The sequence below is a fragment of the Candidatus Tiamatella incendiivivens genome (assembly GCA_015522635.1).
Taxonomy (GTDB): Archaea; Thermoproteota; Thermoprotei_A; order Sulfolobales; family Acidilobaceae; genus Tiamatella; species Tiamatella incendiivivens.
Window position 1 is genome coordinate 1 of sequence record WALW01000001.1, and the last position, 56,391, is coordinate 56,391.

A 56,391-nucleotide genomic window follows, 5' to 3' on the forward strand; every position below is an offset into this window, starting at 1 on the left:
AATTCCCATGCATTTCTCGGAATATTCTTACCTCCTACATAAGCTTCCCAGTGACCTAATCCTCCACAACCACATCTCACCTTACCATTAAAGTTTACTATGAAGTGTCCTACTTCATGTGCATTGCCACTTTTTCCTATAAGGAGGTGCCCGTCTACTATTGCTCCCGCACCTACACCTGAGCTCAGGGTTATGTAGACCATATTCTGGATTCCCTTATAGTTGCCATATACGTATTCTCCCCAGACTGCGGCTTGGCAATCGTTCAGTAAGATAACTGGGGCTCCTAGCTTATCTTGTAATGCTTCTACTATAGGGTATGGCCCTATCTCTTTATTGGGTGTTTCAAGTATCCAGCCTTTCCTCAGGTCTAATGGTCCTATGCTAGCTATTGATGCTATGGAGAAGTTTTTCTTTTCCTTAGCATATTCGACTATCAGGTTGACTAGGGCTTCACCGCTTGACGGTGTTCTCATTTGAACTACGTCAGATAGTACCGGTTGCTTTTCTTCTTCCCACCCTATTGCAAGCCGGGTATTTGTAGCTCCTATGTCTACTAGGAGTATTCGTTTCATTATTTATCTAACACCATGCATCTTTCTGCGAAAACATTGTACGGATGGATGCTCTCGTAACTGGTTGCTCTCACGCATATTTGTGCAGGTGGTTCAATCACTTTCTCTAGTATGTTTAGTGCGTCCCTTGCTACGTCTTCTACGAGCTTAGGATTTTTGTGTGCTTTTATTATTAGATCAGCTTCATCGTCTTTTTTGAGGAGTGTTCTTGTTGGTTGGGAGAATGCTTGAAGAAGTTTCAGGGCTATGTCCTCTATTCTATATACTCTCTTCTCTGTGAATGATATTGTTGCCTCTATTCTAGCTCTCTGCATGTGCGTGGGGGTCCTGTTAACTGGGGTGTTAAGCTTCTTTGATATATTAACCTGAGCATGAGGACAAGCAGTTATACCAGTAACTCCCAGCGTTAACGTCCATCTTTTACCATCGTTCCTCCAGGCCTCAACTGATATTCTCACATTAACAGGCTCCAGTGTTTTCCCCGTTTCTATGAAGTGCTCTAGCTCTAGTTCTGCTCTCGCGTATTCCGTGTAACTATGCTTTCCCAAGAGTTTAACAGCTACTTCTTCCATTAGTGCCTCTAGGCTTTCTTTTCCCTTTCTCTCTGCCTCGACCAGGGCTTCTATGAATGCTTCAATATTCCTAGATAAATGAACCGCTCTTCTTCTTGGTGAGAGTTTAACGTAGGCGTTATATGTTACAGGGAACTCTATTACTCCTTTGGGACTCCTTATTCTCACTAAATACTTTACTCCCTTGACTCCTACTAGGTCAAGGGGGTATGGGTGTTTCGGAGGCATGTCCTGTATTTCAACTTCCAATCCAACCTACCGCCTCCATTAATTTATCAAGATCTATTTCCGCCAGGACTGTAGGGTATTCTATGCCGAATTCAAGCAGTATGTCCGGCCTTGCTTCACCTAGGAATCCCACTCCCATGTTATTTGCAAGGATCTTTCCAGTCCTCCCCTCTATGAAGTAGGGGTGTTTGGACTCGGCCGCTCCAGGCTTAATTCCCAGGAGCTTGATGACTTTGTATACCACAGCTTGCAATTGCTCGTAGCTTGCTTCGTCGTCCATATATAGGAGACCAAGCCTCCATGACTCCCTAACTATCCCCTTTTCTTTGTAGGCTACTTGTCCTATTTCGAAGGTTTTGACGGGTTTAGAAGTGGAGATATTAGTTCTAGCGACCCGTATGAGCCCGGGTATCAGGCTCGGCCTGAGTATACTGTATTCTACCATTACAGGGTTCCCTATTTCAACCAGGATACTAGGGTTCCATTTGCCTGAGAGCGTCGTAGGCCCAGTTAATACTAGTTGCATAATTTCAGTAAATCCTGCTCCTATAAGTATCTCTGATATTTTTCTAATAAACATTGTCCTGTTTGAGAGTCCTCCACGCATGATAGTCCACGTAGTCTTGAGTGGAATGTTATCGTAACCATATGCTATTGCAATATCTTCCACTAGATCGATCTCTCCTAGAATATCTACTCGGTATGGAGGTACTGTAACAATGAGCTTTGACTCCGATACTTCGACATTATACCTCATTCTCTCAAGGATCTCAGCTTGCTCTCGTATTGGAATTTCCATATCTAATACCTGGTGAGTATAATCAGGTTTCAGTTCCACTAATTCTTCTTCCAACAACGGTGTAAAGATTTCCTCACTCTCAGACATTACTGTAACTTGCCCTATCTTAGCTCCCTCCCTCTCCGCTAGATTAAGAGTTATTATGTCTAGTAGCTTCATTACAGTCCACTTGTCGGGACCCGTCACATCTATCAAGAGACTATGTGTCCCAGGTTCAACCCTAGTTATCTCTGCATTTATTACAGGAGGCATTGCAATGACTTCCCCACAGGCTAATAGGAATGGGTGTTCTCCCTGTTCGAGGTTTATACCACCGTATAATTTGCCTTGCTCTGTTTCCTCGAGGATCTCTAGCCCAGACATTTCCCTATCTCCATGTAGCGGTTGAAATTTTACTTCGGATGAGTCAAGGTATGTGTATTCCAGTTTATTACAAGGGAGCTTTGAGAGGTTATGAAATCCTATCGCAGCTTTCCTCCTTCTCCGGCCGAAGGTTACGTGTAGTTTTTCCTGGAATTGTATCAGTTCTTGTAGGAATTCCTCGTCGACATTCACGTTCTCTACTATTCCTACAGCTATATGCTTCCTTGTTCTAAGGTTCCCTAGCTCAACACTATAGTTCGTTTTTACTGTAGAGTAAGCCGAGTAACCTGTTTCTTTTCCCGTTAACCCATTTATCGCTCTCACTAGTCCTTCTGTTATTAGCATATCCGGTCTATCCGGGTTTACTTCTACCTCGAGAACCCCTGGCTCAATTTCTTCAGACTCGCATTTCAATCGGAATAGAGTGTCCTCTAACTCCCTTGAAGTGAGTCCAGTGAGGTTCATTATCTTTTCTAAGCTAAGCCTTATTACAGGCATTTTAACGCATCCTCCTAACAGGGAAGTCGGAAATGAAATCTATATCCCTAGAATAAAGCATCCTTATATCAGTCAAACCGTAATAAGCAGCGGCAAGCCTCTCAACACCGAACCCCCAAGCAACAACAGGGTAATCTATCCCAGCCATTTCAAGTACTTCCGGTCTGAACATGCCTGCACCGAACAACTCTAACCATTTTCCATTCGGCAATTTCACGTATCCTTCCACGCTCGGCTCTGTAAATGGAAAGTATCCGGGCTTGAATCTTATCCTAAACCCTAGTCTCTCAGATATCTCCGTAAGCATTCCAAGGAGATCCCTGAAACTCGTTAACTCGTCTCCCATAATCCCGTCTAACTGATGGAACTCTGGTAGATGACTGGCGTCAATTACATCGCTCCGGAAAACCCTTCCAAGCGAGAAATACCTTATCGGGGGCTCCGGCTTTGATGTTATTACTCTCGCTGAAACACTTGTTGTTTGACTTCTCAAAACATGTTTAGAAGCTTTTAACGTGCTCCATTTATACCCCCAGCCCTTCTCATGCACATGCCTCACCCGCTCAACTAGATCTTCCAACCCTTCTAACCTACCGTAGATTGGATCCCTTATCCACAGAGTGTCATGAACTTCTCTAGCAGGATGATCCTGGGGCTGGAAAAGTAAGTCGAAATTATATAGTTCAAGTTCCACCAGAGGTCCTTCAGCCTCTGTGAAGCCAAGTTCCTTCATTAGGTCCCTTAACATGTCAAGGAACTCGCTTAGGAAGTGTCTTCTGCCTAGTCTGATATCCGGTGGTTCTGCTGATACATCATATTTCCTCAATTTCACCCGTGCCCATCTACCTGTCTTTAGATCCTGGTGCGTCAATCTACCTTTCTCTACAGTAGCCTCCTCTAACACTTGCACTAAGCGTTTCGCTGTTAGAATGATTTTCTCAACTACCTCTTCTTCACGTACGAGTCCTCTTCTAATAAGCTCACTGAGTAGCTTACTCTCACCGAATCCTTTCTCCGCTACTTCCCTGAGTAAACTCTTCTTCTCCTCTACCTCTCTCAGGATATCATCAATAGGCTTTGCTAGTTCCACAATCCCTCCACTTATTGTTATCCAACCGTTCCTACGGGCTATTCCTATAGCGATCCCTGCCTCGTCTCCTAGCTTTTCTCTTATTCGCCTGAGCTCTGTAACGCCTTGTGAGACTAGTTTCACTAGATTCTCCTCAGGTAAACCGTCTCTAAGAACTTTCACGCCTCTACCAGTTAGCACGTATTTTTTCTCCCTTTTCTCTAGTATCCTCAAAACATCCTTGGACTGGAGCAACTCTGATAGACTTGCAATTGTTGACTTGTCTAGTTCTATTATATTGGGGAGATCATCTAGTTTTGCCTTGCTTACTCTTTTCTCAACCATTCTCCTCAATAGATCATACTCGGATTCACTGAGCACCAGGCGTTCATCCAAAATCTTCTGCACCCAAGATTAACTATGGGAATGTTTCCTAGTATTAAAAAGGAGACGAAAATGCCGGACTACTGTTCTTTGAGGACCTGGATCCATGGTATCCAGGAAGCTATGAAGACCCATACAGGTGTTGTCAACCCTAGCACTTCCGCGCTGAATACTTTTGAAACACCCACATAGTACGTTAGTAATACAGCTATGAGTAAACCGAGTACCAGAGAGGCCCAGGAAAGCGAGTTATACTTCTTCGGCTCCTTTGATAGTAGTCCGGCTAGTGTTGGCGGGAGAAGTGGTAGTAGGAACAGGCTCGAGAGGACGCTTAGCTGGACTATATAGGAGACTCTTAGATATGCTATTCCCGACACTATAATTCCCATTAGCACGATAGTTGTTTTAGCCACTGACAGCTCGCTTATCTTTCTTTTATCATATGGCAAGTCATGCCCCACTGAGCTGGATACCGAGAGTATTATGGAGTCCACTGTGGATATACTGGCTGCTATTATGCTCACGAACACTATTACTGATATCCATACAGGCGCTATGTTCAGGAGTGCTGGAGTTACAGAGTCTTTTCCATGTAGCTTGAAAGGTATGAGTGTTGTTCCACCCGCTCTTGCTAGCATTCCAATCGCTACTACCATTATTGTGTAGAGAAGACCGAATACTCCAAACCATATTATCATTCCTCTAAGGCTCTCCTTGTTCTTCGGCATGTAAACCCTCTGGAGTACTTGAGGGTTTGTTATCGCGAAGAATAGCCATGGAAGTGTGAATGATATGAATACCGGTATCTTCCAGAATCCTTGGACTGGTGAAACCTCGAGTAAACCATTGTTCTCTAGGTTGCTCATTATTGTCGAAGTGTTCATATGGAGACCGTAGAAAAGTTCCCATATTAGCCAACCCAAGAGTAGTATTGCAGCTGTTACCATCCAAACACCTTGTATCGCATCTGTTATAGCCACACTCCATATACCAGCTAGTATAGTCCATGCTAGTATAAGCGTGAACCCGAGAAGTATCCCCCAAGCATAGTAGCCCTGTCCACCTGCAGTAGCTATTGTTTCCCCTATTCCTTTTAGCTGTGCTGAGGCATAGGGAAGAAGTGCGAGAAAGTATATTACTGCTATTGTAGCAGCTAGTCTCGGTGAACCGTAGAGGTCTCCCAGCATTTCGCTGGGCGTAACCCATCCTCTCTCCCTTGCCTTCCTGTAAATTATGGGAGCAAGAGTTGCTAGTAGTAGGAGAGTTGCAATATAATAGGATAATTCAAAGCCTAAGCTTCCTATTCCCGTGAAGTACGCTATTCCAACTAGCCCGACTATCATGAAGCTACTGTACGTGGTCGCTGCATATGTCAATGCTGCTAGGAATGTTCCCAGTTTACCGCCTCCTATATAGTATTCTCTGCTTGTTTTGACACCGTACTTCCTCCCGAGTATTGCTCCTATTGTACCTAGAATTATGTAAAGTAGTAGTACTGTTAGTTCTATGATTAGTCTTTCTTCCACCATTGCTCACCTCTGAACAGATAGTATAGTGCGAGTAGGAATGCTATTGTGGAATCAACTATCCAGTACCAGGTATCGATGGGAGCATGGGTTACATAGTATGGGATTAGGTAGTGAAGTAGTAGTATAATCGTTATTAGTGTAGCGAATATGCTGGCTTTCATCCCCGTCACCGTCTACATAATGAAACATATGTTTCATATTTAAATAATATTCCCTGCTATCTAATAATATGAGGGATGGAATCTGGAGGCAATCAAAAGAATACTGGAAAGAAACCCGGGCGCGACAATCACAGAAATAGCCGAGGAGTCTAAACTCTCTAAAGCAACGGTCTCCAGAATAGTTAACAGACTAGAGAAAGAAGTATTAGTAACAACGATAACTCGGGGAAGAAATAAACACGTATATCTAAACAAGACTAGAGAAAAGAGAAAACATGTAGTTATAGGCATCATTAGAGCAAGCGAGTATCTATTCTTACCATTTCTAGTAAAGAAGCTTAGGTCAAGAGGATACATTGTAGAAGTAAAAGTATATAATGAGGGATTAACGCTAACGAGGCACATAGCAGAAGGAGTATTAGACATGGGGTATAGCCCGCTAATAACACAGCTCTTATACTACAGGTTTAATCCGACATATAAGATCATATATGGAGGAGTTTACGGAGGTGCTGGCGTATTATCTAATCCCCGTTCTATATTAGATAAAAGCGGAAGCACACCCATATCTACGATGGAAACATGTATCAGATCGTTTGATAGGGCCATAGACGTCCAGTATTATTACAGCGGAGAGAGTATCCTAAACGCGTTGAGTAAAGGAGAGATAAAGATTGGAGCCATATGGGAGCCATATCTATCGGAAGGAATCAAAATGGGATACAGACTAGAGGCTCAATGCTCTGAACTAGTTGCACCGTATTGCTGCACCTTGGCAGTAAACGTTGAGTTTTTAGAGGAAGAACAAACTCTACGTTTACTTGTTGAAAAATCACTTGAAGAATATAAGAATGATCCTCTTAGAATGGCGTCATGGTACGCTAGAGTAATTCGGACACCAGTAGCCATGTTGAAGAAGTCTTACAAGTCATACAGTATCTCAGGAGAGGTTGATAGAAATCAAGTCTATAGAATACTGAACAGAGTAGGCGTGAAGCTGCCTAGTCCCTCCATGATGCTGGAGCCGATTGACTGTCAGTCCTCGTCCATCAATGCGTAGTATGATTCTATTACTGTTTCTGCGAGATCTCCAGGAACCTTGTACTGGTTGACTAGTACCTTGTAAATCTCGCTTCCAGTTAGTCCTTTCACATTTAATTCTCTAACCAAAGACAACACGCTGTCAAACAGTTTCCTGCTGAGATCATCATCTATAGTGAATAACCCTTGAATCACCGTAGACACACATATCTTGAAAGCTTCCGTATTTCCGATACAAGGCAACGGCAGATCGCATATAAGCTTTACTCCTTCTAGGTTTTTAGAGGCTTTTACCATTGGAATATCGGATAATTCTTTTCCTTGTTTCTGTCTAATTCTCTCAGTTTCAACTCTTAGGAAATCTTTTTGCACGATGCGTATGATTAGGTTCTTGTTAAAAAAGAAAAGATTTACTATGCAGATCTCGTTCCCACACTCATATACCATCGAGTCTCCGAATTCTTCTTCCAGTATGTTCATAAGGTTAGTTAATTTTTCCTCCAAAAAATTCACCAGAGAAATTTGTGAAGTTTATAAAAAAAGAAATTGTCGTTTAGGAAAGAATTGTTAGTGTTGTGTTGCATTCCATTTCCAGTATTATTAGGATTGGTTGTACTTGTGGACATACAGTTCCAGTTTCTACTTCTGCATTACGGATCAGGGATGATGCGTCCTTCAGATCTGACATTGCAACTGTGGTATTATCCGTGTTCGGAGCTTTGTTTAGGTATTGTAGAGCTAAGCGGAGATTATTTATCACAGTATTATTGGTAGCATTACAGGATTTTTGTTCCACGATTATAGCAAATTTAGTGTCTTTTATGAGAGTTCTAACTTCCATCTTGTAAACGATTTCCTTTGCCATTCTTATTTGGCGTCCAGTGTGCTGCATTCCTTTGAAGTCGTTTTGTGCCATTTCCTCCACGAGGGATACTAGTTTACTTACTGACTTTAGAAGGCCTTGCGTTTCCATAAATCCCTTCGGTAGCATAGTTGTTGTTTCTTGGATTAGGCCTTGTGTTTCATTTATAAGTGACAAGAGGTTTGATTTGGTCTGATTCAAGTTTGGCGATCCATTCCAAGCTTCTGTTAATGCTTTATGATACAATGATGTTATGTTATTCAGGTTGCTTGCTATAGTTTTAAGATTGTTCTTTATGTTCTGTGGTAGAGCAGCGTTTTGTTCTATGTCGCTAATTATTTCAGATGCCCTTTGAAGTCTAAATGAAATCATTGTTAAATGCATTTGTGACTTTTCCACCATACTGGCCCTATTCTGAAAGTGGGAGATAGCTTCTGCTTGCATGGTTCCATAATTGTGTAGCATTTTGAAAGCGGCTATAGTTACCCATAGCTTTGTACAGTTTACTGTGTTGTTCAACTCTTTAATAGTATTTATGAGAACTTTATTCTCCATTGAAAGCTTCTCTTCAACATGCATTAGGTTGTTAGCTGGTCCCTTTAATCCCCTGTTCTCTAATTCAACCTTTTTCATGGCTAGCATCTGTATTTTCATATTTGATTGCACTAGCCTCTTTTCTAAGGTTTTCATTATAACCTGTTTAAAGTGGCATGCTGTTAATGAGTCAATTATATGTTTAGCCTCAATTATATTATCTCTAGCGTTTGTCAAGTAATGCGATACGGTACTAGCTGTTCCATTGCTACAATTCCCATTTGATTCCTTGAGAATATCCAGCGCCTCAGTAACATTCGCCTTTGCTTCTTCTAAATATGTCAGTGCCTGGGTTAGAGGTTCATTATAATATCCTTTGGTACTTGTATTTAATCTATAAACCATGTTATTGAGCTTTGTTACAGTGTAATTCATTCCTATAGCTATTCTGTATAAACCTCTGCAATGATGAGTTGTCTGGTTTGATAGCATCATGAATGCTTGTGCTACTAGAATATCGGCTAACGTGGAGTTAGTCTGCCTTGCTTGCGCTGCCTCTTCTAAAATACTAATAACTTGGTTGCTGGCTTTTAATTTTCCTTGATTAATTAATTCGAGTAATATTGTTTCTGGATATAATTTCTGGGCTGATTCGGCTGAAGTATTCTCTGATAATATGCTGAAGTTTCCAACTGCCGGAGCTATTAATGCTATTAGGAGGAAGACCGCGATTACCTTTAATTTTAGGGTCTCCATGACTATCACCTTTTTTGTTTCTGACTTCTTTATTTGGTGTTCGTTTTAGATAAGGGTCATAGTGAAACACACGAGTTCCAAATTGTTCCACTTAGGTGGAACGTTCCTTGCTAGCTGTTTGCTAGGAGATCCCGGCCTTTGTTTGTTAGGCTAATTTCCACTTTACCTATACCCTTGCTCGTTTCTATTAGACCCATTTCCTCGAGTTTTCTTATTCTTCTCCACACAACCGATTTGCTTAGACCGCTTTCTTTTGCTAAGCTCGAAATGCTGTGACCGCCTTTTTTAATTAAATTGAGTAAAAGGAAGTCTCTATCATCGATTCTTGACTCGATTAGATCAAAACCATTTTCAGATGTCGTTTTCTTATGTGATAAAACATAAATAGCCAAAACCACAGCGGCCAAGAATAATCCCAGGATTATATACGTCCAAGTATCTTTTCTCATAGTTCTATAGATAGGTGTTGATGTTTGAGTCGTACCTGTTGTTGATGTTCCTTGAGAAGCGGTTGTAGACTGGGTATATGACCCGGATACTGTACTACTTCTACTTTGTGATCCTGTCGTGCTGACTCCTCCTTGAGAAGTAGTTGTAGACTGGGTATATGACCCGGATACTGTAGTGCTGGTTCCCCCTGGCATTGTTGAGGTTGTTGTATAAGTAGTAATAGAATAGTATATTGTATAGACTCCTGGGTTGAGATATGTCAGTGTTATTCTGCTATAATTTGCGTAGATATTAGGGGAATCACTTGCATATACTAAGCTACCATTAGTTGGAAGAATAATCGTCGATTTCCCCGAAGCATGTATTTCGAGGAGATAGGTATCGGATACAGAAGTCGGATATATAATATATGACAGTTGAATGCTCTGAGTATCGTTGTTTAAGAATACAGTAATCTCACCTCCTCCTACAAGTACTGGGAGCGGAGTCCCATTCTGATTTACTGCTACAACACTCTCCTCGAAAGTTCCGGAATCCTCTGGAATTGTCAGGTTCGTTAACCCTTGAACTTGTTTAATGTAGGTAACAACATAAACAATACCATCTCTACAGTCATATGTGCTAGAAATTACTGGTGTTTCAGCCGATACCGAAGGCAGAAATACTAATAGAATAATGGTTAATACAGAAATTATGCTCAGTAGTTTCCTCACCTAACCTCACCTAGCCCCATGGGATATTTTACACTATCCCATTAATTATATAATTAGTATAACTGGTATATTCTGTAATCTAGGTGTATCGGTTGGATAACATATCATCTATTTATAGGTACGCTTGTCCTAACTGCGGTGGACCTATAGATGATTATAGACTAGAGCTTGGTGTTCCATGTGACAAGTGTCTACCTGTTCTTCCCGAGAGCATTTCTAGGGAACAGGTCTACAAGATGCTTGTCAAAAACGGACGTCTCAGCAGAGACTATGAAATACTTCATAAGCAGTGGAGGCTAACGAAGAAATTCGAGGTGTTCTTCGAGAAAGCAGTCGGCTCTAAGCCCTGGGGTGCTCAGAGGACTTGGGCTAGGAGGCTTGCTAGAAGGGACAGTTTCTCGATAATAGCTCCTACTGGTGTAGGGAAAACTACATTCGGCCTAGTGTACTCTGTTTTTCTCGCCTGCCGTAAACATGGTAAATCATATGTAATTCTTCCTACTACGCCTCTGGTGGTACAGGCCTTAAAGAAGCTCCATAGCTTGATGGAATCCGCAAATTGCCATGTTAGAGTTGCATACTATCATTCTAGGATGAAGAAAAGTGAGAAGGAAAAAATGCTTGATACGATAAAAAAAGGAGATTTTGATATTCTCGTGACAACCGTAGCTTTTGCTAGGTCTAAAATAGAATTAGTGGAAGGAAAGAACTACCATCTTGTTTTCGTCGATGACGTAGATGCTGTTCTTAGGAGTGGTAAGAGCATAAGTGCAGTCCTCCGAATAGTAGGGTTCCCTGTGGAAGTCCAGGAGAAAGGTTTAGAGTTATATTATACTAGGAGGAGGATAGTATTCCTATCGTCCCGTAATGGAGACCTGGAGGAGATAGCTAGACTGGAAAAGAAAGCTGGGAACCTAGAGAATTACATTGAAAAGTATAGGAGGAGAGCTAGTAGCCTTATGGTTAGTAGTGCTACTGGGCGGCCGAGGGGTGTTAAAGCAAAACTATTCAGATTTCTTCTAGGATTCGAAGTAGGTGGGCGGGGAGATATTGGAGTAAGAAGAATAATAGATACCTTCACAATCCCTAAAGAAAAAGAATACAGCGATGATGCAGTTATTAGCATCGTTAAAAAGTTAGGGGTTGGTGGACTTGTCTTTGTCCCCATCGATAAGGGAGTAAGTTATAGTGAGGAACTCGTTGAAAAAATGAAGCAACAAGGCATCCAGGCTGAAGCATTCCACGCTAAGAAGAACATTTCCTTACTGGAGAAGTTCGAGGAAGGTGAGATAGATGTACTAGTAGGCGTAGCCAATTATTATGGAGTCCTGGTACGAGGTCTAGATATGCCTTGGAGGGTAAAATATGCTGTTTTCGCCGGGGTTCCTAGAATGAAGTTCTCGGCGAAAATAGAGGAGCCGCATCCGTTGAGAATAGCTCGATTGCTTGGTTTAGTAGCAGAGGTTTTAGAGGGAGACTTGAAAGAGGAGGCAATGAGGTATCTAGCGGCTCTAAGAAGAGTTATAAGAAGGCTAAGCCCAGCTGCTCTCCAGATTATAACAGAGAAACTTATAGAGGGAGATGAAGGGCTACCAGGTAGTCTTGAGAGAATAGTCATAAGATCACTAGCTTTCCTTAGGCAAGCCTTCTCATCTAAAGATGTATGGGAGAAACTCAGGGAAAAAGGTGATGTAGGCATTGTTGAGGAAGAAGGTGGACTTTACCTCCTTATACCCGATCCGTACACTTATCTGCAAGCCAGCGGTAGAACTAGTAGACTCTATGCTGGAGGTATAACACTAGGATTAAGCATAGTCGTTGTAGATGACATTCGGGTCTTCAGAGGGCTTGAATCTAGGATAAAATACATGATTGATACTGAATGGGTCTCACTGGAATCACTCGACCTAGAGGATATTAAGAAGAAACTAGGGGACGAGAGAGCTAGGATCAGGACGCTTAGGAAAGTAGGTAGTAGAGAAGACCTAGTCAAGACTGCTCTATTAATAGTTGAGAGCCCGAATAAAGCTAGAACAATAGCTTCCTTTTTCGGCAAACCAAGTATGAGGGAACTACCAAATGGGTTAAGAGCATATGAGGTTTCGACAGGCGATTACATCCTCACAATAACAGCAAGCGGTGGACATGTTTACGATTTAATCGTTGACCAGCCAATCGAGGATGATTTGCAAAGTAAGCTTGATGTGGAGGAAACAATGCATGGGGTATTTAAAACAAGAGATAACAGATTCATACCCGTATATACGACGATTAAAAGATGCGTTAGAAGCGGGATGCAGACAACGAAAGAAGTAAATGAATGCCCGCCAGTTCAAGGTCTACCTGATACCTTCAAGAATAGCTTGAAGGTTGTAGGAGACTTGAGGAGGCTCGCTTGGGAAGCTGATATAGTTTTGCTAGGAACAGACCCAGATACGGAAGGTGAAAAAATAAGCCGGGATCTTTATCTTCTAATCAGACCTTACAGCCAAAGGATTGAGAGATTGGAGTTCCACGAAGTTACAAAGAGAGCCATAATGAGAGCTCTGAAGGAATTAAGGAAGATAGATGAGAACTTAGTGAACGCTCAAATGGTTAGAAGATTAGAAGACAGGTGGATAGGTTTTACTCTTAGCCCAAGACTATGGTATGAGTTCTGGCCTAAGTATTGTAAAGACCTTGAGATGGAAGCTAAGGGAGAGAAATCCAAGAATAGGGAAACTAATGACCTCAAAATATGTAGGAGATTCAAATTCTATATGAACCTTAGTGCTGGGAGGGTTCAGACACCTACCCTAGGTTGGATCGTTGCCAGAACGAAGGAATACGAGTCTAGCATCACCACACGGTACACCATAGAGTTCGCAGACGGGAAAGGTAGGTTATGGATTTATGGAAACGAGGCCCCGGGAATGGTTCCCAGTATATTGAGGAGTAAGGAACCGTTAAAGATAAAGGTAAATGCCGTTGAAGAGGAGGAGAGAACGGTAAATCCGCCACCTTCATTCACCACTGACGAAATGATTACAGAGGCATCCAAACGCTTAAGGCTTACTGCTCCTCGGATAATGAGGCTTGCCCAGAACTTGTTCGAGCTAGGTTTAATAACATATCATAGAACGGATAGCCATAGGATTAGCGATAAAGGAAAACAGATAGCAAAGGATTACTTGGAGGAGAAGTATGGTGAAGGCAGACTCCCCGAAGTGTATCAGCCTCGCAGCTGGGGCGATGGAGGCGCTCATGAGGCTATAAGGCCAACGAGGCCCCTCGACATGGAAACTCTCCGGAACCTTATTGAGGAGGGGTTCATTGAACTAGCTGCAGAGTTGACATGGAACCATTACAGACTATACGACCTGGTTTTCCGAAGATTCATAGCAAGTCAAATGAAGCCGGCTAAGGTGGTATACCGGGAATACCAGTACCTGTTAAATGGTATTCTACTAAAAGAGGAGGAGCATCCGTATAAGACTATAGAGCTTGGTTTCTTAGATGCATACCCGGAAATCAGACCGGTCGGCCTTGAAGAAGGAGAGTATAGTGTTGAAAAAATAGACGCAACTAGGGTAAGCCGGGTGCCATTGTACAATGATGGTGAAGTAGTTAGATTAATGAAGGAACGTGGAATAGGAAGGCCTAGTACTTATGCTAAGATAATAGATACTCTCGTGAAGCGAAGATATGTGTATGTTATACCTAAAACTGGGCAGCTAATTGCAACAAAGCGGGGGGACAGCGTTTATAGGTATCTTATGAACCGCTTCTCTAAACTGGTCTCAGAGGAACGGACTAGGATAGTAGAAGAGAAGATGAAAATGGTTGAAGAAGGTAAAGCCGATAGGAATAATGTCTTAAGCGAGGTTTATGAGGAAATAAAACCCATAGATGCGGAGAACCGGAGGAGGAAGTGGACAGCAGAGAAGGCTGCAGCCATGGTTGAAGAAGGGCTAGGAAATTTATAGGATGTTAGGACACACCTAATGTTTTAGCGGAGGAATTTAGGCTTGGCAGTATATAATGATGATGAAAGGGAGGACGTTGTCAAGATAGCTATAATACATGGTAAAATAAGGTATCAAGCTAGACGTCAGAATATACATAAGTTGTCTGCGTCAATTGAGGAGGCCATGAGTAAAGAGGAATCCCCTCAACTGCTGGTTCTCCCTCCATACCCGTTGACCGGTCCTCTAATAGGATATAATAGCCATGAGAGGACGATGAGATATATCAAAAGTAATGCTGAGAGGATAAATGAGAAAGGATATACTACACAGTTTATATGGCAACGGATGGCTCCTTACATGTCCAGTGTACTGGCTGGACCCATAATAGAGAGAGCAGGTCCAAAGCTATTCAACACTATGCTCCTAGTAGACCAGGATCATCACCGTATATTAAGATACAGGAAAATTTCCGTATCACCTATGGAAATGAAGTATCGGATTAATCCTGGAAAGGAGCCTGGGCTACTAGCTATACCTGGTCCCGGAGGAATCGAGAGAAGGCTTGGCGTGTTCATAGAGAACGACATAATGCATCCTGAAATATTCCGGATACTAAGCCTGATGGGTGCATGGGTAATGATTGGGAGCATACTACCGCTACCCTACATGGAACCACTTGTAGCGCCGGAAGAATCCAGTGACGTGGCCTACAGTGTTAATTCGAACCTACTAGAGTCATTCGCCTCTGTCAGAGCTATGGAAACTGGTGTACCTGTAATAATAGTAGGCGGAATCCTAGAGAACCTGCACGGCGAGTTAATGGCAGAATCGCCTACGATAATAGCTGATCCCGAACTGGGTGTAGTTAAAGTCCAGAGAGACGAAGACGTTCTAAGGCTCGACATAACACCGCCAGAAAAACCTTCATGCATGGAAGAGTGTACAAATGTACTAAACGTAGTTCAAAAATACTATAGGCATAAAATATAGATTATGATTCCAAAGAAAAAGGGAAATGACTATCAAACGAATTATGAAGCGACTGGCCCTATAACTTCTTTCCCGGCAATCTTATTAATCCTCTCAACTTCCTCGTCAACCATCTTCTGTATAACAGCAACTTCCTCATCTGTTAGATGCCTAAATCTACCCTGAAGCTTTAGATATTCTTTAATGGGCTTCCTCTTCTTGACCGGCATTGTTACACGGTAGTTTCCATGATCTATCTCGTATAGTACCCACATACCAGTCTCAGTAGCTAGTCTAGCTATAGTTATACCTAGGTTTGGATCGAATCTCCATCCAGTTGTACATGGCATTATTACATGGACAAAACTTGGTCCTTCTTCAAGTGCATCTAATCCCTTCTTAAACTTGTTAATCATGTCAAGCGTGTAAGCAGGATTAGCCGTAGCTACGTATGGTACTCTATGAGCAGCTACGATAGCTACCATATCCTTCTTTGGTCTCCACTCACCTCTCCATACTTTTCCAGCTGGAGTAGTCGTTGTCCACGCTCCATAAGGCGTTCCTCCACTCCTTTGTATACCAGTATTCATATATGCCTCATTATCGTATAAGACGTACATTACTCTATGACCTCGTTCTAGCATACCTGATAATGCTTGGAATCCTATATCGAACGTCCCACCGTCTCCACCTAAAGCTATAACCTTATAGTCATCATCAATTACTCCCTTCTTCTTTAATATCTTGATTGCTGACTCAACTCCACTAGCTACTGCAGCGGCATTCTCAAAGGCAACATGTATCCATGGGATATTCCAACTAGTATATGGGTATGGTGTCGTTGAAACCTCTACACATCCTGTGGCGTTAACGACAACAGTGTTTGGCCCTGCAACTTTCGTGAGGTGTCTAACTATTATTCCTGCGGTACATCCCGCACAGAGCCTATGACCGCTTACTAATCCTTCCCATCTGGGAAGCTGGAATAAAGTCTTATATAGCTGGCCCTTAGGGAGCTGTGTAGTATCCGACATTACTTCCTCACCCCGTAGAATATGGTTTCTTCAGGAACAGCCTTCCGGCTTTCAAGTGCTAACTTGAACATGTATCTTGCATCATCATCCTTGAACGCCCTCTGCCCTATACCTGCTACAACACTTATAACCTTAGTGTCCTTACCCCTTGAGTGAAGTAAACTGTTTATTTCTGTAGCAATGGGGCCTTGTACTGGTGCTCCATAACTTATTGCTCTATCTACAACTAAGACAGTATCCACGGATCCCACAGCCTTTAAGAAGTCTTCAACAGGGAAGGGCCTGTAGAGCCTTAGTCTTAATAGGCCAACTTTCATGCCTTTCTCTCTGACATCCCTTATAATATACTTTAATGTTGTAGCATAGCTTGTATTCGCAACGACTATAGCATCAGCATCATCACAATGGATGCACTCCATTAAACCATAGTTCCTACCGAAAACCTCTCCAAATTCTTTGTCTGCCTTCCTAAACTTTTCTAAGGCAACCTTCATTGCTTCAACTTGTTGGTATTTGAATTCATAGTACCAGTTCGGGTCAGTAATTGTACCGATAGTTAGTGGTTTCTCAGGGTCAAGCTTGTAAGGATAACTCCTCTTAGGGGCATATGCCAGAACTTTCTCAAGGTCTTCCGTGATGACAGGTTCCATTGTATGGCTCATTAGGTAACCATCATATACCACCATGAAAGGTAATAGGACATCTGGATCTTCAGCCACTTTGAATGCTTGCACAACCGTATCATACGCTTCCTGTGCAGAGCTTACGAAAGCAATTATCCAACCTGAATCCCTAGCATTCATAACATCACTGTGATCATTCCATATGCTTATCGGCCCGCTTAACGCTCTTGTTGCGACACTCATGACGATTGGAACTCTTCCACCGCTAGCTATATGTAATATCTCATGCATCAATGCAAGACCCTGGCTGGCTGTTGCTGTAAAGCTCCGGGCTCCAGTCACTGCAGAGCCTATAGCAGCACTAAGAGCAGAATGCTCGCTTTCAACATGTATCATTTCAGCATCAAGCTCTCCATTAGCAATATACTCTGCTATCTTCTCGACAACAGTTGTCTGAGGAGTTATAGGATACGCTGAAACTACATCCACGTCAAGGTCCCTAGCAGCTGTTGCTATTGCAGTGTTCGTGCTCATAGGTCTTGGCTTTTTCAAGCCTTTCATGGATTCTTCTTTGAATGCTAGAGTCACTCTTCACCACCTCCTGGTTCTTCGATTACTTCAGGTATCATTTTAATAGCATTAACTGGGCATTCTTGTGCACATATACCGCATCCCTTACAGTAGTCGTAGTTTACAATGTATGTGAGTTTGTACGTTTTCCCCTTACTCGTAGTGTATTCTTCATCTATCTCTCTAATGGCATTATCTGGACAGTACACCCAGCAAAGCCTACATCTCACACACTTATCCTGGTCTATTACCGGTCTCTCGACTCTCCAGTCTCCAGTATAGTATTTGAGGCTATTAGCTGGCTCTGGAATTATACCACCTGGGGGGAGCTCGTTGTATTTAGGTAAGTCACTCATTGGGCAACCACCTCTTCTTTGATTTCACTTACAAGGGTTTCCTTATAAGCCCTGCGTATAAGTTCAACGTTAAGCTCCCCTATTTTTCCAGTGAACTTATTTAGAATAGCTTTTTCAGTATTCTCCAAGCTAACTACTTCAGTTGCTCTAACTAGGGCTCCTAGCATGGCTGTGTTAACTATTGGTTTCTTGAGTATTTCCATAGCTAAACCGGTTGCATCTATTACTCCTATTTTTATACCAGGCTTGAGCTTAAGTATTTTAGCGATTTTCTTAGGCTGGATCTTGGTATTTACTACGACTATTCCATTAGGCTTCAGGCCTTGTGTGTAATCTGGGTGAAGAAGGCTTGGATCAAGTATCACTAGAATGTCAGGGGTTGTTACTGGTGTTCTAGGTATCACGGGGTCATCACTTATTCTAGTGTATGCTCTTACAGGGGCTCCTCTTCGTTCCGCTCCGAATTCTGGGAAGGCCAACGCATATTTACCGTCTAGTATGGCTGCAGCCGAGACTGCTTCTGACGCTGTGACTGCGCCTTGACCACCCCGGCCATGCCATCTTATTTCGATCATCAATATTTTCCACCTATATTACATAATAATGGGTAGTTTGCATATGCCAAACTTTTTATTCAATTATCCTAAGAATGCAGTGTTGGTTATTTATTAGTTTGCACCCATATTACAGGGAATAACACTATGATATCAATCTCCCCTCCATCGATTAACGTTTGTCTATGTTTATTACGACTCAATGTTTTATACCATTATTATATGATAAAGGGATAATAAGGTGCTTGCTTTGGATGTAGAGAAGGCGTGGGTTGTTAAGGTAGGCTCCCTCAATGATCTTGTGCGGGTAGCGGGCTCAATAGTCCTATCCAGGAACCCTATATATATTATGAGATTCCATTATAGAGATCTAACTGTTTATACTATGCTCAGTGTGATACGGGATTACTATAAGTATTACGGAGTACCCATGGCCTACTATTACACCGTTAAAGATGGGGGGAATGAACACGAGTCGAATTACATACTCATAAAGGTGGATGAAATGGGAGAAGAGGTAATACTAACTAATAAGATACGTCACGGATACGCGGTTATACCCGTGCTGGATCTTGCAGAGCCTCCCCCGTTCTTCCCCATGGAAGTCCTAGGTGGTGAAGAATGAGTCTCAGACTGCTTCGAGAAAAAGTCGGTGAGAACGAGCTGGAAGAACTATTAAGACTATTAAAGTTTCTCGGAGTATCCACCACTGAATCTAGAGTTTATCTCTTCCTCCTAACCTACGGGCCTATGACCGTCAGAGAGATAAGTGAAAAAATGAATGCTGCACAATCCAAGATCTACACTGCCGTCGAGAGCTTGGAGAAGAGAAACTGGGTCTATAAAGGAACTGGGCGACCCGCGAAGATCCATCCTACGCATGTGGAAGAAGTGTGGAGATACATTAAAGATAGGCTCAACAGGATGATGGATAACATAGAGACCAAGGTAATTCCCGCACTCCAGAGCCTGGAATCTGGGCGTGCCAACTACTATAAGGTTATGATAGTTGTGGAACCGCAGATAGAGCACATAGCTAAGAGAATAATGTTTGAGGATTCTAAGGAGGTTAAAGTAGCGATAGGTGATAAGAGGCTCATTACACCTGGATTAATGGAAGCACTAATATATGCTGCCAGGTGGAAAGCATTGAAGCTCATACTCCCGCCTGACCTGGATGACGATGGAAAGACCCTTGAAAACTTGGGTGCTCAAATAAAGTATAAGAAGGTGTTTGGCGGTGGTATTATAGGAGAAGAGATACTGTTAATCATTAATATGGGTGAAGAACTCACTGGTCTATGGAGTGATCACGCGTTCTTCAAAACATTAGCTGATATGTATTTTGACAGGTTGTGGAACGAGTAAATTGATTTCTTTACAATTTGTAAACAATATATAAGAGTTATACCAGTAATCACATACTCCTACCCTTCTAATAACACTATACCGAAAACATACTAAATGGTGATACTCGCAATGAAACTCATCACAGTCAAAATGCCCGAAATATATGTAGATGGAATAGACGAGTTAGTTAAGAATGGAAGATATAGTAGCAGAAGCGAGGTCATCCGCACAGCGATTAGGGAACTACTTAAACAAGAACTATGGAGAGGAATGGGCGCATATATGGGCGGAATAACTCCTTTTAAACCAAACAACCTGGTAGAAATGGAACTACCAGGTTAACTTCCTCCTTCTCTCATCTTCTCACCGTAAATTCATTGTCATACTAGTCTTACCTCTATAAAAATACTTGTGTACCATAGACTACTTTTGCTTCCATAATCTTAACAAAGGATTTAGTAATGTAATTTAACCTCTATTGATTCAGTGTGTTTTTGTATTTTTCTCTCAGCATATTTAATAAAGTAATTTACCGCCATTTTCAGAGGCATGTATTGAGGCTTGTTTAAGTATCCCTGGTTTATTATCCATTTAGCCCATTTTATAGAATGCTGCCCAGAAAGTAGCATTGCTTCCCTGTGATATTCCTTTACATGCTTGCTCTTGAACCCGTCCTTATCTTTCAATGCTCCCATTGGTACAAAGAACATTGGAACAATTAGGCTTGGATATGATTTAAGCCTCTCTAAAAGCTCTATTGTCGCATAGACATCATCTTCCGTTTCACCTGGAAGGCCCAGTATGAAGGTTGCGGCTGGGAATATGTTGTTCTCGATTAATATGTTGAATGCGTCTTCAACAACTTCTGGCCATGATTCTACTGGATAAGGAGCTGCTTTGGCAGGCATTATTTTCCTTGCTAGTTTGATGCTACCTGTTTCTATTCCAACCTCTGCACCATAGAACTTCCTGACATCGTCATCTAGAACTATATTAGTGATCCTTGATATTATCTTTCCGTGCTCTTCAGCGTATTTTACTGCAGCTAGGCTGACATGGCTCCAAGCAAATCCTGCTTCATATTCGTTTAAATGCCTAGCTACCATTTTATGCAGTTTGAGGAGAGGTTCTGCTCTCGGTTTGACAACATCTGCACCATACAATAGTATGTCTTCGCTATGTAGTACAACATTATTAATACCTGACTGCAAGTTAACTAAGATCTCGCTCTCAATTTTATCTAGGGGAATGAATCTTAGTGGTCTTAATGTCACACTACAGAACTTACATCCTCTAGGACAACCTCTCATTATTTCAACTAGGCCGCCTATACTTGGATGTTTTATTTCTGGGATCTCATCTATGCTAGGGCTTTCCTGGGGGTTTATGATGATTTTAGATGGGAGGGGTTTTTTATCTAGTATATGTTCTGCTATTTTAGTTATGGCTTTATCTGCTTCCCCCTCAACTAGGAGATCTACTGGCCATTTTTTCCTTGCGTTTTTACATGCTTCCCACTGCCAGACTGCTGGACCTCCTATAACTATCTTCATATTATGTTTACGTTTCGCTTCCCATATTGCTGGATGGCTTATGAACTCGATGAAGCTTTTCCTGTTAATAGGCGTCCTTTCTGTTAAGAGCCACCACTCGTTACTCGGTGGACCTAGAGCAAAATAGTCGTGGTGGCCGATCATTAGTGCCTTTGCTCCGTGGAGTACATAATATGGTACATAGTCAGGATCTATGACGTGAGCGTTAAATCCCTTATTCTGTAGTGCAGCCTCAAGTTTTCTTAGAGCGTATGGAGCGACTTTAGGTTTCCCATAGGCGTCTACACCTGGCGAAGGGCATGCAACCCATTTCCATAGTTTTTCTGGGATGCCTATAGCGGGGCCTGTTGCAGCGAATCCTATGAAGATCTTCCCGTGATGATCACTCATCAGGCACCTGTCCACGCTAAGGATGAAATCTGCATGAAGAAGCTTTTTTGGTTTCCTTGTTTTAGCCCCCTTGTTTGGGAGCCTCAAGACTCGTCGCCTCTGGAGGAATAGAATTGGCCTTCAGACCGTATTAGTTTTAAGTATAAATTTTAAGGTATAAACGGTGTAAAACGCGTAAATGATAGTAATGCAATCAGGTTCCTGAAACCATTGCATGCAAGTAGAATAAAGGCTGACCTAGATGTATAGGCTAATTGGGAACTCGCAGGGGTCGTATTATTAGTCTATACAGCGGATCTTCTCGTATTAGCTTAATATAACTGTGAGGAGGATCCCATCCAGGTATGATGTTTCTTATTTCATCTAGAGTTACTGGGTGGTGATATAATGCAGTGTTCAATATTTCTATGGCGAGTGCTCTTCTAGAATCTTTTATGTATCTGTATGCACCTCGCCCCACGCCTCTTTTGAACTGTCTCAATGTTCTCCATACATTTTCGGGAGTGTCTTCTATTACGTCTCCCGCTACGAATTCTCCTATTATGCTTCTAGTATCACTACTAACATAGAGTATTATGAGAGATCCTGGTAGAATCCTTGATTTTCTAAGCTTTCGGAGCTCGTATCTTTTGCGGCCAGAGAATATTGCTTCTGCGTATTTGGGTTTAATACTTAGGAGGAAGGCTTCAGTGTTTCTCATACTAGAGTTCCCTTGATATTACACTGTAAATCTTTTCAGGATAAACTTCATATAGTTTTCCGGCTAGTACAGCTCTTATATCTCTTACCTCGTGTTCAAGAAGTTCGATTGATGCCGCTATTAGCCCTGCATGAAACGGGTATCCTTCGAACTGTGCCAGTGATCGTTTCCTGCTTTCACGTAGAGAAGAGGATCTTGCATGTTTCAAGGCTTCAATGTAGTTTTTACCTTCAAAGATTGGGAAATATCTCTTTAGCTCAGAGTACAATTGCTCAGGATCGTTGCTATTATTATCATACGTCTGTCTAACTATATTCCAGTTGAACTTACATATATTTATGCCTGAATAAACTGTGGATATTATTTCTCCAGGCGTTCTCGTCCGGGAAGCATACAGTAAGCCTGAGACTAGGGTGTATATTATCCTCGGGCAAGTTACCTGTTTTACGGCTTCTCTACTCTGTGTATTCAGGTCTTGTAAGACAGATTGGATAAGCACCGGCCTAATGAGAGGTTGGCATAAATCGTAGATACCCGGGTCATTTGTTCTTTGGTAAGTATCAAGAGCTCCTTCAGAGAATTTTCTTGCCTCTGGAGTTTTAATTCTCTGAATTAGCTGTTTAGGTGTTTCTAGGGATTCTTCTTCTAATCCGTGCAGAGGCGTGTCTGGAATTTCTGGTGTAACTAGTGTTTCTATCGAGATAGGGGCACCCAAAGCAGTTCTTTTGAAAATGCTTAGGAGATCCCCAATTATATATGTGCAGAGATAAGCTTTTGCGACTTTATCCGCTGGTTGGGGGGCTATTTTAGATAGCTTAAGCGAGTACCTCACAATTACCTTATTAAGCGCCCTTTCTACTTCACTAAAGCTTCTTGCTTCTAGTTTCTCTTCTTTAAGAACTTTGAACTCATTAGCGTCTCTTAAGGCTTCTTCGAAGTTCTCAACTAATGCCAGACTTCTTATATCATCTGTTTTAGCTAGATTGCTAAGAGCTATTCTTAGTTTTGGGAGTATTTTAGCATAACCGAATTGGCTCAAGCAATTGCACCTCGGATCAAGTCAAGAGCGAGCTCTACCGCCTCCTCGTATTTCTCCTCCCCTGTTTTCTTTAATCGCTCAACTTCCTTTCTAATCTTCTTATTATACGATTCTCTTAGCTTCATAGCTTCTTCTTCCAGAGCAGCTTTCACTTGGTCTCTAGCTACCTGATACGCGGATGCTGATTCGTTTTTTATCTCTACAACAAGTTCTTCAGCAATTACTAGCAGATCGTTTGCCACTTCATCGAGTTCCCCCCTTATCCTATTCAAATCCGATTCAAACTCTACCAAGGCTTTACCTAGTTTTTCCACACTACTCGACAAGCTAAGCACCCATTTGCTAATATTATCCCATACCATTTGGGATACGGTGAAATGTAAGTATTAAATAATTTTAGATTACTTCAATTCTTCTCTTTATAGCTAGTACAAGCCCAGGTAAAATCTCTTCAACTCTCCCATGTATAACTGCATTCGCCAACGAGTCCAGCGGAGTTTCCTGTAGGTTTACTATTGCAAGAAAAACCCCGGAACTATGAGCATGCCATGGTAAACTTGCTGCCGGTTGCACGACGAGACTTGATCCTACGGATAAGAAGACTTTACATTTTCTAGCTAACTGTAGGGATTCCATATAGACCTTATAGGGAAGCGGTTCTCCGAAGAAGACAACATCAGGCTTCAGTAGACCACCACACTTTGAGCATCGTGGGGCTTCTCCCTTACCGACTTTCTCAAGTGCTTCGTGAATAGGATACCTGGAGCCGCATGAAGTACATACTGCTCTATACGCGTTGCCATGTATCTCTAATACTTTCCTGCTTCCAGCCCTCTGATGCAAGCCATCGATATTCTGCGTTATAACTGCCTTGATGAGCCCCATTTCCTCAAGCTCAGCTAGAGCTTTATGAGCCGGGTTGGGTTGCTTGTCTTCTAGTTCTCCTACTAATTGTCTATAATAGATCCAAGAAATATCTGGGCGTGAGTGGAAATAACTTAATTCGAAAATAGATGGATCTATTCTACTCCACAGGCCTCCTGGGCTTCGGAAGTCTGGTATACCACTGGGTGTACTTATGCCTGCGCCTGTTAACACTACGCTGCATCCTTCGGCTTCTATGATTTTTTCTGCTATTTTCTCAATAAGATTCTGATAGCTCTTCAAGGATCTCATTTACCACCTTTTCAGCTAATTCAAGATCGGCCTGCTCGGCCTCCTCTAGGAGTTCAGGGAGACTTTCTCTTATTATATCATCGAGCTCCCCCTCGACATCTATTACCGCTCTCTTGATTATCAGAGGCTGCGGTTCTATTACTGCCCCCTTAACAACAGCTTCCTCATCCATGGTTTCTACGAGCAGAATACCTACTCTTCTTTCACCTAGCTTTACCTCGTATACAGCATCGTCGAGAGGCGTGATACCACGCCTCTCGACTTGATACTCCGGGGGAGTAGCTATCTCTTCAGCTTTTGCAATAGACTCTGACAATATTTTTGACACCTCTTCACCTGGAACTCTCTTGAAAACCTCTAATCTAAGTGCGTCCCATAGCCACTTTATAGTTCCATCCTCGATTTCATAGTCTATTCTCACTCTAACAACATCACCTTTGTCTATCTTTAACTTATTCACAAGAATATCGAAAAGAATCCTATTCAGCTCAGCAGCTGCTCTAGCTACCTCCTTGTTATCCAGTTCTCTTGATTTAACTTTGTCGCGGAGCTGAGCGAAGAGTACTCTTCTAGCTTTATCCGCATAGGCCCCCGCGATTATGAGCCCCGTACTGAGCGTCTGGGGCATCGAGTTTCACCCCGCTGGAAGTTACACACGTTTCATTTTCACTTACTATATATGGTCTAGTTGGAATAATATATATCTCCAAGACAGATTTGTTTCATCGGGTATTAATTTATAGACTCCGGTTCGATTTAGCCAGTGTAGACTGAGAGGTGCTATTTATAGTGCCGGCGAATTTACCGCCAGAAGCGAAAGCCAAATATGCAAAGTACCTAGACGCGAAGACTATTGAAGAGAAAATACAGGCTTTAGAAGAATTTGTTTCAGCTGTCCCCAAACATAAGGGAACAGAGAATCTTATGCTATGGGCTAGGAAGAAGCTTGCTCAATTAAGGCGAGAGCTTGAGGATGAGAGGAGGCGCCGTAAGTCTGGAGGCGGCGGTATAAGATTCATGGTTCAAAAATCCGGTGCAGCTCAAGTATCAGTGCTAGGTCCTGCGAATTCGGGTAAAAGCACACTAGTCCATAGGCTAACACGAGCTAAAACATTGATCACTGGCTACCCGTACGCGACGAGGCTTCCTACTCCTGGCATGCTCCCGTTCATGGATGTTCGGATACAATTGGTAGACACCCCGAGCTTTATGTTGAGCGATCCTGACAGTCAATGGAATAACAGGATAATAGGATTGGCGAGAAACGCTGATGCCTTACTCATAGTATTCCCACTAGATTCCCCATCGTTAAAACAAGACGTCATATCTACTATAAAGCTACTCGGAGATAGAGGTATAGAAATCAGTAAAGGAAAAGGTTATGTATATGTGGAGCGCACTCGCGGTATAGGTGAGATCAAACTCTATGTTAATGGTAGACTGAAGGGTTTCACGGAAGAGCAAGTGAGGAAGCTCCTGAGGGAATACCGGATCTATGGGGCGCATGTCTATGTTGAGGGAGAAGTCGGCCTCGACGATGTTGAGAGGGCTATCTTCACTAGAACAATGTTTAAACCCACAATACTTGTTTTCAACAAAGCTGATCGATCCCTCTACAGTAGAAAAGAACTACTTGAACTGAAAGATATCATCCCAAGCGAGGTCCCTGTACTTGTGGGGATAGCCAAGTCGGGTAAAGGATTTGAGAAGCTGGGCGAGATTCTCTTCGAAAACCTTGGAATAATACGAGTTTACACTAAAGAACCGAATGGTGAAACAGCGAAGCAACCGCTTGTCCTAAGGAGAGGTGCTACAATACTGGATGTGGCGAAAAGTGTTCATTCAAGGTTGGTAAAGAATTTTAAGTATGCGAAAATATGGGGTCCCAGCGCCAAATACCCTGGTGAGAGAACAGGATTGGACCATGTTGTAGAAGATGGTGATATAGTAGAGATTCACGCTTAGGAAAGGAGGAGGTGTTTTTACTGGTTAGCCAAATATTCTTCTATGTGTTTAGCTACCTCCACCCCGCTCTTCAGGGCGGGCCCTATAAGGCTAGGTCCGTGTCGTACATCTCCTGCTGCGAATACTCCTTTCCTAGAAGTCATGAACTTCTCATCAGTCAATACTACACCATGGCTGTCTACTCTTATTCCACAGCAACCATCCTTTATCGGGGGTGTAGGTAATACACCAACAGCTTTTAGGGCATAATCGAATTCCTCCTCAAACTCGCTACCTTCTATGGGAAATGGTTTAGGCCTTTTCTCAGCAGATGTCTGAATTAGCCTCATTCTAACGAATTTGACTATCTTCTTTTCTCCTTCCCTTCTGAATTCAACTGGAAGCGTTTGCTCCCAATATTTTGCACCGTGCAATATCAAGTTGTCAATTTCTCTGGGACCCATCGGTGCATATTGCTTGGATCTCCTGTAGCTTAACACCACCTCGCTTACCTTACCCTTGAACTCCGGGTAGCTCAGAGGTATGAGCACGCTATCAGCTGCCGTTAAACCTCCACCTACAATAAGGACACGGCCATGTAAAGGCGGTACTTCATCCCAGCTCTTGTAACCGTATTTAGCCATATGAACTGCTACAATCCATTCAACAGCAGGGTAAACCCATTCAGCATTCTTCTCTTCTCCTACTGTACCCATTGATCTAGTCTTCCATGTTCCCGTAGCTATTATAGTTGCATCATACTCATTTATGATATCCTCAAGGTGAACTCGATTCTTTGGTGAAATTACTTTATCCATTAATCCTAAGTCTCCGACCATATCTACCTTTGTGTTCAACACGAATTTTACTCCCGCATCGATTAGTTCCTTGATACCCTTCCTTACAGGTTCCTTAGGGATTCTCGTTATTGGTATACCGAAGAGGATCAACCCTCCGGGCTCTGGGTTTTGATCGTAAACAACAATCTCGTGTCCTTTACACCTCATTATCCCAGCTGCGCCCAGACCTGCGGGTCCAGCGCCTATTATTGCAATTCTCTTCCCTGTCGAGGCAGGTATTGCATCCGGTTTACATCTTAAGAACTTCACGGCTACCACTCTCTAAAGGGCTTATTATTCCGTGTCCGCCTTTTCCAGGAATCCTCATATATAAATACTAGCCTCTCTCTAGGGATATGTTTATCTTAATTTTAGAGAGAATATCTTATACTATGGAATACAATTTAACACCTTGGGAGGTGCTGTTTCGTGAATACCAGTACTTTCAACCCGGAGGATATTATTAAGCTAGCACTTGTTAGTGATCCGAGGGCAAGTCCCTCTGAATGTAGAGTTCTTTACGTTAATGGGAGAATGGATAAAGACAAGAATAAGTATGTCTATACTATTTGGGAGGCATCTCCTAATGAGCCTCCTAAACCTCTAACCAAGGGACCATCTGATACTTGCCCTAAGTGGAGTCCTAGCGGGATGATGGTTGCTTTCCTGTCTAGGAGAGAAGATGGGAAGGATGGAGAGCTCTGGATTATGAAGCCTGGAGGAGAAGCTTGGAGAGCATTCAAGGCGGAAGCCGGGATTGATAACTATGAGTGGGTCGGTGATGAAGAGATCATTGTTCTAGCAGGATACGGTAAGCAAAGTGAAATTGTTCACGTTATAGAGCATCTTCCCGTATGGATAAATGGGACGGGTTACAACTATTTTGTTAAACAAAAACTGCAATTACTACGGCTTGGCGGTGAACCTGAAACTCTCGCTGAGGCAGGTAGGGATAAATGGATTGAGAGTTTCTCTGTGAGCCCTGATGGGAGATACGTGATTTACACTCTAACAACAGATGAGCTAAAGCCTTATCTCAGTGAGATCCATATATATGACCTGATAGAACGGACTGATAAAGTTCTAGCTAAGGACTGGATAGTGTGGAATGTAGGCTGGACTGATAGTGTAGATAAAGCATGGTTTATCGGTAAAGAATGGAAGTACGCCCGGGAGAAAGGTGTTTCAATAGCACATACAAGACTTTATACAATAATGTTAAATGGGAGAATCGAGTGTTTAACTTGTAGGTTTCCCTACAATATATCAAGTAGTGTCAATAGCGACAGCAGAGGCCCGAGATGCGGTAAGCCTGTTGAATGGAAGGCTGGTACGGCTTATTTCTACGCTTCTGTCAAGGGTAGAGTGTTTCTAGCATCACTTCAACCTGGGAGTGAAGGTCCCCTGCTTCTATATGAGCTGGGTAATGGGAGTGTTGACGGGTTCTCACTGGGTAGAGATTGTATTTACTATACTATGATGAATCATAAGGAGCCTGCGGAGCTTTATTGTTATGATCCGAATACTGATGTTAGGAAGAAGCTCACGTGGCACAATGTAGGGTTTGCAAATAGTGTTTGGTTAGGAAGTCATGAGCACTTTCTAGTTAAAGCCAGTGACGGCGAGAATATAGACGCGTGGATAATGAAGCCTAGGGATTTCGACGAGTCAAAGAAGTATCCAGCGATCCTCTATATTCATGGCGGCCCGAAAACAATGTTCGGCGAAGGCTTTATGATGGACTTTCACGCCCTAGCATCCAAAGGTTTCGTAGTTATTTACAGTAATCCTAGGGGAAGCGATGGCTATGTAGAAGATTTCGCTGATATAAAAGGAGACTATGGAGGCAGAGACTATGAGGATCTTATGGAAGTGTTGGAAGAAGCTCTTAGGAAGTATCCATGGATTGATGGTGAAAAAGTAGGTGTGACTGGTGGGAGCTACGGTGGCTTCATGACTAACTGGGTAATAACTAAGACAAAACGGTTTAAGGCTGCTGTTACACAGCGGAGCTGCAGTGACTGGATAAGTGATTATGGAACAACGGATATTGGCTGGTACTTTACATCGGAATCCATCCTCGGCAATGTAGAAGCTCCTCCACCGTGGCTTGCTCCTGAGAAGTATATAGAGAAGAGTCCTCTTTGGAGTGTAGAAAATGTAGAGACTCCTCTACTAATAATACATGGCATAGAAGATTATAGGTGCTTCCTAGGGCAGGCGGTAGAATTTTTCACTGCTTTGAAGCTGAGGAATATTGATACTAAACTTGCTCTTTTCCCCGGTGAAAATCATGATCTCTCGAGAACAGGTAAACCAAAGGCCCGTATAGAGAGGGTGAAGCTGATCCTAGACTGGTTCGACAAGTACCTCAAAGGTGGAGAAGCAATTGACTCTAGCGGTAAAGGGGCTTAGAAAAACATATGGTTCTATTGTAGCCATTAATAATCTCTCTTTTTCTATCGGTGAAAACAGTATTCACGGGCTTGTAGGACCTAATGGTAGTGGTAAAACAACCACTTTCAAAAGCATATTAGGGCTTACTATACCGGATAGTGGGGAAATACTCCTCGATGGTGAGTCTTTACTTGGAAAGAAAGGATATAGGCTTCGGGGTAGGATAGGTTTCTCGCCTGAAACAATAGCATTGCCGTCATGGCTTACTGTTGAGGATTTCCTTTATCTCACGGCTAAACTAGACGGGCTAAGCAAGAGAGGCTCAGAGCAATTAGCTGAGAAAGCTATCGAGGAGTTCGGCTTGGAAGAACTAGGTAATACGAGTATATCAAAGCTAAGTAAGGGCCAGAAGAAAAGAGTGCTAATAGCTCAAGCACTAATCCAAGACAAGCAAGTATATCTTCTCGACGAGCCTATGACGGGATTAGACCCTGAGTGGGTTATAAGGATCAGAGAAATCCTCAGGGAGAAAGCTAGGCAAGGCTCTTCCATTATTGTTTCAAGCCACCTTCTACGGGAACTCGAGACTCTGATAGACAGTGTTACTATAATAAAGTACGGAGTAGTTCTGTTTACAGGAAAAATAGGTGATCTAGCCTCGGCTGTCGGCATGATCGGAATAAAGGTTTCTATAGAAGTAGATGACCCGAAGAGGGGTCTAAATATCTTGGAGAAATTTGGTCTGGAAAACATTAGAATAGATGATGGTAAGATTGAGGTTTCAGTGAGATCGAAGGATAAAATCAATAGCATTATAGAGAATCTAGTAGAGGGTGGGGTGAGGGTTTACCAAGTAAGCACAAGTGAGGCCGGTCTTGAGGATGCGTATGTAAAGCTGTTGAGGAGGTCGAGATTGCTTGGGAAACCGTAGTTTTTGGGGGGTGATTGAGTATGAAGTCAGAAGGCTCAGGTCAAAGAAGAGTTTTTATTTCATGGTACTCATAGCCCTCCTGCCATTTGTTACTGTTACAATAGTGAAGTACTTCAACCTAGAAACCCATGGCATCTTCCCTATAGAGCAGAGCAATTACTTATGGTTATACTTGTACGGCACTCCTCGAACTATCGGCGGTGGCATATTGGTTTCAGCTACAGGTATTGCCGCATACATGTGGCTGTTCGCTTCACTTTTTGGCGGCGATACCTTGGCGTCTGATATTGAAGAGGGGTGGATCCAAGTTTTATTATCCAAGCCTCTGACTAGGTTTGAATACATAGCTGGGAAGGTTATAGCTGCTCTGGGGGTATTAGCATCTGTTTATTTCATAGGAGCTTTATCTTCTCTTATATCAGCATATATTATGGCTGGGTCACAAGGGTATGCTTACCTAGTTATAGTTCTTCCTATAGTAACAGCATTGTCATCTATTCCAATTATCTTATTATCAGCATGGGTCGGCGGCTATACTGGAAGCTCGTTAACCGGCCTGTTATCAGGTATAGGCCTCTATTTCCTGTCAAATACTATAGCTGGACTTGTAGGGTTCACTGCTGGACCAAGGTTTATCCAAAGACTTATGGACTATAGCCTATTAGACCCGATTAAAGCTAGTACTCAAACCTCCTTAGTGACAGTCATGTATCTAACCGGCGTGCATAAAATTGTTTTCCCAAGAATTAATGGGGTATATCCAGTTTATAGTGTCAACAGATTATTCACTGGTTCATGGGTGAACCTCATTACTTCCTCTATCATTATATTTTTCTTTATAGTAAAATGGTTCTCCCGCAAATCCTTCTAATTCTTACTTAGGAAACAGGCTTCCAGCAGATGCCTAGATCCGTTGCTCTTTTCCTTGCTTTGATTATCTCTCTTCTACATGGTCTTCTAGCTATGTCTTTCCACTTACTGGGGTATTTTGATACGAGATGCACAGGTATGTATTGCTTCATGACGTTAACCAAGATATTATCTGACGGCAATTCGTCCGCTATGTATTTAAGTACTCGGAATGTACAACATTCAAGGTGCCCTGGTAAAACGAGGTGCCTTACTATCATGTCACCTATGCTGGAGGCCATTTTCAAATTTCGCGTAGTGATTTCCCAGTAATTCGGCGTCCCACTTAATCTAAATGCGCATTTATTATTCCCATACTTGAAATCCGGGAGCCATATGTCAATTACATCTAGGAGGAGTTCTAATAGTGCCTCTGTCATATACATATTGCTATTCCATAGTTGAGGCTTGTTATGCGTAGCATAAAGCAAGCTTTCAAGTATTATATGTGCACTTGGAGTGGGTTCTCCGCCTACATGATTAATGTTTCTAGCTCCTTCCAATGCAAGTTCATCTTGAATGGTAGCTAGCTCTCTTGGTGTAACAGGTGTTCCATGTCGAGGGTATTCTTGGCTGATGTCATGGTTTTGACAGTAAACGCATGTAAAGTTGCATCCTCCATAGAATATTGTCCCGCTTGGGACGAGAGGTGCTTCTTCCCCGAGATGAAGGAATGCCGAATGTACGTATGCCTTGTCATCCAGCCTGCAAGCACCGATTTTCCTTTCCCTATTAATCATACACCGTCTTTCACATAGGATACAAGGGTTAACGAGTTTCCTCACAATTCTCACTTTCAACTCTAGGAAGCTCACGCCCCTATTTGCTCGTGGAAGACGGCTAATTAAACTGGGATCGTCCTTTATTCTCCTAAGCAGATCCCTGAAATCCGGTGATACTCGATGATGTATTCCAATCAACTCTTGTAATGTAAGGTTCTCCAAATCTCTACGATCCAGTCCACCGATAACATACGTCTTCGCGATCTTATATCGAGGTCGAGCACGACCTTTAAGTACAAGGTGATACCATGAAAGTCTTCTCAGAACCTCAGGATGCCTCCATACAGTGATAGCATCAGACCTTATATTTGAGTATTCAAACACTATAACAATCCTCCCCTAAACCAGTATATCCGATCATCAGACTAATACTATAAGTAAATAACCTGTTTCTTGGTTTTAGGATTATCTGGTGTATACGGCTTGGATAACAGGAATGCAACTACTGTAATTAGAAACGAGGCTCTCAAACTCAATGCTCCTCTCGACCCCTTCGGATTGATAGAACTCTATACTATTCTCAAGCCACTCTTAGGACTTGACCCGGTCACAGCTAAGAAGACTAGAGAGCTAGAATACATGAGTGCAGTTGAGTATCTGATCGGCTCCTTTAAGAAATTGGGTGTCGACAACCCTGAGGATCTTGCGTCCAGATTAGTTGATAGAATACTGAATAGATGCATAGATGGATGCAAGGACAAAGGGTCATGGTAAAAAAAGTGAAGTTATGGTCTAATACTTGGGAGGCTTAGAAAGTAGCCTAGGAATATGAGTGCTACAATTACAATAACAGGGTTGAGATCCCTCCATTTTCCAGTGAGGAGTTTAACTACTGTATATGTTATGAAACCTATTCCTATCCCGTCTGATATACTGTAAAGGAACGGCATGCTTGTTATGGTGAGAAATGCTGGAATAGCTTCAGTGTAGTCGTGAAGATCTATTTCCTTTATAGCTCTAGCCATCAGTAGTCCTACTATAATTAGAGCTGGAGCCGTGGCGTATGCTTGTGCTATTGTGAAGAGTGGTGCTATGAAGAGACTGGCGAAGAATAGCAGTGCTACTATGAGAGAAGTTAAACCTGTTCTACCGCCTTCCTCAATTCCGCTCGCACTCTCAATATAGGTTGTAACAGTACTCGTCCCAAGCATAGCTCCGAAAGTTGTCCCTAAAGCATCAGTTAGCAATACTTCTCCTATTCTCTCGACTTTCCCATCCTTTCTAATGTATCCTGCTAAACTTGCCAATCCTGTTGCCGTACCTAGAGTATCGAAGAAATCCACTACGAAGAATGTGAAAACAATTATTGTTGCTGTGAAAAATCCCAAGTCGGCTAGTCCATGGAGATCCATTTTCATGAACAGGCTAAAATCTGGTCTAGCAAAGACTGTGCTTGGAGGATTTGTGAGGCCGGCCGTAATTCCTGTTATAATTGCTAGGATTATGGAGATGAGTAGAGCTCCAGGAATTCTAAGGGACATAAGGACTGCTGCAATTAAAGTAAAGCCTAGAGCTATTAATGTAGGTATACTGTGAAATGCATTTGAATCCATTGCTAGGGCAATTAGATGACCATTCTTTGTTACTTGAGCAGTGATTAACCCTGCATCATTGAATCCTATTAGTGTTAGGAATAATCCGATTCCCGTTCCTATAGCATACTTGAGATTTTGTGGGATCGAGTTAGCTACGCTCTCCCTGACTCTAGTCACACTCAATATAACGAACACTATTCCCTCGACAAACACTGCAGCCAGAGCTACTTGCCATGGTTCTACTCCTACTACTCCTTCTCGTGAGAGTATCCCAGCTATAAATGGAACGACTGTGAAAGCGAAGTATCCGTTCAAACCCATTCCAGGTGCTAATGCGAAAGGCATCTTAGCATATAATGCCATTATCAGAGTGGCTAGACCAGCACCTGCCGCAGTAGCAACCACGAGGGCTTGCTTAGGCATTCCAGTTGCTGATAGGATAGCTGGGTTAACGAATAGGATATACGCCATTGTCATGAACGTTGTAAATCCTGCTACTACTTCCTTCCTCGCATTAGCGTTATCCATATCTGAAGGTTTCAATTTCTCGAGAATAGATCCGTTCGATGGCATTTTTAACATCCATGTTTCTGGTTTATTGAAAATTCTGGTTTTATTTAAATGTTATACCTAGATAAATTTTAAATAACCGTGAAAGAATGAATGTGGAATCGTTTATTACTGGTGATTATCATTTTGGACAACAGGATATTGATGAGCCAACACCTAGAGGAGCCCGCATTGCCAGGCTATGACTTATTCCCTGCTGTCTGAGTCCCAAACCAAGTATTCCGGGGAGAAGAATGGGTATAATAGATACATTAAGAGGTATTGAACTAATATCAGCTAGAGCTAAAGCAACCTACTCTGATTTCATCCTGGCAGGACCACTCAATCTCTGGTTTAAAAATATCATTAGAAACCCAGAGTCAAGATACATTATTATCACAAGTAGAGGAAGCGGGGAAAGATTGAGAGAGTATCTATGTGTTAATGCAAAAACCCTTACGTGGGGAAATGAATGGAGAAAAGTTAGAGGGAAACTAGCGAGGTGTTCACTATATAATAGATACCTAATAGAATTACTAGCCGACCCTGCTCTCCGAGACGACCTACCAGAATATCATGCCAGGAATCTAGCGAAAATAAGTGACAATATACTCATCGGAAATTACCTTGTAAAACTAGCACCCTTAAGCTTTGAGAGAACCCTACAAGAAACGCTCAGGCCATATAAAACCGAGAATTAAATAGGTATCCAGAACCTATTTGTATGAATAGGTGCAAAAGCGTGTTGATAGGGGTAATGAGTGACTCCCACGATAACGTACCTAATGTGAAAAAGGCCTTATACGTATTCAAGGAAAACAACGTTAGAGCCGTAATTCATCTAGGAGACATTGTTAGCCCATTTACACTGAAAGAAATATGCAACCTAGAGATCCCGGTCTATGCTGTTTTCGGGAACAACTGCGGGGAGAAGATCCTACTAAGCAAAATAGCTCAAGACTGTGGCGTAAAACTATCATATCCCCCTTATCAAATAGAGTTAGGAGAAAGCCCTAAAAGAAAGATCCTAATGTTACATGGTTTCGGCTCAAAAGAACAAACGATCAGTTTAGCTAGAATACTAGCCAAGTCAGGGGAGTACGATGCTGTACTTTTCGGGCATACACATGAGCCTCTTGTTGAGAAACACCACAATACTATTTTGTTGAATCCTGGAGAAGTACTCGGGTATCTATCCGGTAAGGCAAGTATAGCCCTTCTAGAATCTTCGACACTCGAAGGGAGGATCATTTATCTTGACTGAGGATGACTCTGAGTTAATCCACATCATAAGATTACTATCCAGAAACACAGATAAAGAAATATGCGGATTCCTATTAGGAACCGATGAATTCCAGGTAGTATTCCCAGTAGAGAATATTTCTAACCGACCTAAAACCGAGTTCTACATGGACCCCTATGGTATACTTATAGCACACAAATTGAGTGAAAACTTGGGGCTAAACGTCATGGGAATATATCATACTCACATATACGGGCCTCCCGAACCAAGCTTAAAGGATAAGGATGGCATGAAGCTATGGCCGCTTCCCTGGCTTATAGTCTCACAAAAATCCCACCAACTTGTTTACCCGGAATAACGTGTTTCACCCTGGCTAATTGTTCATTTTTGATACAGTAAACCTATAGAAGTGAACATGGTATAAGTTGTTATCTTGAGGTGAGACAAAATGAGCGGGGAAAAGAACGAAGAAAACGAGAAATACTTAAACATGATCCCGGAGGACGATCGCGGAGATGTAATAATGGTTAGAATGATTCTCAAAAGTGTTACAGAGTTCTTAAAAGAAGCCAAAGAGCCTATAGAGGAGCTTTTAAAAACACTTGGTGCAAGTCTTGATGGCAGTAAAATAGGTCAAGATGTAGCTAAGTTTTATAAAAGCCTCATAGAAGCCGGCATTCCAGAGGATATGGCAAAGCAAATGACGACAGACTATTTCCAGAAGAGGGTTGAGGCAGCCAATATTCTTAGTAGTCTAACAAAAATACTAGGAACGAGAAGAGGAAAATACATGCTCTCTAATATAGAGAAAGTAATAGAGAAAGAAGAAGAGGAAGAAGAGTAAAATAATCTAAAACTACGCAACTGAACACTAGACTACTCTGACTATAACGTGGTTTAAATTGCCTAGAAAACGGGGAGATCTACATAATCGAGTCGAAAAAATAGAAGCTCTTTTGCGAAGCATAACTAGTTATGATGATAGTTTGACTCCTCTCATCATCTTTCTCGTCGAGTTAGGATTGACAGCTCCTATCAAACTCGTGGATGTATTCAAACGAATGAAGAAGGCCTACCGGGATCTTATAGATATCGGAATAAGGGACGACATTACAAAGAGTATGATTAGCATAATAGCTAGCAAAGGAGAGTTAAATGTAAGTGAACTTGAGAGAGAGGTAAGAAGACTTAGAGGAACTGCTTCTCGGAGGATTATTTATGAAAGGCTCAAGACCCTAGAGAGTGCAGGCATTGTAATATCTGTTAAAAGAGGTAACAGGAGGTATGTTAAACTATCGGAAAAATACGGTTAATAGTAGTAGTTCAACAGTATGGTCTTTACTAGAGTCTGCTGGTTTAGTTATTATTCTGCTATTCGACCTAGGCTTAGCATTCCTTACTCTTAAAGCTAGGATAAAACTATGGAAATGGCTCAGTGTATGGAGATTTAGGAGAACCCTTAGGAAAGCAAAGCTACCGAGGGATCTAGAACAATACCTCGTGGATAGGTATACTGTATTCTTAGAAGAAAACCTATCTCTCGAGCGTCTTATCAATGTAGAATCAATAGGTAAATGGTTTGGTTATACAAAGATTTCTCGTAGTATTAAAATTCATTAGGATCATTACTCTAATCTACGATATCTAATTAGGGGCGTGGTTTTTGAGCAGCGAGATGGCTGTTAACGTGATTAACTTACATAAAGTTTATCCTAGCGGGGTATATGCAGTTGATGGTCTCTCATTTAATATAGAGAGGAGTGAAATCTACGCGTTGATAGGCCCTAATGGTGCCGGGAAAACTACTACTCTACGTATTGTAGCTACCCTCATCAAGCCGTCGAGAGGAAAAGTTGAAGTATTCGGGTTTAATGTATTAGACAAGCCTAATGAAGTTAGAATGATGATATCGTATCTACCTGAGGAAGCTGGTGCTTACAGGAATCTAAAAGGTATTGAATACCTGAAATTCATGGCTGGCTTCTATAGTCGAGGGCATAGGAGCCCAGAAGACATCGCTAGTGAAGCGGCCGAGATTAGTGGCTTGGAAGACAGATTACTCGACAAGGTTAAAACCTATAGTAAAGGTATGAAGAGGAGGCTTCAGATAGCTAGAACGCTTGCTCCTCATCCTAAGTTAGCTATATTGGATGAGCCTACAAGCGGTCTAGATGTTGTAGCTAGTATGGAGATAAGAGATACTATTAAGAGATACCGTGAGAAATTTGGGATAACGATCCTCCTAAGCAGCCATAATATGCTTGAAGTAGAATATCTTAGTGACAGGGTAGGGATTATTTACAAAGGAAGGCTCCTGGCAGAAGGCCCTCCTAGAGAGATACTCGAAAAAACAGGAACACGTAACCTAGAGGAAGCTTTCAGATTTTTGATCAAAGAGGAGGATGCCTAATGATAGGGCCTTTAGTTAAAAAAGAGATTCTTGACCTACTAAGAGATCCGCGGATAATCCTAGGAATGATAATCCTTCCATTGATAATGTTTGGCGTCCTAGGAGAAGTGATGAGTTATGGGACGCAGCAAGCGATATATGTTGCTCAACCTACTAATATGAGAATAGCCGTCATCGATCAGGATCACTCCAACTATTCACGAGACCTTATCTCATACTTAAAGAGTATGACTAGAGAAACCATTCCACTGGAAAATATACCACAGGATCCGGGTGCATTTGCTGAAATGAACGGTTACACAGGAGTAGTAGTAATATCGAAAGGCTTTGGATTCAACTTGACTAGGGGGTTACCAGGTAAAGTGCAAGTCTTCACATACATGAGAGAAGTAAGTATTGCTGAGGCAAGTAGAATTACTTCACTTGTAGGCCTTGTTAACGGCTATGGGGGAATTGTTAAAAGCAAGTTTGCTTCTAAAGTCAGCGTATCTACCGCATTCATTAACAATCCCCTATGGGTAACTGGAATAGTAACTATGGGAGGTAAACTCTATAGCTCTTCCCAAGTAAATGCCTTGACAGGCCTCCTATTCTCTGTAGTATTTGCCCCCCTTATAGTTGTGGGATATGCTAGTCAGATTGCAGCAACCACAATGGGGGTGGAAAAAGAGGAACATACTCTTGAAGTTTTGCTTAGCCTCCCATTGAATAGGAAAAGTATCGTTGTCGCGAAACTTTCCGGTAGCATTGTTATTTCAATACTTGCCACACTAGGGTTATCCGCAGGATTATACATATACATTGATAGTATAGGTGGATTATCAGGTGCCGGAGGAATGCCGTTAGATCTGCTGAAAAACGTTCTAACACCATACAGTCTCCTAGCCATCACCATTGCATTGATCATAGGGGTTATACTGGCTACCTCCCTTTCGATGCTACTAGGCATATTCGGAAAAGACGTTAGAAGCAGTCAATCCATGGCTGGCATTATATGGACACTAGTATTTGTTGTCGGTTACGGGCTTGCTATGATTCAATTCTCAACACTTAGTAATTCGATGAGATACGTAATTGCCGCTACTCCACTTGCTGCACCTGTTCTAGCGCTAAAGCTCTCAATGACGGGAATAAACGAGTTTGTATGGATAAGCATATTATTCCATGTTATTGAAACAGTTTTAGTGCTATACGTACTTGCAAAGTTCATTAGCAGCGAGTTATTAATCACAGGGCTTGGGCTATTGGACAGACTTAAGAAAAGGAGGCCTACAATCATAAGTAGAAAACAAAACACATAACATGCCGAGGGAACACTGAAAGGAGGCGACTTGAATTCCGATTTGTTAAGCTAATAACTGTAATATTGATCTCAGGGTTGGTTTTGACAGGTATATTGGTGGTGATCCACGATTTTTTCTCTTGGACTTTATGGAAGACAAGTATTGAAGAGGAAATAGATGGCCTTGGTGGATGGGTAAGAATAATATCATGGAATCCTAATGGAGATGAAATTGCAGTAGGTTTAGGCGGATTCAATTTAACGGATAAGAGAGGGGCAGTTCTAGTATACGATTCTAAGGGGGATATGCTGTGGAGTTACAAAACGAGTTCTCCCATTGTGAATTTAGAGTGGGTTTCTAACGGAAAGAACCTTTTCGCGGCAACTAAGACTGGTGAAGTATATCTATTCAATCCTGTGAAGGGGAAAATCATATGGAATACGAACTTGCATGCCTATATATTTGATGCATCATGGAATCCTAGTAAAAAAGCAATTGCCGTAGCTACAGGTATACCAGCTTCTGGAGTGTACTTGTTTGACATAAATGGCTCTCTAAGATGGAGCAAGCCTTCATCTATGGAAGCCTATGATGTGGAATGGAGTAGCAATGGGGAGTTATTGGCTGTTTGTTACACTATGAACATACCCACTACATCCGGGAAACTGGTTATTTATCAGTTCAATGGTAAACAAGTCTATAGCTATAACACCTCAAGCGAGTTCTGGAAATCTAGTTTTTCGCCTTCGATGAATTATCTTGTAATTGTATATGGATTTCCCTATCATAGTGTAGTAACGTACAAGTTTAATGGTTCACTAGTTAAACCAGCCTCAAAAGCCTATCTAGGCGGTAGTGTTTGGAGTATATTCTGGCGGGCCAGTAAACTCATGTTAGCTGTAGGATTCCCTGGTAATCGTTTTGTGATAACTTCTCCTACTGATCTCAAAAATGGGATAACTCTAGGTGTTCTGAAAGGAGATTTAACGGCGAGTGCACCTAACCCGGAGGGTAACATAGTGGCAATTTCGACGGAATGGTTTGAACATTATACAAAGAGCCACGGATCACTCTATGTTTATGATTCTAATGGACAGTTACTATGGAGTACGAACCGGCTTAATGGCGGAGGATATGCTCTAGACTGGAGTCCTAATGGAAAAGAACTTATTGTCGGGACGAAATTGGGCACACTATACCTCTTAGACACGAACCATTTCCGGTATGGAGCTTATTTAGACGGGTTATCTTTGCTTGTAGGAATATTACTATTTATGGTGATTGTGATTTTAGTCAACATCCATTTCCCTAGACTACTCAAGTTCTTCTAGCCTTTCAACCTAAGAGTTTTTACTTTAACAAGTAAATTCCTATTCAACACTTAGAGATCTAAGAGGGTGCTATGCATTGAAAGAAGCCTTGATAGATCAGGACTTGCAGGCTTATGCCGGTTTACTCGCGTCTAGCATGATCGCTAGGAAATACGGGTTTAAACCCCTAGGTTGCAGTGTTTCTGATAGAGGTGTAGCATGCGATTTTGATAGTGAAGGAGTTTACCCCAGTATAACGGATATTCAAAACATTATAGCAGTTCTCGAAGGAGGCAATAATGTTTCATGTGAGATGAGGAAAGATGATTATTTATTGACTCTTGGAAGACCCAAAGTCTGCGTCTACCGAGAGATAGAGATCCCCCTTGAAGGAGAATTGAATCCGCGTCCTGCTGCGATGGTCTACATACACGTCACCAATGTATCATCTCACAACCCAGAACCCAACACTAGATTACTGCGCATTAATATGGTTGCATTTGATTCAAAGGAGGAACTCGATGAATACTTGGAATGGCTTGAAGAGGCAGAGAAAAGAGACCACAGAATTCTCGGGAGAAAACTAGACCTCTTCAGTTTCCATGAAGAAGCTGGCGCTGGGCTAGTTCTCTACCATCCCAAGGGCCAGATAATAAGAGAGGAACTAATTAAACTTGCTAAAGAGGTAAACGATAGCCTAGGATACAAAGAAGTATACACACCGCATGTATTCAGGAGTCTTCTATGGAGGATAAGTGGCCATCTAAGCCACTATAAGGATAAAATGATATTAGCTAACATTGAGGGAGACGAATACGGGGTTAAACCTATGAACTGCCCCGGTCATATACTAATTTACAAATCATTACCACGAAGCTACCGGGATTTGCCGTTGAAACTTTCTGAATTCGGCACAGTTTATCGTTGGGAGAAAAGAGGAGAACTCTATGGCCTACTTAGAGTCAGAGGCTTCACTCAAGACGACGGCCATGCGTTCCTAAGAGAAGACCAAGTAAAAGACGAAGTTAAAGCAATTCTAAGGAAACTCATATGGATGCTTTCACTATTCGGATTTAAAGGCGAAGACGTAAAAGTCAGTCTATCAACAAGGCCGGAAGAATTTATAGGGACTATAGAAGCTTGGGATAAAGCGACTGAAGCATTGAAACTTGCCTTAGAAGAGCTCGGATTGAACTATGAGGTTAAAGAAGGAGAAGGTGCTTTTTATGGACCTAAAGTTGACGTTGACTTTAGAGATAGTCTTGGGAGATGGTGGCAATGCGGGACTATTCAAGTAGACTTCAACTTACCTGAACGATTTAACATGGTATATACTGATGAGAAAGGACGAGGAAAAAAGCCTGTCATGGTTCATAGAGCTTTATTGGGAAGTGTGGAAAGGTTTATGGCTATAATAATCGAGAACTTCTCAGGCCGCCTCCCCACATGGTTGAGCCCTGTACAGGTGGCAATCATTCCTGTAAGCAAGAGCCTAGAAGATAATTCCATAGAACTTGCTAGGAAGTTTAAGGATAAGGGCATTAGAGTGAAAATACTCTCTGGAAGCAGTAGCTTAGGTAAGAGAGTGAGAGAAGCCTACAGCCAGGCTATTCCCTATATTATCGTCATAGGCAAGAAAGAAGCTGATGCTGGAGTGATAACCGTTAGAGCAAGAGAGAATAGGGAAGTTAGAATGGTTAACCCCGAACAGTTCCTAGATCTGTTGTTGGAGGAAATTAAAAATAGGAAACTCTATCAGTTTGCCATAGAATCACTACTAGGCTCACAATAATATTTCTTCAACCTCAACTTCAGTGTATAGTATAATGACAGTGCAAAAATCCATATTAATCCTATTCCAATACACATTACCTGCCAATCATGACTATTTACAGTCAATTCCCAGCTCATTCCTCCACGAGTTCTCTGAAACCTAGAATCATCGCGAAACCTGCAACCCATCCTGTAAGTATTAGTAGATCCATTCTAACCTGTAGCGGATTTGAATGCGATATGATCTGTGATTTATACTCCAGAGTCTCATTTATACTAGGTATATCAACCCTTAAGTGAGAATACACCGGTACTAAAGTGTTCTTATCATAGTATTGGTCAATAGTAACCATCATCTGACCGTATCTAGGGTGAACTAATACTGCAGTACCTGAAGCCATATGATAATAGACGCCTGGCCATATTCCACCATTCGTTTGTACAGGCGTCTCTTCACCCTTTACTAAAATGCCTCCAAGTATAAAGTTCGGAACCACCGTAGCATTTGAGTATGAATTGGGCAAGGGGTGAACCGCCATTACTACAAACGAGGGAGGCACATTAGTCCCTTCTTCCCATATAACCATTCGACCTGTAGACCAGTCGAATGCCGTTATCCCCAAGTATAACGAAGGATTATTACATGCAATGCTATTCGTAGGTTTCACGTCAACTTTCAACGTCCCATTGCTAGAGAATACACCAACATTAGAGTAGTCTAGCTTATAGATTAGCTCCGAAGCCTTCAGCGGGTAAGCGTATTTTTGGCCGCAAATGTTAGTGTAATTGCCTTCTATATTTGTATAGTAATTATACTCCTCTATGAAGACATAACTTGCTATTATTGCTATAATGAATAGCAGAATGGCGAAACCATACTTCAAGTTTCGTACACCACTGAAATAGGTTGATTGTTTTTTAACAATTTAAATAAACACTATGAAATATCGTTAGGATGACAAATGCTCCAATAATCCTTTAGCTATTACCAGCATGATTTTCTCCATAAGAGGATCATATCTCATAGAGTACTCCCACGCTCTTCCAACACTGTCTGATTCTACTATCATGTCTGCAAGAACACGCTCAGGTCTACTTGCACCAGAGTCAACAGCCTTTTGAGCTGTTTTTATCCATTCGTCAAGTTGGTTCCTCGCAGTTGAGAATACTTCACCCGCATCATGTACACCGAAGTGAGGCATTGCTACAACTTGAGGCTCCAGGTTTAATTGTTTCTCCAAACTCTCAAGATAGAGATTAAGTTTTAACGGGTAGGTTAGAGCGGGTATATATACGTAGGTGTTCCCCAAAGGCATGAACATCCCAATGCTACTACCAGGGAATAATATAGCTAGATCCTCCGCAAATAGGCTCATGTGATGGCTCGCATGTCCTGGTGTATATATGACTTTTAATATATCAACTATTTTCTCTCCATCATTTGCTGTAATTATCGAGTTTTTCGGGATTCCTGAAGGTATCCCGAATACATGAGCGAGCCATCCTAGAACTTCACTTGATTGACTCCATAGTTTCGAGGGATTTGCTAAGTGAGGAGCCCCTTTGGGGTGGACGATAAACTTTACATCATTCCACTCCGTGTACAGGCTGCTAACCGCTCCGGCATGATCCAAATGTATATGCGTGAGAAAAACTTTACTAGGTTTAACGCCATAACTCGTCAACCCGGATAATAACGTCTTGCCTGTCGACTCTGGACCAGCATCTATAAGTATCCATCCTTCATCCGTCTTTAATGCATATACCATTAGGCTACTTTTAAGCCCTATAGGATCGAGGGGGATTTGAATAAAAATATCAGTATCTAGATATACCATAGTGGACACCACTTTAGTATTTAGCACTCATAAGGATTAAATGTTAGACGACTTACCAGCCGGGAATAACTTTATAGTTAATGGGATGGCTAGGGATCCCATGTTGAAGAAAAGAATAAGTATCTTGGCAGCAGTTGTTAGAAATATTACAACTAGGATAATATTTAACTTTCAACTAACCAGAACACAAATCGGTTATGCATGTATGCGAGCCTCTTCGTTTCGGGAGGTGCCACTATCTAATAAAGGAAGGAGCTTGCTCTATGCTAACATACTGATGGTAGTTCTCTTAGTAGTTATCCCGATAGCATGCCTGCCTTATATGCCCGCAACGGTTCCGTCTCATTGGAATGCAAGCGGACAGGTGACTAATTATTCATCTAGTTTTTCGACGGTTATGATTCTAGCAGTAGTAATGCCATTAGCAAATATAATAATAGTTCTAATAACTGCCTTTAGATGGAAGATAATTAACAAATATCCTTATCTTATAAATTTGCCTGCAATCACTCTTGTAATTTCCACAGGAAACATGGATCAATATGAAAAGAGTAGAATTATAAACAGGATATTCGAGGTCACGCTTCTCCTAGGGTTAGTAATAGGCGTCTATCTCCTTGGACTAGATGCTATAATACTTGATTCAATGATTACAGGCCATTCAAACGGCACGCTAGTATTACTATACTCTATTATAGGAGCAATTGTATTGATAGTTCCCGTAATACTATTGTACAGGAAGATATACAGAGAAGAAATTCTACCAAAAATTAAGCTGTCATATTAGCTTTAGAACCCTTGTTGTAAGTGGGGCCCGGGCCGGGGTTCGAACCCGGGACCTCCGGGTCCACAGCCCGGCGCTCTGCCAGGCTGAGCTACCCGGGCCATTCATTTTACAGGCCGGGTAGCTTGATTCCAGGTTCTCACTCATAGAACCCTTAAACTTGAGGGCTCTCATACCGGGCCCCAGCCTGATCTTAATTGTTTCGATTCGGGCGTATTTATAGTTATAACATAGTCAAATACAGTTTATCTATATAGTGGTGAATCTCTATTGCAGCTGGAAAGCATCATAGTTGCAGATGTAACTCCTATAGGAGAAGGATACATCTCTGCTTTCATTCTTCTAGGAGAAGATAAAACTGCTATAGTTGATCCCGGATCTATTAATGGTTATGAAAAGCTGAAGAATAAATTAGAGAGCCTAGAAGTTAGACCCGACTATATCATACCTACTCATGTCCACATAGACCATGGAGGAGCAAGCTGTAAGCTTGCCAGAGACTATCCTAGAGCAAAGATACTCGTTCATCCTAGAGGCGTGAAACATCTTATAGATCCTAGTAAGCTGTGGAACGCAAGTAAAACTGTTCTAGGATCTGTAGCCGATGTTTACGGGCAACCTCTTCCATGTGAGGAAAGTATGGTATTCGAGACGAAAGATAGGGGAAAACTTGATTTAGGGGGTCTAACGATTCAATTCATCCACACTCCAGGCCATGCAAGCCACCACCAGAGTATTTGGATCCCGGAAACAAGTATAATGCTTTCCGGCGACTCTGCAGGGGCTATACTTGCCACGGACAATGGGGAAGTGTTTATACCCACAACACCTCCCCCGTTCAAACCAGATTATTACATATCTAGCGTTGAGAAAATGATAGGGTTCACACCACAGTATATAGGGCCAACGCACTATGGTATCTATGGAGAAGCATTAAAATACCTCGAAGAACATTTGAAGCAGATTAAACTATGGGTTAACATCGCATTAGATGTTGCCAGGAGCGGTCATACTAGTCCTGAACAGTTCCTAGAGAGAATAAAGGATACTGACGATAATGCAATATTCTTCCTGGAGAACGAGAATCCGATAGTACAGGGCAGCTTTATATACACTACAGCAGTGGGACTAATGGATTATGCTGTAAAAACAATTAAGTCTAGTCAGGCTTGATAAGAGTCCCTATCCTTTCTCCTCTTATATGTTTTATAAGATTAATTGGATGAGATCCGTCTAAAACAACTACCTGTATCTTTGACCTTTCAATTATGTCAAGTGAAAGTCCATCAAAGAGTTCATAAGTCCCAGCATTTGCACTTTTTCTACTTAATATTTTCTTCAATTCTGAAACAGTTAGCTCGTCGAGTTTGACTGCATTCGGATTTCTCTTAGGATCATCAGTATAAACACCATCTACATTGGTCATATTGTATAGTGTACTAGCTGTTATTGCCTCAGCAATAAGTGCTGATACAGCATTCGTGGATTGCCCCGGTTGGAATCCTCCTGCCACAACCATTCTACCTGTGGCCCAGTATTCAAGGAACTCTTCAATACTTCCTGGTATTTCAGGATATGCCGATTCTCCTAGTAGAAGCGTTAGTGCATATGCATTCAACCTTGAAGCCCTTATACCTAATAGATCCAAGTGCCCTTCATTGACTCCTAGTTCTCTTAGTGGCTTAATGTAATCCCTAGCCGTTTTACCTCCTCCCACCACTACAGCTATTCTGTTTTCCCTGCTTTGTATTTCCTTTAAAACGCTGGCCAGTTCCTCAGCGTAGGCTGAATTTATTGGTGTAAAATATTTTCCGCTGATTTTCACAACTATCTTCAACTTCACCCCTCCTTTCTTCCTATACTATGGGAACATTTCTCCCATATAATGTCTAACTGGGATTTCATTTCTTTGGCAAGATCCTCCCCTGGAATCCTGAGGCCATAAACATCGTCTCCTACAACAAAACCTACCAGAACAGCCTTATCAGACACCATCATATCTATATGAACACACACAGTCTCCCTAACCTCTATTCCCATATTATATATAAGGTCCAAATCCTCCTGTGAAACATCAGCCCCCTCTTTTACTAATATCTTAATCTCTTTATATGGGAGAAGGTCAGCTAGGCTGGATACAATGCTTCTCGCAAGCTCTCTAGCACGTTTGACGGCTTTAAAAGCCGTAAAATATATGAAGCGCGACTCGGTAGCTATCTCGACAGCAACACTGACCAAACTATATATTCCACGCAGATGAGTTAGCCCCAGTTCCGCTTGTCTTGTTTCAACTATCTTCTCGATACCTCTTATGACGTCGTTGACTAGATTTGCTTGTTTTCTGGCATCCTCCTCTATTTTAGCTAAAACCGAAGCGGCTACAGCCCGAGGAGGCAACGGCCTATACCATCCCTCAGGTTCCTGTACAACAAATCCCTTAACCTCAAGCATCCTTATTACATCATATATTCTTGGTAGCGGTACACCACTCTTTATACTAGCGTCTCTAGGTGTTGTAGCTCCCTCTAAGAGGGCTAAATACAATTTTGCCTCATACGTAGTTAAACTCATTGCCTTCTTTAGCTGGTCTACAAGCCTCTCCAGCTCGTCAACTCCTGATATAACTTGTCACCCATAACTACCATAATAATTAGTCCTCAACAGTTACATAATAATTCTTACAAAATCACTCTCCGCGTTTCAGATAAGGTGGAAGCATAGATTCATCTACAACACCTGACGGAGAGAGCCTAGCTTTAATAGATTTCTCACAATTTGACTGAACAGCATATGAAAGATATACACCCCTAGGTCGATCCAGGCTAATATAAGGAGATTCCAATGCACTGAAAGCCTTATCCAGCTTACCCAAGGCTAAATAAGCCCAGAATCTGAGGAGAGCATCATCCTTTATCCTAACATCGCGAACACCAACACAATTAGTATTCACATAGAAATAGTGCACTGGAGGAAGTCTTGCAATGTACACTGGAATTTCGGCGCCATAATAAACTAGTATCATAGAACCCCAGTTTGCTGCAAATGAAATAGCGGTCTGTACTTCGAGGAAGTCCTGTAAATCGGCTTCTTCCCCTGGTAACTCTAGGTCTTCCTCTAGCTCAAGCAGGCCTACAATAGCTAGTTCTCTAGCCCTCTTGTATACGATTAATAGTTTACTTTTATTCAATGACTGTACCCCGCCGCTATAATTGAGCTTACTTCTCAATTGGTTTTATTGGCATATACGAGAATAAATAACCGATTGAGGTGTGGAATAATTGAACACCAGTCTACCGGAGATGATTTCTAGTATAAAGGAGAAGCTGGATACGCTTGATAGTATTAGAAATGAAGCTTTGAAAATTAGTAGAGACGTTATACGGCTTAGCGGATGGAGCATAACCAAGTTACACGAAGGAGACATTGATGACGCATCCAAGCATTTAGAGGAATGCGGGAACACTAGTCGGAAATTGCTTGATATGACTAAACCCTATCCAGTACTTTACTATAGTGGTTTTGTAAATAATGCTATTTCAGAATATGTAGAGGCTGAGGTTTTCTACAATATTATCACGGTAAACTATATACCAACGCCTTCCGAGCTTAGTGTACCAATAGTTCCTTATCTTCAAGGATTAGCAGATACTGTTGGTGAGCTCAAGAGAATGGTTTTGGATTATCTTGGAAAGAATAAGTTGGATGATGCTGAAAAATTGTTTGGTTGGATGTATACTATTTATAGCGAGCTTAGGGGCTTGGATTATCCTGATTCACTGGTTCCTGGCCTTAAGAGAAAGGTGGATGTTGCCAGGAGACTCGTAGATGATACTAAGGCTTTTCTCGTAGATTTGAGATCACGATATGAGCTTATAAACTTGATGGATAGAATAGAGGGGCTCAGTGATGCGAGGCGTCATCAAGGCTAGAAGGCTCTGATGTTCAGGGGTTCCACCTCAACGCCCCTCCATGTAAATATAGTTAACACAAATTGTTTATAGATTCCCCTATTCAATAAATGCTAGGAAAGGGGTTTGATTTGACTTCAAGACCTGGAGAACGAATCTGTAGTATATCCAATACTGTAGTTGAAGCAGTATATACTGTGCTTCCTCGACATGCTAATCCGATAAACCTACTTCACGGCGGAGTGGCATTAGAATGGCTAGTGGCAACCTCTAATCTAGCTGCATCAAGAGTTGCACGCGGACCCGTTGTACTGGCTAGTCTGGATCACGTATTCTTTGTATCTCCCGTCAAAATAGGGGAAAACAGCGTTATAACTAGTTGGGTTGAACTAGTAGGCGAAACTAGTCTTTCATTAACCACTCTAATGGAGGCTGAGAACCCTATTACAGGTGAAAGAAGAATTACAACACTAGCCCATCTAACAATGGTAGCTGTTGGTAGGGATCTTAAGCCTAAAAAGGTTCAAGCAATAGTTAAGCCTACGGATAGTATAGAGGAAATGCTTTTCCTTGACGCCATGAGGCGGAGAAGCGTAAGTAACAGATGTAAGACTAAAAGAAGAGATATCGTACTTGATATAAGTAAACCTAGACCACTTGTTCCCCGAATGGCTCTTAGAAGCTATAGATTCGCATACCCGGAAGACACTGTTATGCTTGAAGTGGTAGACGCTAGCAAGCTATTGTACATTATGGATGAACTTGCCGGAATCACAGGATTACGGTACGTTCACGATCCTGTGGTTACAGCTTCAGTAGACTATACTTGCTTCTATTCACCCATATGGGTGGCGGAAACTATCCAATTCTACTCTGCATTAACATTTGTCGGGAAAAGAAGTGTGGAAGTAACTATCAAGGTAGTTACGCGCAACGAGATGACGGAAGAAGAAAGGCATATAACAACAGCATATTTCACCTTAGTTCATGTGGGATCGGATGGGAAGGCCAAACCTGTCCCCCAGTACAAGCCTAAAACTCCTGGAGAGTTTGAACTGATCTCTGAAGGTGAGGCTAGGAGGAGACAACGGATGAAGCTTCTTTCCAGCTTCACGGATAGGTTTGGTGACTATCAGAGGATGGCTGAGTGGCTTAGAAAACATAAAGGATGATTATACTAGCTCTAAAGCTAGTGCCGCGGCTCCACCTAGTCCATGGCATATACTGGCAACTCCCTTTTTGCCCCCATGTTTCTCTAATACATTTATCAGTTCAATGCTGATTCTAGCACCACTCATTCCTAGCGGGTGTCCTATTGCAATAGCTCCGCCATGGAGATTGAGCTTCTCGTAAGGAATTCCTAGAAGATGATGAACTAGCCAGCTAGAGACTGCGAATGCCTCATTATTCTCCCAGTAGTCTATATCGTTAATGCTCATGCCAAGTTTGCTTAACAATTTCTTCACCGCATAGATAGGAGCCTCAGGAAATCTCCAAGTCTCCAGTCCAGTATAAGTGTATCCTAATATATGAGCCTTAGGCTTATGTCCTAATTCCTTCATTTTATCCTCACTCATAAGTAAAAGAACAGCGGCTCCGTCACTGAGTTGACTACTGCTCCCTGCTGTGTGAAGTCCGTCTGGAAAGAAAGCTGGCGGGAGTCTCCCAAGTTTCTCTACACTAGTATCTCTCCTTATCCCTTCATCAGAGTTGAGTAACACTTGACCGTTCTTCTCATATGGAATTACATAGTCCTTCATATACCCTTTATCCCAAGCTTCAGCTGCTCTTCTGAAACTTTCATATGCTATCCAGTCTAATTCTTCCCTAGCTGCACTATGTTTCTTCGCCACAAGATCCGCTTCCTCACCCATAATTCTGTTTTCAATAACATCGAACAAGCCGTCATTAACCATTGCGTCTACAAGTTCTGCTTTCCTGCCTATTAGATGGCGAATGCCCCATCTAGCAGTACTCGGGAGCATTATTGGTGCATAACTCATTGACTCTACTCCACCCGCTATAATTACATCCGCATCTCCATTTCTAATTATTTGACGTGCAGTAACTAATGCCGCCATACCACTTGCACATACCATGTCAACAGTCATTCCATCTATTTCCGGAGGAAATCCTGCTCTTAACACGACCTGTCTAGCTGTGTCCATGCTTGTGCCTGCCCTTATGACGTGGCCCATAATTATAAAATCAATATCATTCGGAGAAATCCCAGCTCGTTCTACAAGACGCTTTGCTGCAAAAGAGGCGAGTTCTGCTGGATGCTCGTTTCTGAGGCTTTTACCAAATCTTCCTACAGGAGTTCTAACCATGTCTATTATATATGATTGGGGCATGATTATTCACCATATGATACGCATTGTGAAGCATGCCTGTTATGAATATGCTTAAGATTGAATATTAACATTCTTTGTCTACATATAATCAGGCATTTGTCTAAGATCAAATAGCACTTACAACTGCACGTCTTAGGAGGGATTTTAGTTTCTCTAACGTAACCTCTTCCTTAATCCTTGCCATTGCTATATTTCCATGTCCTCCCTTATCTACAATAACTCCCTGAACGTCGAGATAATCTATTACTCTTTGAGCAAGGCCTCTTCCCGCTCTAATAATTAATAGACTATAACCCTCGGAAGTTGAAACTAAAAGTGCCACAGGACTATGGAGAATTCCATATATCTTAGAAGCCAGAGCAGTTGCCCCTCTCTTTCTCCACTTCTTTCTCGCATCAATGAATTTTATGTAACCTAAGCTTTGGGCAGTCATAGCTAGTTCTCTAGAAACCTCCTTTAATTCACGATCCCTTTCATCAGCTATAATCTGGGACAGATCCTTTACTTCGACTTTAGTATTAGATTTTATCGTTTTCGGCTTAAATTTAAACTCGTCAAAAGGTAATGGCGAAGCCAGCCAATCGACAAACCGTTGCCATAGCTCTGGGTCGTGTTCTACATTGAGAGTTTTTGATATACTTGCTGCAAGATCAACCATCTTCCGGGAAACCTCCTCTTCCAGATACCTGCTACTATGCTCTAGTATACCGATAGCTTTGGAGAACTCTCTCAGTCTCGGCGTTAATGTTAATCTCAAGCTTCTGAGTATATTATAGAGCAGTATACTAGTAGGTGTCACGCCTGTTATCACCTCTACTTTATATTTATCCTCAAGTTCATCAGTCGATACTATGGTCGATCTATGATGATCAACATAGATTATTCTCGACTCGCTACACTGGGATCGAAAGGATTCTAAAGCACTCTTAACGGTTGATGTGTATGGTATATCAAGGATTACTAGAACAGTTGGACACTCCAGATCTTCTAGAACATTATCAATACTTCTGGGACCTGCAGGTAATGACTGCAACTCACAGTCCCCTTTAACAGGATACGACTTCAGTACCTTTTGGGAATACTTAATTAAGGCTGCTGCAACAGTACCGTCAGCATCCCAGTCCCCTATTGCTATAACTTTACATTCACTCAACTCTTCAACACCTTTCCTATTTACATTCCAACTAATTTGACTCCCGTAACTTCATCTTTTCTTCTCTCTCAAGAGATAACCGCCGAGATACCTAGTTATTAATCCTTCTTTCATGAGCCTATACAACACTCCTCTGACTGTATTATAGTTAACTCCAGAGACTTTAGAGATCTCTGTAACTCTGAGAGGTCTATCAGCCTTTTCAAGAGCACTCAGAACCTTATCTCTCGCTGTAATTCTCTTCCTTGCCAAGGGTATTGACACCATATAAGCCTTCATGTTACGTATAGATTTATGATAGTACACACTTAATTATTTACACTTGGAGGTGATCCTCTTGAGATGCTTTGAAATTCCCAACGGAATTCTCATAGTTACTGAAGGAGATATAACTGAAGTGAATGTGGAGGCTATTGTAAATGCTGCTAACAGTCAGCTATGGATGGGAGGCGGTGTTGCAGGAGCTATTAAAAGAAAAGGAGGAGTTGAAATAGAGGAGGAGGCGGTGAAGAAAGGGCCTGTACCCGTTGGTAAAGCTGTTGCAACGACTGCAGGGAAACTAAAAACAAACTATGTAATTCACGCACCGACTATGGAATATCCTGCTGTGAGAATACCTTTAGAAAACGTAGTCAAAGCTACCAAGGCGGCTTTAGAGGAGGCCGTTCAGTTGGAAGTGGAAAGTATGGCTTTTCCTGCTATGGGGGCTGGTGTAGGTGGTTTAAGTATTGAGAAGGTCTCTGAAGAGATGGGCAGGATTTTATTGGAAACAGATCATCCGAGGACTGTACTATTCATAGCTTATGGGGGAAAAGCCTATGAGGAAATGTTGGCAGGAGTTTCAAAAGTGTTGGGTGAAACTGAGTGCCCGAATGTAAAAATATTCTAGTGGCAATAACAGGTGCTAGCGGAGTTATATATGCAGAACGATTCCTTGAAGTAGCAGTACAAAATAAAATAGAAATAAGCGGTGTTATTGTTACAGATTCCGCGTTAAATGTGGCTAGAATAGAACTGGATAGAGACCTTAGAATTCCACCTGAAATACCTGCGTATCGAGAAAAGGATTTCACTGCTCCCTTTGCCAGTAGTAGCGGTATACCTCAATGTATGGTAATAGTCCCTGCAAGTATGAACACTATCGCGAAAATAGCAACGGGACTTCAAGATGATTTAGTGTCGAGGGCGGCAGACTCTCTCTTAAGACTAGGTAGACGGCTTGTCGCGGTTCCTAGGGAAACACCTCTAGGAATAGTTGAACTGAAAAATATGGTTAAACTAGCGGAGAGGGGAGTTATAGTACTTCCAGCATCACCAGGCTTTTATGCTAAGCCAAGGATTATAGATGATCTAATAGACTTTGTTGTCGGGAAAATTCTCGATGCCCTTGGCATTACAAATAGTCTATATAACCACTGGGGAACTAAAACTCGTCCTCCTTGAATCCGAGTTTACTTAGGAGGCTCTTTGATCTGAAACTGAACTCCTCCCCTTCTAGTTCTTCATCGAACTCTTTATGGGATCTTTGCTTTCTTTCTAATGCCCAGCCACATCTACCGTCTGGAAGCATTTTCTGTAAAGCACAATACGCATATTGACATTGTGCTCCTATACACTTGTCTCCTATCCATCTGCAGTAGGCTTCTTTTATTGGTTGGCCTCTATAGTGTTCAGTAGTTATCAGTAAGGCCTTCTTACTACACCTGAAGTATGGGCATAGAGGACTGCACATATCTCCGTTTGGTTTTGGCATAGGCTTTCTTGGTTTCGAGTATTCTTCCCTGCCACCTCTACTAGGAGGTTTTTTACCATAGCGAGGTTTGCCTGATCCTCTTCTATCCCTTTCGTATCCTTTATCGTATCCTCTTCTTCCTCTTCTATCCCTATTATCTCTATAGGACATCTGAAGACACCACCTTAATAGGAGGTTGGCACAAGGTTTTACCACCAAGAAGAACATGCATTTTGCTGGCCGCTATCACCGTTCCTAATAGAATTTCAAGGCTTGAACCATTTAAATATTATGTAAAAAATATTTTCCCCCGCTACTGTAGAAATAACGTAAGTTTTCTTTACACTATGCCCTAAGCGACCGGCCCTGACGATCCCGATAGGGTCAAAGAATTCGTCATCCTCCTTAATCTCTACAATGTATGGGGCATGGTCTATACCAGGGCCAAACCTGTAAACCGCAAAGGGTGCTCCAAATTTTAGTCCTGACCTCACTATCAGACCTCTGTTTCTTAGATCCCTGTATGCTAGATACAGTATTCTCTCCCTGGGAGCCATCAGGGCAGTAAGTTCATTAGTTTCTATTAGCTTTTTATCGTTAATCGAATATACGTCAAGTATGCCTTTCTCCAAGAGATACATAGTCTCTAGTTTAGAGAGAATTAATGGAGATTGCCAATCACCTTTACCTGGTTTGTCTATGCCTAAGGGTTTTCCGTAGAATCCTTTCGAGTACAGTTTTTTAGCTGCCTCTAAGTCTGTTATTATAACTGAGTTGCCGTGAAGGTAACCCCTTACTTTATTTATACTCATCCCTTACACCTTAAGACTCGGATTAGATAACCGTAAGTCCCCCAGGAGTTTTTGGGTGCCTGCTTTTCTATTGTAAACATAAATAATGCCTAAATGAGAATCAGGCTATAGTCACTTATGTCTTTCAGTAAGTCGATAGAGTTTTCTAGACTCTCTACTAGGCTTTCGAGAAGAAGGAGATTCTTAACGTTTTCAGAGTATCTTTCTATTACCTTGACATATAGTGTTCTGTAGATCGAGTCTGCTTCTTCTTCTTTTATCTTAACATCAGATATTGCATCCCTAACTATTGTTTTATTAACACCTAAACTCCTGAATACCCTTAGGAGACTGCTTGACGTCTCGTTTAGAAGTGATATGAGTTCCATTAGGTTTGACCTAACATCCTCATCAATTTTTTGGTATTTACTTGTATAGAGGAAGAGTCTATACGTGAATCCTTCTATGTATTGTGCAGCTTTAGTGTATAGTATGGATATTTGTGCATAGGCAGATAAATATGAAATCGTTTCCCTCATTCTTGATAGATACCTGAAAAGCCTTTCCCTTCCCCCATCTATCTTTTCCTTTATTCCAAGTATTTCGCGTTCATACATCTTCTTGAGTTTCTCGACTGCTAGAGGGTCATGGTCAGCGTTTAAGGCAGTCTCCACCATTTTCCCTGCAGTTGAAGCCATGTTAGAGAAGTTTATTGCTATATTCGACAATTGCTCTCTAATACTCATTTCTGCTATGGATTCCTCTACAACGTTGTTCTCATTGTACATTTCTGCCTCATCATAGTACTCTTCTTCCATTATGGACACCTACTACTTGGATGTCGCTGAGCGATTTCTAAATGAATCCTATCTAGGATCGTTGCTTAAAAAGTTAAAGCCTATCCTTATCATCGAGTTTGAGTACAGTTACTTTATCTTCCAAGTTTCTCTTGAAGATTCATTAATCTCTTAATGTCACAGTCTATCTCAGATCTGAATGTTTCATCTCCTATTTCTAAGCTCTTTATATTTGATAAGATTTCAACTTCTCTAGGATTCGAAATATTTTTATAATACGAAATCAAAGTCTCTCCATCCTCTCCCTCAACATTTTGTATCATGCTTTCCATCC

61 protein-coding genes and 1 tRNA gene are annotated in these 56,391 nt (G+C 41.9%); 27 read left to right on the forward strand and 35 right to left on the reverse strand.

Annotated features, from left to right (window positions below):
• The 6 genes from F7B60_00005 to F7B60_00030 form a co-directional block, all read right to left on the reverse strand.
• On the reverse strand, positions 1–575 hold a 575-nt coding region (locus F7B60_00005; GenBank protein MCE4613904.1), incomplete at its 3' end, for an ROK family protein.
• Entirely contained in the window at positions 575–1,396 is an 822-nt protein-coding gene (locus F7B60_00010) for a GTP cyclohydrolase, FolE2/MptA family (protein ID MCE4613905.1), read from the reverse strand. The genes F7B60_00005 and F7B60_00010, both read right to left, overlap by 1 nt.
• Positions 1,386–3,035, reverse strand: coding sequence for a phenylalanine--tRNA ligase subunit beta (gene pheT / locus F7B60_00015; protein ID MCE4613906.1), 1,650 nt, complete (start codon positions 3,033–3,035; stop codon positions 1,386–1,388). Before pheT ends, F7B60_00010 begins: the two co-directional genes overlap by 11 nt.
• 1 nt (position 3,036) lies before the next feature.
• The gene (locus F7B60_00020; protein ID MCE4613907.1) at positions 3,037–4,500 is read right to left on the reverse strand and encodes a phenylalanine--tRNA ligase subunit alpha; all 1,464 of its coding nucleotides are present in this window, start codon (positions 4,498–4,500) and stop codon (positions 3,037–3,039) included.
• Positions 4,501–4,568: 68 nt separating this feature from the next.
• Positions 4,569–6,014, reverse strand: a complete 1,446-nt coding sequence (locus F7B60_00025; protein ID MCE4613908.1) for a sodium:solute symporter family protein — start codon at positions 6,012–6,014, stop codon at positions 4,569–4,571.
• Positions 5,999–6,178: a hypothetical protein gene (locus F7B60_00030; GenBank protein MCE4613909.1), complete on the reverse strand. Its 180-nt coding sequence runs from the start codon at positions 6,176–6,178 to the stop codon at positions 5,999–6,001. The genes F7B60_00025 and F7B60_00030 overlap by 16 nt, the downstream gene beginning before the upstream one ends.
• Before the next feature lie 424 nt (positions 6,179–6,602).
• Here F7B60_00030 and F7B60_00035 point away from each other — a divergent pair, with 424 nt between their 5' ends.
• On the forward strand, positions 6,603–7,238 hold the full coding sequence (locus tag F7B60_00035) for a hypothetical protein (GenBank protein MCE4613910.1): 636 nt from the start codon (positions 6,603–6,605) through the stop codon (positions 7,236–7,238).
• Here F7B60_00035 and F7B60_00040 read toward each other — a convergent pair.
• The 3 genes from F7B60_00040 to F7B60_00050 all read right to left on the reverse strand — a co-directional run bounded on the left by F7B60_00040 (position 7,214) and on the right by F7B60_00050 (position 10,534).
• Positions 7,214–7,723, reverse strand: a complete 510-nt coding sequence (locus F7B60_00040) for a hypothetical protein (GenBank protein MCE4613911.1) — start codon at positions 7,721–7,723, stop codon at positions 7,214–7,216. The genes F7B60_00035 and F7B60_00040 overlap by 25 nt on opposite strands.
• A 49-nt stretch (positions 7,724–7,772) precedes the next feature.
• Positions 7,773–9,371, reverse strand: a complete 1,599-nt coding sequence (locus tag F7B60_00045; GenBank protein MCE4613912.1) for a hypothetical protein — start codon at positions 9,369–9,371, stop codon at positions 7,773–7,775.
• A 110-nt stretch (positions 9,372–9,481) separates the two neighbouring features.
• On the reverse strand, positions 9,482–10,534 hold the full coding sequence (locus F7B60_00050) for a winged helix-turn-helix transcriptional regulator (GenBank protein ID MCE4613913.1): 1,053 nt from the start codon (positions 10,532–10,534) through the stop codon (positions 9,482–9,484).
• Positions 10,535–10,626: 92 nt separating this feature from the next.
• On the opposite strand from F7B60_00050, the gene rgy reads away from it, so the two are divergent.
• Together rgy and F7B60_00060 are read left to right on the forward strand one after the other, a co-directional pair.
• Entirely contained in the window at positions 10,627–14,499 is a 3,873-nt protein-coding gene (rgy, locus tag F7B60_00055) for a reverse gyrase (protein MCE4613914.1), read from the forward strand.
• 42 nt (positions 14,500–14,541) lie between these two features.
• Positions 14,542–15,471, forward strand: a complete 930-nt coding sequence (locus tag F7B60_00060; protein ID MCE4613915.1) for a carbon-nitrogen hydrolase family protein — start codon at positions 14,542–14,544, stop codon at positions 15,469–15,471.
• A gap of 41 nt (positions 15,472–15,512) precedes the next feature.
• Here F7B60_00060 and F7B60_00065 read toward each other — a convergent pair whose 3' ends face one another.
• Genes F7B60_00065 through F7B60_00080 form a run of 4 tightly spaced genes read right to left on the reverse strand, consistent with a single transcriptional unit; the run spans position 15,513 to position 18,608 of the window.
• Entirely contained in the window at positions 15,513–16,484 is a 972-nt protein-coding gene (locus F7B60_00065) for a pyruvate synthase subunit beta (GenBank protein MCE4613916.1), read from the reverse strand.
• Positions 16,484–17,695, reverse strand: a complete 1,212-nt coding sequence (locus tag F7B60_00070) for a ferredoxin oxidoreductase (GenBank protein MCE4613917.1) — start codon at positions 17,693–17,695, stop codon at positions 16,484–16,486. The genes F7B60_00065 and F7B60_00070 overlap by 1 nt, the downstream gene beginning before the upstream one ends.
• Entirely contained in the window at positions 17,692–18,033 is a 342-nt protein-coding gene (locus F7B60_00075) for a 4Fe-4S binding protein (protein ID MCE4613918.1), read from the reverse strand. The genes F7B60_00070 and F7B60_00075 overlap by 4 nt, the downstream gene beginning before the upstream one ends.
• Positions 18,030–18,608: a 2-oxoacid:acceptor oxidoreductase family protein gene (locus F7B60_00080; protein MCE4613919.1), complete on the reverse strand. Its 579-nt coding sequence runs from the start codon at positions 18,606–18,608 to the stop codon at positions 18,030–18,032. The genes F7B60_00075 and F7B60_00080 overlap by 4 nt, the downstream gene beginning before the upstream one ends.
• Before the next feature lie 229 nt (positions 18,609–18,837).
• Between F7B60_00080 and F7B60_00085 the strand changes: the two genes are divergently transcribed.
• The 3 genes from F7B60_00085 (at position 18,838) to F7B60_00095 (ending at position 20,279) form a co-directional block, all read left to right on the forward strand.
• Positions 18,838–19,212: a cren protein gene (locus tag F7B60_00085; protein MCE4613920.1), complete on the forward strand. Its 375-nt coding sequence runs from the start codon at positions 18,838–18,840 to the stop codon at positions 19,210–19,212.
• Positions 19,209–19,955, forward strand: coding sequence for a hypothetical protein (locus tag F7B60_00090; protein ID MCE4613921.1), 747 nt, complete (start codon positions 19,209–19,211; stop codon positions 19,953–19,955). The genes F7B60_00085 and F7B60_00090 overlap by 4 nt, the downstream gene beginning before the upstream one ends.
• A 111-nt stretch (positions 19,956–20,066) precedes the next feature.
• Complete coding sequence (locus F7B60_00095) at positions 20,067–20,279, forward strand: ribbon-helix-helix domain-containing protein (protein ID MCE4613922.1); 213 nt, start codon at positions 20,067–20,069, stop codon at positions 20,277–20,279.
• Between the two features lie 113 nt (positions 20,280–20,392).
• Here the strand turns inward: F7B60_00095 and F7B60_00100 are convergent, their stop codons facing one another.
• The 6 genes from F7B60_00100 to F7B60_00125 all read right to left on the reverse strand — a co-directional run bounded on the left by F7B60_00100 (position 20,393) and on the right by F7B60_00125 (position 25,423).
• Entirely contained in the window at positions 20,393–21,880 is a 1,488-nt protein-coding gene (locus tag F7B60_00100; protein MCE4613923.1) for a B12-binding domain-containing radical SAM protein, read from the reverse strand.
• Positions 21,881–22,130: 250 nt separating this feature from the next.
• On the reverse strand, positions 22,131–22,580 hold the full coding sequence (locus F7B60_00105) for an ASCH domain-containing protein (protein ID MCE4613924.1): 450 nt from the start codon (positions 22,578–22,580) through the stop codon (positions 22,131–22,133).
• A 1-nt stretch (position 22,581) separates the two neighbouring features.
• Complete coding sequence (locus tag F7B60_00110) at positions 22,582–23,619, reverse strand: V-type ATPase subunit (GenBank protein MCE4613925.1); 1,038 nt, start codon at positions 23,617–23,619, stop codon at positions 22,582–22,584.
• Positions 23,616–23,945 carry a hypothetical protein gene (locus F7B60_00115; GenBank protein MCE4613926.1) on the reverse strand — a complete coding sequence of 110 codons (330 nt, stop codon included), beginning with the start codon at positions 23,943–23,945 and terminating at the stop codon, positions 23,616–23,618. The genes F7B60_00110 and F7B60_00115 overlap by 4 nt, the downstream gene beginning before the upstream one ends.
• Positions 23,946–24,015: 70 nt before the next feature.
• Positions 24,016–24,795 carry an NAD-dependent deacylase gene (locus F7B60_00120; protein MCE4613927.1) on the reverse strand — a complete coding sequence of 260 codons (780 nt, stop codon included), beginning with the start codon at positions 24,793–24,795 and terminating at the stop codon, positions 24,016–24,018.
• Positions 24,761–25,423, reverse strand: a complete 663-nt coding sequence (locus tag F7B60_00125) for a DUF2258 domain-containing protein (protein ID MCE4613928.1) — start codon at positions 25,421–25,423, stop codon at positions 24,761–24,763. The genes F7B60_00120 and F7B60_00125 overlap by 35 nt, the downstream gene beginning before the upstream one ends.
• Positions 25,424–25,584: 161 nt before the next feature.
• Here F7B60_00125 and F7B60_00130 point away from each other — a divergent pair, with 161 nt between their 5' ends.
• Positions 25,585–26,760, forward strand: coding sequence for a TGS domain-containing protein (locus tag F7B60_00130; protein MCE4613929.1), 1,176 nt, complete (start codon positions 25,585–25,587; stop codon positions 26,758–26,760).
• Between the two features lie 17 nt (positions 26,761–26,777).
• Here the strand turns inward: F7B60_00130 and F7B60_00135 are convergent, their stop codons facing one another.
• The gene (locus F7B60_00135; GenBank protein MCE4613930.1) at positions 26,778–27,848 is read right to left on the reverse strand and encodes an FAD-dependent oxidoreductase; all 1,071 of its coding nucleotides are present in this window, start codon (positions 27,846–27,848) and stop codon (positions 26,778–26,780) included.
• A 159-nt stretch (positions 27,849–28,007) separates the two neighbouring features.
• On the opposite strand from F7B60_00135, the gene F7B60_00140 reads away from it, so the two are divergent.
• From F7B60_00140 to F7B60_00150, 3 genes are read left to right on the forward strand one after another with little or no spacing between them, the layout of a single operon-like run.
• A complete protein-coding gene (locus F7B60_00140; GenBank protein MCE4613931.1) occupies positions 28,008–29,993 on the forward strand; it encodes a S9 family peptidase in 1,986 nt (661 codons plus the stop codon).
• Positions 29,968–30,906: an ABC transporter ATP-binding protein gene (locus F7B60_00145; GenBank protein ID MCE4613932.1), complete on the forward strand. Its 939-nt coding sequence runs from the start codon at positions 29,968–29,970 to the stop codon at positions 30,904–30,906. The genes F7B60_00140 and F7B60_00145 overlap by 26 nt, the downstream gene beginning before the upstream one ends.
• The gene (locus tag F7B60_00150; GenBank protein ID MCE4613933.1) at positions 30,893–31,777 is read left to right on the forward strand and encodes an ABC transporter permease; all 885 of its coding nucleotides are present in this window, start codon (positions 30,893–30,895) and stop codon (positions 31,775–31,777) included. The genes F7B60_00145 and F7B60_00150 overlap by 14 nt, the downstream gene beginning before the upstream one ends.
• A 7-nt stretch (positions 31,778–31,784) precedes the next feature.
• On the opposite strand, the gene F7B60_00155 is transcribed toward F7B60_00150, so the two are convergent.
• Positions 31,785–32,921 carry a radical SAM protein gene (locus tag F7B60_00155; GenBank protein MCE4613934.1) on the reverse strand — a complete coding sequence of 379 codons (1,137 nt, stop codon included), beginning with the start codon at positions 32,919–32,921 and terminating at the stop codon, positions 31,785–31,787.
• 99 nt (positions 32,922–33,020) lie between these two features.
• On the opposite strand from F7B60_00155, the gene F7B60_00160 reads away from it, so the two are divergent.
• Positions 33,021–33,311, forward strand: coding sequence for a hypothetical protein (locus tag F7B60_00160; protein ID MCE4613935.1), 291 nt, complete (start codon positions 33,021–33,023; stop codon positions 33,309–33,311).
• Positions 33,312–33,322: 11 nt separating this feature from the next.
• Here the strand turns inward: F7B60_00160 and F7B60_00165 are convergent, their stop codons facing one another.
• On the reverse strand, positions 33,323–34,705 hold the full coding sequence (locus F7B60_00165; protein MCE4613936.1) for an NCS2 family permease: 1,383 nt from the start codon (positions 34,703–34,705) through the stop codon (positions 33,323–33,325).
• Between the two features lie 230 nt (positions 34,706–34,935).
• Here F7B60_00165 and F7B60_00170 point away from each other — a divergent pair, with 230 nt between their 5' ends.
• The 10 genes from F7B60_00170 (at position 34,936) to thrS (ending at position 42,719) form a co-directional block, all read left to right on the forward strand.
• On the forward strand, positions 34,936–35,382 hold the full coding sequence (locus F7B60_00170; protein ID MCE4613937.1) for a hypothetical protein: 447 nt from the start codon (positions 34,936–34,938) through the stop codon (positions 35,380–35,382).
• 41 nt (positions 35,383–35,423) lie between these two features.
• Positions 35,424–35,945: a metallophosphoesterase gene (locus F7B60_00175; protein MCE4613938.1), complete on the forward strand. Its 522-nt coding sequence runs from the start codon at positions 35,424–35,426 to the stop codon at positions 35,943–35,945.
• Positions 35,938–36,282 (forward strand): M67 family metallopeptidase, encoded by a 345-nt coding sequence (locus F7B60_00180; protein MCE4613939.1) that lies wholly within the window; start codon positions 35,938–35,940, stop codon positions 36,280–36,282. Before F7B60_00175 ends, F7B60_00180 begins: the two co-directional genes overlap by 8 nt.
• A 90-nt stretch (positions 36,283–36,372) precedes the next feature.
• Positions 36,373–36,768 carry a hypothetical protein gene (locus F7B60_00185; protein MCE4613940.1) on the forward strand — a complete coding sequence of 132 codons (396 nt, stop codon included), beginning with the start codon at positions 36,373–36,375 and terminating at the stop codon, positions 36,766–36,768.
• 58 nt (positions 36,769–36,826) lie between these two features.
• On the forward strand, positions 36,827–37,237 hold the full coding sequence (locus tag F7B60_00190; GenBank protein MCE4613941.1) for a helix-turn-helix domain-containing protein: 411 nt from the start codon (positions 36,827–36,829) through the stop codon (positions 37,235–37,237).
• Positions 37,209–37,544 carry a hypothetical protein gene (locus tag F7B60_00195; protein ID MCE4613942.1) on the forward strand — a complete coding sequence of 112 codons (336 nt, stop codon included), beginning with the start codon at positions 37,209–37,211 and terminating at the stop codon, positions 37,542–37,544. Before F7B60_00190 ends, F7B60_00195 begins: the two co-directional genes overlap by 29 nt.
• A gap of 43 nt (positions 37,545–37,587) precedes the next feature.
• Positions 37,588–38,334 carry an ABC transporter ATP-binding protein gene (locus F7B60_00200; GenBank protein ID MCE4613943.1) on the forward strand — a complete coding sequence of 249 codons (747 nt, stop codon included), beginning with the start codon at positions 37,588–37,590 and terminating at the stop codon, positions 38,332–38,334.
• Positions 38,334–39,635: an ABC transporter permease gene (locus tag F7B60_00205; GenBank protein MCE4613944.1), complete on the forward strand. Its 1,302-nt coding sequence runs from the start codon at positions 38,334–38,336 to the stop codon at positions 39,633–39,635. Before F7B60_00200 ends, F7B60_00205 begins: the two co-directional genes overlap by 1 nt.
• Positions 39,636–39,736: 101 nt before the next feature.
• Positions 39,737–40,948, forward strand: coding sequence for a WD40 repeat domain-containing protein (locus tag F7B60_00210; protein ID MCE4613945.1), 1,212 nt, complete (start codon positions 39,737–39,739; stop codon positions 40,946–40,948).
• A gap of 76 nt (positions 40,949–41,024) precedes the next feature.
• Positions 41,025–42,719: a threonine--tRNA ligase gene (gene thrS / locus F7B60_00215; protein ID MCE4613946.1), complete on the forward strand. Its 1,695-nt coding sequence runs from the start codon at positions 41,025–41,027 to the stop codon at positions 42,717–42,719.
• A gap of 115 nt (positions 42,720–42,834) precedes the next feature.
• Here thrS and F7B60_00220 read toward each other — a convergent pair whose 3' ends face one another.
• Together F7B60_00220 and F7B60_00225 are read right to left on the reverse strand one after the other, a co-directional pair.
• Positions 42,835–43,584, reverse strand: coding sequence for a hypothetical protein (locus tag F7B60_00220; GenBank protein ID MCE4613947.1), 750 nt, complete (start codon positions 43,582–43,584; stop codon positions 42,835–42,837).
• A 66-nt stretch (positions 43,585–43,650) separates the two neighbouring features.
• Positions 43,651–44,538: an MBL fold metallo-hydrolase gene (locus tag F7B60_00225; protein MCE4613948.1), complete on the reverse strand. Its 888-nt coding sequence runs from the start codon at positions 44,536–44,538 to the stop codon at positions 43,651–43,653.
• A 103-nt stretch (positions 44,539–44,641) separates the two neighbouring features.
• Between F7B60_00225 and F7B60_00230 the strand changes: the two genes are divergently transcribed.
• Positions 44,642–45,325 carry a DUF1648 domain-containing protein gene (locus F7B60_00230; protein ID MCE4613949.1) on the forward strand — a complete coding sequence of 228 codons (684 nt, stop codon included), beginning with the start codon at positions 44,642–44,644 and terminating at the stop codon, positions 45,323–45,325.
• A 21-nt stretch (positions 45,326–45,346) separates the two neighbouring features.
• Here the strand turns inward: F7B60_00230 and F7B60_00235 are convergent.
• Positions 45,347–45,423: transfer RNA gene (locus tag F7B60_00235), tRNA-His, on the reverse strand.
• 169 nt (positions 45,424–45,592) lie between these two features.
• Between F7B60_00235 and F7B60_00240 the strand changes: the two genes are divergently transcribed.
• A complete protein-coding gene (locus tag F7B60_00240; GenBank protein MCE4613950.1) occupies positions 45,593–46,495 on the forward strand; it encodes an MBL fold metallo-hydrolase in 903 nt (300 codons plus the stop codon).
• Here F7B60_00240 and pyrH read toward each other — a convergent pair.
• From pyrH to F7B60_00255, 3 genes are all read right to left on the reverse strand, one after another.
• The gene (gene pyrH, locus F7B60_00245) at positions 46,482–47,159 is read right to left on the reverse strand and encodes a UMP kinase (protein ID MCE4613951.1); all 678 of its coding nucleotides are present in this window, start codon (positions 47,157–47,159) and stop codon (positions 46,482–46,484) included. The genes F7B60_00240 and pyrH overlap by 14 nt on opposite strands.
• A gap of 2 nt (positions 47,160–47,161) precedes the next feature.
• Positions 47,162–47,893 carry a hypothetical protein gene (locus F7B60_00250; GenBank protein ID MCE4613952.1) on the reverse strand — a complete coding sequence of 244 codons (732 nt, stop codon included), beginning with the start codon at positions 47,891–47,893 and terminating at the stop codon, positions 47,162–47,164.
• 115 nt (positions 47,894–48,008) lie between these two features.
• Complete coding sequence (locus F7B60_00255) at positions 48,009–48,509, reverse strand: hypothetical protein (GenBank protein MCE4613953.1); 501 nt, start codon at positions 48,507–48,509, stop codon at positions 48,009–48,011.
• A gap of 91 nt (positions 48,510–48,600) precedes the next feature.
• Between F7B60_00255 and F7B60_00260 the strand changes: the two genes are divergently transcribed.
• A complete protein-coding gene (locus tag F7B60_00260; protein MCE4613954.1) occupies positions 48,601–49,251 on the forward strand; it encodes a haloacid dehalogenase in 651 nt (216 codons plus the stop codon).
• A gap of 110 nt (positions 49,252–49,361) precedes the next feature.
• A complete protein-coding gene (locus F7B60_00265; protein ID MCE4613955.1) occupies positions 49,362–50,402 on the forward strand; it encodes a hypothetical protein in 1,041 nt (346 codons plus the stop codon).
• Here the strand turns inward: F7B60_00265 and F7B60_00270 are convergent, their stop codons facing one another.
• The 3 genes from F7B60_00270 to F7B60_00280 form a co-directional block, all read right to left on the reverse strand.
• Positions 50,403–51,584 (reverse strand): thiolase family protein, encoded by a 1,182-nt coding sequence (locus F7B60_00270; protein MCE4613956.1) that lies wholly within the window; start codon positions 51,582–51,584, stop codon positions 50,403–50,405.
• 106 nt (positions 51,585–51,690) lie between these two features.
• The gene (locus F7B60_00275) at positions 51,691–52,737 is read right to left on the reverse strand and encodes a phosphoesterase (protein ID MCE4613957.1); all 1,047 of its coding nucleotides are present in this window, start codon (positions 52,735–52,737) and stop codon (positions 51,691–51,693) included.
• A 51-nt stretch (positions 52,738–52,788) separates the two neighbouring features.
• The gene (locus F7B60_00280; GenBank protein ID MCE4613958.1) at positions 52,789–52,989 is read right to left on the reverse strand and encodes a helix-turn-helix domain-containing protein; all 201 of its coding nucleotides are present in this window, start codon (positions 52,987–52,989) and stop codon (positions 52,789–52,791) included.
• An 85-nt stretch (positions 52,990–53,074) separates the two neighbouring features.
• Here F7B60_00280 and F7B60_00285 point away from each other — a divergent pair, with 85 nt between their 5' ends.
• Together F7B60_00285 and F7B60_00290 are read left to right on the forward strand one after the other, a co-directional pair.
• Positions 53,075–53,626 (forward strand): macro domain-containing protein, encoded by a 552-nt coding sequence (locus F7B60_00285; GenBank protein MCE4613959.1) that lies wholly within the window; start codon positions 53,075–53,077, stop codon positions 53,624–53,626.
• Positions 53,602–54,180, forward strand: coding sequence for a UbiX family flavin prenyltransferase (locus F7B60_00290; GenBank protein ID MCE4613960.1), 579 nt, complete (start codon positions 53,602–53,604; stop codon positions 54,178–54,180). Before F7B60_00285 ends, F7B60_00290 begins: the two co-directional genes overlap by 25 nt.
• Here F7B60_00290 and F7B60_00295 read toward each other — a convergent pair.
• The 4 genes from F7B60_00295 to F7B60_00310 form a co-directional block, all read right to left on the reverse strand.
• Positions 54,161–54,640 carry a hypothetical protein gene (locus F7B60_00295; protein ID MCE4613961.1) on the reverse strand — a complete coding sequence of 160 codons (480 nt, stop codon included), beginning with the start codon at positions 54,638–54,640 and terminating at the stop codon, positions 54,161–54,163. The genes F7B60_00290 and F7B60_00295 overlap by 20 nt on opposite strands.
• 95 nt (positions 54,641–54,735) lie before the next feature.
• Complete coding sequence (gene endA / locus F7B60_00300; protein MCE4613962.1) at positions 54,736–55,281, reverse strand: tRNA-intron lyase; 546 nt, start codon at positions 55,279–55,281, stop codon at positions 54,736–54,738.
• A gap of 89 nt (positions 55,282–55,370) precedes the next feature.
• A complete protein-coding gene (locus F7B60_00305; GenBank protein MCE4613963.1) occupies positions 55,371–56,078 on the reverse strand; it encodes a DUF47 family protein in 708 nt (235 codons plus the stop codon).
• A 113-nt stretch (positions 56,079–56,191) separates the two neighbouring features.
• The coding region (locus tag F7B60_00310; GenBank protein MCE4613964.1) for a hypothetical protein at positions 56,192–56,391 on the reverse strand (200 nt) is incomplete at its 5' end.

Excerpts from the sequence above, each read along its gene's own strand:
- F7B60_00030 (MCE4613909.1), bottom strand. The coding sequence starts at position 6,178 with ATGAAAGCCAGCATATTCGCTACACTAATAACGATTATACTACTACTT.
- F7B60_00095 (MCE4613922.1), top strand. The coding sequence starts at position 20,067 with ATGAAACTCATCACAGTCAAAATGCCCGAAATATATGTAGATGGAATA.
- F7B60_00080 (MCE4613919.1), bottom strand. The coding sequence starts at position 18,608 with ATGATCGAAATAAGATGGCATGGCCGGGGTGGTCAAGGCGCAGTCACA.
- F7B60_00100 (MCE4613923.1), bottom strand. The coding sequence starts at position 21,880 with ATGAGTGATCATCACGGGAAGATCTTCATAGGATTCGCTGCAACAGGC.
- F7B60_00225 (MCE4613948.1), bottom strand. The coding sequence starts at position 44,538 with ATGGTATATCTAGATACTGATATTTTTATTCAAATCCCCCTCGATCCT.
- F7B60_00250 (MCE4613952.1), bottom strand. The coding sequence starts at position 47,893 with ATGAGTTTAACTACGTATGAGGCAAAATTGTATTTAGCCCTCTTAGAG.
- F7B60_00045 (MCE4613912.1), bottom strand. The coding sequence starts at position 9,371 with ATGGAGACCCTAAAATTAAAGGTAATCGCGGTCTTCCTCCTAATAGCA.
- F7B60_00305 (MCE4613963.1), bottom strand. The coding sequence starts at position 56,078 with ATGGAAGAAGAGTACTATGATGAGGCAGAAATGTACAATGAGAACAAC.
- F7B60_00090 (MCE4613921.1), top strand. The coding sequence starts at position 19,209 with ATGAGTCTCAGACTGCTTCGAGAAAAAGTCGGTGAGAACGAGCTGGAA.
- F7B60_00065 (MCE4613916.1), bottom strand. The coding sequence starts at position 16,484 with ATGTCGGATACTACACAGCTCCCTAAGGGCCAGCTATATAAGACTTTA.
- F7B60_00195 (MCE4613942.1), top strand. The coding sequence starts at position 37,209 with ATGTTAAACTATCGGAAAAATACGGTTAATAGTAGTAGTTCAACAGTA.
- pheT (MCE4613906.1), bottom strand. The coding sequence starts at position 3,035 with ATGCCTGTAATAAGGCTTAGCTTAGAAAAGATAATGAACCTCACTGGA.
- F7B60_00170 (MCE4613937.1), top strand. The coding sequence starts at position 34,936 with ATGGGTATAATAGATACATTAAGAGGTATTGAACTAATATCAGCTAGA.
- F7B60_00165 (MCE4613936.1), bottom strand. The coding sequence starts at position 34,705 with ATGCCATCGAACGGATCTATTCTCGAGAAATTGAAACCTTCAGATATG.
- F7B60_00185 (MCE4613940.1), top strand. The coding sequence starts at position 36,373 with ATGAGCGGGGAAAAGAACGAAGAAAACGAGAAATACTTAAACATGATC.
- F7B60_00295 (MCE4613961.1), bottom strand. The coding sequence starts at position 54,640 with ATGTCCTATAGAGATAATAGGGATAGAAGAGGAAGAAGAGGATACGAT.
- F7B60_00125 (MCE4613928.1), bottom strand. The coding sequence starts at position 25,423 with ATGCCCCAGACGCTCAGTACGGGGCTCATAATCGCGGGGGCCTATGCG.
- F7B60_00105 (MCE4613924.1), bottom strand. The coding sequence starts at position 22,580 with ATGAGAAACACTGAAGCCTTCCTCCTAAGTATTAAACCCAAATACGCA.
- F7B60_00075 (MCE4613918.1), bottom strand. The coding sequence starts at position 18,033 with ATGAGTGACTTACCTAAATACAACGAGCTCCCCCCAGGTGGTATAATT.
- F7B60_00035 (MCE4613910.1), top strand. The coding sequence starts at position 6,603 with ATGGGGTATAGCCCGCTAATAACACAGCTCTTATACTACAGGTTTAAT.
- F7B60_00120 (MCE4613927.1), bottom strand. The coding sequence starts at position 24,795 with ATGAGATCCTTGAAGAGCTATCAGAATCTTATTGAGAAAATAGCAGAA.
- F7B60_00205 (MCE4613944.1), top strand. The coding sequence starts at position 38,334 with ATGATAGGGCCTTTAGTTAAAAAAGAGATTCTTGACCTACTAAGAGAT.
- endA (MCE4613962.1), bottom strand. The coding sequence starts at position 55,281 with ATGAGTATAAATAAAGTAAGGGGTTACCTTCACGGCAACTCAGTTATA.
- F7B60_00270 (MCE4613956.1), bottom strand. The coding sequence starts at position 51,584 with ATGCCCCAATCATATATAATAGACATGGTTAGAACTCCTGTAGGAAGA.